This window comes from Ensifer sp. (assembly GCF_035999135.1).
GTDB lineage: Bacteria > Pseudomonadota > Alphaproteobacteria > Rhizobiales > Rhizobiaceae > Ensifer.
Map to the genome: position 1 here is coordinate 1 of NZ_DASYGZ010000185.1, position 49,954 is coordinate 49,954.

Below are 49,954 nucleotides of genomic sequence, written 5' to 3' on the forward strand. Positions count from 1 at the left end.
GCAGCTATAAGCAATGTTGCCGGTCAACCCATGGGTCTCGAACATCTCGAAAAAATAGCGCTCCGAGTATGAGAGGTTCTGGCGGGAAAAGGCGATGATCTTCTCTCCCCTCAGATCCTCGATGTCGATCTCGCTTCGAAGCGCCAGCGGGCTTGTCTTTTCGACAGCCAGCAGATAGCGCTCATGCGCGATCGAGAAGAAGCGCAAGGATCCGATGTTTTCGACCGGGCGGATGAAGCCGAGATTGATCTGGCCGTTCTCGATGGACCGGATGATATCGCTGGTCGAGCCACTCGTCACATGCAGAGCCACATCCGGAAACTTCCGGCCGATGCGCGAAAGAAACGCCGGCAGCACACCGATGGTGGCCGGATAGACGGTTCCGATCTTGATTGTCCGCGCCGCCTTGCCGGCAGCAGACCGCGCAACATCCATCGAGAGCCCGACATCGCCAATGATCCGGACTGCCCGATCGTAGAACACCTCCCCTGCCCGCGTCAGCTCGACCCGGCGCGTCGAGCGCTCAAGCAACCGAACACCGAGCTCCTTCTCCAGCGCCTGGATGTGCGCGCTCAATGCCGGCTGGGCGATGCACATCCGCGCGGCCGCGCGATTGAAGTGCAGCTCCTCGGCAACCGCAACGAAGAATGAGAGTTGGCGGAGTTCCATGTTCATGCCTCGATTTTCGGCCCACGAGAACGCGAGTGGCCCAGCTCGCACGCAACCATAAATACCCTATTTTGGGGTATCCGAAAATCGGTTTTATTGAAGGCGTCAGTTTTCTCAAACTGGCGCACTATTTTGTCTTCGTTCCATGCAATTGTTTACGGTCGAATGATCGACGGTCTCATCGCAGCCCGCAAAGCGGCGAACCTAACTCAGGTCGAGTTAGGGCAGCGTCTTGGGCAACGGCAGACTTTCATCTCCAAATTTGAGCTTGGGGAGCGGCGTTTAGACGCTGCCGAGTTCGTGAAAGTAAGCCGCGCGCTCGGCGCCGACCCGTACGAGATTATGCGTAAAGCAGAAGGCGGCTAACCAGAAGCAACGGTGCCGCGACGTCAAAATTCCGAATATGATCTCTGTGATCGGCATGTGGATCAACGTGCAACTCCTAGAGGTCGACCGCCACATCATTGGAAAAAATTCAAATATACTGCCAGTGCGAACGATGCTACGGTGCAGACGTTAGCTATTACGAGTATCACAACTAATGCGCGACCAAAAAGATTATCTTTACTACTCATGACAACACCTCCTAACACGGAGGAAATATACAGTTATCTAAAACAGAATATTAGAGGAAAGATCTCCTGTAAAAAAAGGAGGTAATTTCTTCCTGAATCGAAAAAAGCCATCTCGTGCTACGTAATCGTAACTCACTCACTTTAATTCTTCCTTTTTGGGCTAGGTTTCCGATATTATCCGTTTCAAAAGCTCCACTTCGTGGTAGAGCCTGTCGTCAGAGACTATCAATTCGTCTATCTTGCGAACCGCATGCAACACCGTGGTGTGGTCACGGCCACCAAACCGACGGCCGATCTCAGGGAGGGAACGCGGCGTGAGCATTTTCGACAAATACATCGCAATCTGGCGTGGCTTGATGATCACGTTTGCACGTCGATTCGAAAGCAGATCCTGCCGCGAAACGTTATAGTGCCTCGCGACAACTCGTTGGATATCTTCAATGCGGACGCGACTACGCTGATCGGTCGAAACGATGTGGGCCAACAATTCGTCAACGCGCTCAATCGTAAGGTCCGGGTCGAAGGAGCGACGAAAGAGCAGCTGGTTGAAGGCGCCTTCGAGCTCGCGACCACTCCCAGTTACAATGCGAGCAACATGCTTCAGAAGTTCGAGCGGGAGGTCGACAGTGCGATCTTCTTGCTGCGCCAAAGCGAGGCGGCGCTTGAGGATTTCAAAGCGCATTTCATAATCCGGCGCATCAATCTCGACAGCAACGCCTGACTGTAACCGTGAGCGCACGCCCGACTCAAGCGATTCCAGCTCCCAAGGGCCCCGGTCGGCAGAGACGACCACTTGCTTTGCTGAATCGAGGAGCATGTTCAGCAGGTGGCAAAACTCGCGCTGTATTAATTTGCCCTGGAGAAACTGCATGTCGTCGACAAGCAACAGGTCAATCCCACGCGTAGCATCAACAAGTGGCAATGAATCGCGGTCCCGAATTGCAGTCGCAAAACGCCACATGAAGTATTCGGCTGTCAGATAGACCACTCGTTGCGCGCGTGAGTGAATGGCCAAGTTTGCGATCGCCTGAAGGAGATGTGTTTTGCCCAATCCTACCGAAGCATGAATGAAAAGAGGATTGAAACGCTCAGCTCCAACACCACCCTCGGCTATAGTCCTAGCCGCATCGCATGCATCCCTATTGGAATGGCCCTTCACAAAGGTATCGAACGTGTAACGCGAATCCAACGGCGACCCGAATAGCGGGCGCGCCCGGTCGCCTAGTTCCGGCTGATCTGTTGGACGGACGGCGGCCCGGAACTGTTCGTCGCCCGAACTAGCCACGCCGGCGCCCGTGGCCCTCCGACTGGCACTGCGGACGATCAATTCCGCCTTCGCTATTGTCGGATCGATTTCCTGAACAATGGAGGTGATGAGATCAAGATAGCGATTATTGATCCACGACTTTAGGAAGGCGGTAGGAACGGAAAGCGTAATAACGTGATTAGAAAACGAATGCAGCTTTATGCGCGAAAACCAACTGGTAAAGACATCAATCCCCACCCTCTCACGCAGGCGAGCGCTGACAGTATCGAACAACGCCGCAGCTTCAGCACGATTTGAGGTATCCTCATTGTCGCCCGGCAAGACGTTTTGGCCATCACTTGAAACCAAAGTCAAAAAGGATTTATCCGAGCTCATTGCTCTACCTCTCCTTGACTTCTCAACGCGGGCCTCAGCTCTCCCAGGAATTCTTGCTCAACAGATTCGGGTGGAGCAACATGCGCGGAGTGCACTTGGCTTATAGCGGCCAACTGGGAAAAGTAACGTATTAATCTTTCCATCAGCTCGTCAGCCACAACGATATTCTTTTTTCTTTTGTCCCGCGCGTCGATTTCAAGTAACAAAGCCTTGCCTTCGATACACGTCTTCACATACTCTTTTGCTGTCTTATCTGAGATATTGAATTCGTCGAAAACATAAGCTTCTAGTTTGCTGATTGTAAGCGGCTCGTTTTTAATATTGTGTCGCGCGGCATAGATGACCATTCGCTGATTGATTTCTTTGGACAAGAACGAGAGCTCTTTGTGGGCGACGGTCAGCTCCCAGGCGGACCAGATGGCCATCACAAATTGGCATCCCATATCGACCTTCTGAAGCTCGTCCACCCGCGCTCCCTGCAAAGCTGCACAGATGCGCGATATAGTCGACGAAGTCCTGCCTGAAGAAAAGAGAAGATTTTTCCCTCTTCTCTTGGGTGCAAGGCTTCAGATTGTATATGAACCATTCAGAAAATCTGGAGAAACTTGCGCGAAGCGTAAATTGTTTTCGTCCGGTTAAGGCTCATAAACTCAGTTGTGTTCACCGAAAATCTCGCGTCTTCACCTTGATCTGATCGAGATGCAGATAGGGATCGACGATGTCGCGCGGCCGCGGCCCTTTCGGCAGCCCGCGCGGATCGGGCGCCGGTGCCCCATGATGAAACTCGTCGCCTCTTCCATGCGGAAGCGGAAAACCGGCGTCCCGATCGCCCACGCTTGCAAGTTCGCCGGATAGGTCAGTCAGGCGATGGGCGACCAGGTGCACAACCTCGCCTTCCCGCTGAATGCGGCCATAGACACCGAGCATGCCGGCGCCGAGCACCACGCGGCGAAACGTCTCGAAGGTCTTTGCCCAGACGACGAGATTGGCGATGCCTGTTTCGTCCTCGATGGTGATGAACATCACGCCCTTGGCCGAACCTGGCCGCTGGCGCACGAGCACCAGACCTGCGGCTTCGAGCCATTTTCCATCGCGCGTCTGCATCGCCTCGCGGCAGCTGACGATGCGGCGTTTCGTCAGATCCGAGCGCAGGAACGAGAGGGGGTGCTCACGCAGTGTCAGTCCGACATGGCCATAGTCCTCGACCACCTCGCCACCCGACGTCATGGGCCTCAGCGCCACCGGCGGCTCATCCAGTTCCGCGATGGTCCGGCTTTCACGCTCAGAGGCCGCGGCAAAGAGCGGCAGCGGCTCATCGCGCAGCGCCTTGATCGCCCAGAGCGCCTCGCGCCGGGCAAGCCTCAGAGAGGGCTGGAAGGCATCGGCTTCAGCAAGGACCACAAGAGAAGCCGCTGGCACGCCAGCGCGCCGCCAGAGATCGTCGACGGACGCGAAGGGCTGACCTGCCCGCGCCGCGACGATCGCCGCGGCGTGCCCGTTGGCGAGCCCCCGGACCATGCGCATTCCGAGACGCACAGCAAAACGGCGGTCGTCGTCAGTCGGCTCCAGAGTGCAATCCCAGCGGCTTGAATTCACACAGACCGGGCGAACCTGAACCCCATGATCGCGCGCGTTGCGCACGATCTGGGCCGGGGCGTAAAACCCCATCGGCTGAGCATTCAGAAGCGCCGCACAGAAGACGTCCGGATGCCAGCATTTGAGCCAGGAGGAAGCATAGGCAATCAGCGCAAATGACGCCGCATGGCTTTCAGGAAAGCCATAGCTGCCGAAACCTTCGAGCTGCTTGAAGGTCTTGATCGCAAAGTCCGGCTCGTAGCCGTTTGCGACCATTCCCCGAACAAGCTTCTCGCCGAACTTAGAAACGCCGCCAGTGTGCTTGAACGTCGCCATGGCGCGGCGAAGCTGATCGGCCTCTCCAGGCGTGAAGCCGGCGCATTCGATTGCGACCCGCATTGCCTGCTCCTGGAAGAGCGGCACGCCGAGCGTCTTGCCAAGCACCTGCTCCAACTCAGGCTTCGGATAGACCACCGCCTCCTTGCCCTCGCGGCGCCTGAGATAGGGATGCACCATGTCGCCCTGGATCGGCCCGGGGCGAACGATCGCCACCTCGATGACGAGATCATAGAAGGTGCGCGGCTTGACCCGCGGCAACATCGACATCTGGGCTCGGCTTTCGATCTGGAAGGTGCCGAGCGTGTCGGCGCGCCGGATCATCGCATAGGTGCGTGGATCCTCCGCCGGAATGCTCGCGAGATCGAGATTGATGCCCTTGTGCTCGACGAGCAGATCAAAGCCGCGCTTCATGCAGGAGAGCATGCCGAGCGCCAGGCAATCAACCTTCATGAACTTAAGGATATCGATGTCGTCCTTGTCCCATTCGATCACCTGCCGATCGGCCATGGCCGCAGGTTCGATCGGGACGAGCTCGTCGAGGCGGTCATTGGTCAGAACAAAACCGCCCGGATGCTGGGACAGGTGACGCGGCGCACCCATCAGCTGACGCGCGAGATCGAGCGTCAGGCGCAGGCGCCGATCGGACAGATTGAGATTGAGCTCTTCGGCGTGTTTTTCGCCGATGTCCTCGCCCCAGCCCCACACTTGCGACGAGAGCATCTTCGTCATGTCCTCGGGCAGCCCGAGCGCCTTGCCGACGTCGCGAATGGCGCCCTTGGAGCGGTAGCGAATGACGGTCGAACAAAGGGCGGCATGATCACGGCCGTAGGTCTCGAACACCCATTGCATGACGATCTCGCGGCGCTCGTGCTCGAAGTCGACGTCGATATCCGGCGGCTCGCGCCGCTCCTCGGAGACAAAGCGCTCGAAGAGAAGGTCGTTGATCTCGGGGTCGATCGAGGTGATGCCAAGCACATAGCAGACGGAAGAATTCGCAGCCGATCCCCTGCCCTGGCATAAAATGTCCTTCGAGCGCGCGAAGCGGACGATCGCATTCACCGTCAGGAAGTAGGGCGCATATTGCAGCTTCTCGATCAGCCGCAGCTCGTGCTCGAGGTTCTTTCTGACCTTGGTCGGCAAGCCCTCGGGATAGCGCCAGGTAGCCCCCTCCCAGGTCAGTTGCGCCAGCGTCTCCTGTGCCGTCAGCTCCGGGTTTGAGCGCTCCTCGGGATACTGGTAAGCGAGCTCGTCGAGCGAGAAACGGCACCGGGCCATGATCTCGATGGTGCGCCCAAGGGCTTCCGGGTAGCGGGCAAAGAGACGCGCCATTTCCTCAGGCGGCTTCAGGTAGCGGTCCGCGTGCCGCTCGCGGCGGAAGCCTGCCTCGTCGATCGTGATGTTGTGGCGAATGCAGGTGACAACGTCTTGGAGTATTCGCCGCTCCGGCACATGAAACAGCACGTCGTTGGTGACGACCGTCGGAATGCCGATCGAAGCTGCCAGGTTGGAGAGCTGGTGAAGCCGCAGCTGGTCGTTCGGCCGGCGGCGGAGCGTCAGCGCCAGGTAGGCGCGATCGCCGAAGGATTGCCTCAGGCGCCGAAGATTGAGAGCGCAGTCCTCATCCGCCGCTTCCGGTAAGAGGACCGCGATCAGGCCCTCGCCATACGCAACCAGATCGGACCAGTCGAGACGGCATTTCGCCTTGCCGCCGCGCTTCTTGCCGAGCGACAGCAGCCGGCAAAGGCGCGCATACGAGGGCCGGTCTGTCGGATAGACCAGAATGGAGAGATCGTGTTCAAGATCGAGGCGGCAGCCGACGACCAACCGTACCCCGACGTCCTTTGCCGCCTGGTGCGCACGCACGATGCCGGCGAGGCTGTTGCGGTCGACAATCGCCAGCGCCTCGAGCCCAAGCTCCGCGGCACGTTGAAAGAGCTCCTCGCAGGATGACGCGCCGCGCAGGAAGGAAAAATGCGAGGTCACCTGCAGTTCGGCATAGCCCGGGGTCGTCATCCGAATATCCCGTGCAGAAACCATTGGTGACTGCCGGTCTCGCTGTGTTCGCCGTCGCCCGCGCGAAAAATCCAGTAGCGCTCGCCGGCGTCATCTTCGACCTGGAAATAGTCGCGCACGGCGACGAGCTCCGCATCGCGTTTCCACCATTCGCCAAAGACGCGTTCGGGCCCGTCGGCGCGCTTCACCCGCCGGCGCACGCCGCGCCAGGTGAAACTGACCGGCGGATGATCGGGAAGCAGCGCCATCGTCTCGATGGGTTCGGGATGGGGAAGCAAGCGTACCGGCCGTGGCCAATGACCGGGCCAGGCAAGGCCCTGGTCTGGCGCCATCGGAGCGATGCGAACAATTGAGCGCTCGGGCACGTCGCTCGCAACCGGCGCTAAGCGGTAGAGCCGGCGGGCGCCGATACGGTTTCCCAGAATGTCGATTAGGCCGGAAACATCGGCTTCCGGTTCCTCGACCAGCGAGGAGATGACCTGGCTTGCGACAAGCGGCTCGGTATGGGTTGCCGTCAGGGACATGATTTCGATGCCGAAGCCGGGGTCGATCGTCTCGATGCGATCGGTGATCAGCCGCGTCAGACGCCTGGCGTCACGCACAGGTGTTGCGGTGCCTGCGCGGATCGCCTGGTAGGTGTTGTCGACCCGGTGGAAGAGAAGATCGACGCGTGGCGCGCCAAGGCCCTTTTCTTCCAATACCCGACAGAGCGCACCCACAAGCTTGGCGGCGTAGCGCGCGATCGTCTCGGCAGCAGCAATCGGCTCACCGAACGATCGGCGGACTTCGATAAGTTCAGCCGTGCGAACCGGATCGATCGGCTCGGCAACCTTTCCCAGGGCCTGGTCGAGCCGGCGGCCAAGCTCGGGCCCAAATCTAAGCGCAAGCGGCGCTCGCGGCACGCCCTCCACCTCGCCGATCGTGTTGAAACCAAGCACGCGCAGGCCATGGACGATTGCGGGATCGAGACGAAGGGCTGAAATCGGCAGCCTTCCGATCAAATCCCGTTGCTTTCCCGGCGCAACGACGTGCGTCGGCCGCGTGCAAAACCGGGCGCTGGCATGGGCCGCCCCCCAGGTATCGGCGACAGCCGCCCGGGCCTCGATACCGGATCCGAAGAACCGGTTGACCATGCCCGAGAGCATCAGCTCTTCGCCGCCATGGAGGTGATCGGCGCCTGATGTGTCGATCACCAGGCCATCGGGCGGGTCGGCCGCAACGATCGGCGCGTAACGCTGCAGCGCCCAGAGCGCCAAGCGTTCAAGCGCCTGCATGTCAGCAATTGGATCGGCGTCCATGACTACGAGGCGAGCCACTAGCGCCTGGGCCTTCGTGGCCGCCATGCCGGGCCTCAAACCGGCGGCGATCGCCGCGGCGTTCACCGAGAGCACCACGCGCCGGCGCTGTGTGCGGCCAACGAGGACAAGAGGCGTCTCAGCCGGCGGCGCTGCGGCGCCGAGTTTGCGCCTCAGACGATCCGTGGGCCAGCTCGGAAGGAAGAGCGATACGACCCTTGGCATCTGGGGCCTCCACTTCGAAATCTGCGCTTTCGCCGGCGCGGCAGCGGATGAGTTCTACCAGCCAACGCGCGCGGCCTACGCCTGGAACTGGCAAGGGGGCGGACGGAAGGACGGACACCCGCCAGCGCGTGACCGATGCCGTCGGCTGCCCAAAATCTGACGCCTCGGCCTGGCGCCGCCAGCGGCGGATCACGAGCGCGATCGTGCCCGAGCCTTCGGCCGCAAGCTGCAGGCGGCGCGAGGCATTCATCGGAAGCCGGGCAAGCTCGCCGACGACGGCTCCGAGCCCACCATGACGAAGGCCCTCCTCCATGCAGGAGAGAAGCGCTTTTTCGTCGCCGGCCTCCACATAGATGACGCGGCTGGGTGCCAGTCCCACTTGGGCAAGGGCCGGCGCGAAGAGGTCTGGTCGCGTCACGCACCAGAGCACCTTGCCCTTCGTGCGACCTGCGATTCCCGCCGAAAAGAGCGCCGCCGCAGCGCCGTCAATGGCGCCGTTGCCGCCACCCGCAACCTCGTGCAGCGAACCGAGCGCGAGCCCCCCACCTGGCAAACGCCGATCGATCTCAGAAACACCGAAGGGCAGGACCTGTTGCCCACGACCGCTTGCACCTTCGAGGCGCTGGATGCGCTCGCGAAGTTCAGAGACGACGGCATTGTCAGCGATCGGACGTGGCATTTTGGAAAGAACCACTCCTTAGGGCTTTGCATTAGTGCTTCCTGTTGATATGTTCCCTATTTGTTCCTATTTGAGTTCCGAGTCAACGGAGTTCAGAAGCGGATCTGTTGATTGTGATCCTGACGCGTGGAAGCATGTGATTGCGCGAAGACGGGATCGACCGGCGCGCTTACCAAGAACAACGACAGAGGCTAGCGGTCGCTGATACGGGGCAAGAGTGAAAACGGGAGACTGGAACCTTGTGCAATCTCTACAATATCACGACGACACGCGATGCCGTGATTGCCTTCACCAAAGCCTTCCGTGACAAAGCCGGGTGGAACCAGCCTTCCTACGACGTCTATCCGGGTTATCAGGCGCCGGTTGTTCGCGTGGGTGAAGACGGAGAGCGCGAGATCGCGCGCATCACCTGGGGCATGCCCTCGCCGCCGGCCTTCATTAAAAACTACGATCCTGGCGTCACGAACATCCGCAACGTCGCCTCGCCACACTGGCGACGTTGGCTCGGTCCGACCAGCCGCTGCGTCGTGCCCTTTACTTCCTTTGCCGAGCCGGATCCGGCGTCTAAGGTTCCTGGCGGGAAGATCCCGAATGCCTGGTTTGCCGGAACCAAGGATCGCCCGCTGATGTTCTTCGCGGGCTTCTGGACGCCCTGGAAGGGTGTGAGGCGTGTTCGCGATGGCGAACTCGAATATGAGCTCTTCGGCTTCCTCACCACATCTCCCAACGCGATCGTCGCTCCAATCCATGACAAGGCCATGCCGGTCATCCTCACGACGCCGGAAGAGGTCGACCTCTGGCTCAGCCGTCCTTGGGATGAGGTAAAGCACCTGCAGCGGCCGCTTCCCGGCAACATGCTTGTTGTCGTCGAGCCACCGGCTGCCCTGCCCGAAGAAGACCTGCTTCTATGACCAGCCTAAGGTCGAGTGAGCGGTGATGGAACGCTCTGAGCGCCCACGAAAGATCATCCATGTCGACATGGATGCCTTCTACGCATCGGTGGAGCAGCGGGACAATCCCGAGCTTCGCGGGCTTCCGATTGCGGTCGGCTTCGGCGAGGCGCGCGGTGTGGTCGCCGCCGCAAGCTATGAGGCGCGCAAGTACGGCGTCCATTCGGCCATGCCGTCCGTCACGGCCAAGCGGAAATGCCCCGAGCTGATTTTCGTGGCGCCGCGCTTCGATGCCTATCGCGCGGTGTCTGCGCAGATCCATGCGATCTTTGCCGAGTATACGCCCCTCATCGAACCGCTCTCACTTGACGAGGCCTATCTCGACGTCACGGAAAACCTCAAGGGAATGGAGCTTGCAACCGAGATTGCTCAGGAGATCCGCGCGAAAATCAAGGCGCAGACCGGACTGACGGCCTCGGCCGGCGTTTCCTACAACAAGTTCCTCGCCAAGATGGCGTCGGACCAGAGGAAGCCGGACGGCCTCTTCGTCATCACCCCGAAGAACGGTCCCGGCTTCGTGGAGGCTTTGCCCGTCAAGAAGTTTCATGGCGTGGGACCTGCGACCGCCGAGCGCATGCACAAGCTCGGCATCGAGACGGGCGCTGATCTGCGGGCACATGACGCCGCCTTCCTGCAGCAGCACTTCGGAAAATCGGGGCCTTACTTTTACTGGATCGCCCGCGGTGTCGACGAGCGCCAGGTGAAGGCCGACCGGGTACGCAAATCGATCGGTGCGGAGGACACCTTCTCGGTAGACGTCCATGATTTCGAAACCGCCCGGACTGGCCTCGAACCGCTGATCGAAAAGGTCTGGCGGTACTGCGAGGCAAACGGCATTGGCGCCAAAACCGCGACCCTCAAGGTGAAGTGGGCGGATTTCACGCAGATCACCCGGAGCAAGACAACCGCCGCCCCGATCGCAAGCGCCGCCGAGCTTGCTGCGATCGTGACGATGCTGTTGTCGCCGCTCTTTCCTGCTCAAAAAGGTATCCGGTTGCTGGGCGTGACCCTGTCGTCGCTCGAGAGCGCCAAACCCGAAATTGCGCCGCAGTTCGCCTTTGCACTTTGAGGAAAACGAAAGGCCGGTCGCGCCAACGGCAGCAGACGCTGCGGCCTCCGCGCGTAATCAGCTCCCGGACACCATGAGCGGTATCGGCAATGCCGTCTTACCTTCGTCGAGTATTTCGAAGGTGTATTTGCCTGATGCATCGACCCGGACAGAGTAGCTCAGGCGATCGCGAACATGGTTGTTCTCGTCGAAGGTCAGGATCTTCGGCTTCAACGAGGTGAGCCGGCTTTCGTCGAGATAGACCGAGTTGCAGATGATGATCTGGTCGCCGGTCTGGCAGGTCCGTGCGGCCGCACCATTGAGGATGCAGCATCTTGAACCGCGCTCACCGAGGATGACGTAGGTGGAGATGCGGGCGCCTGAGTTCTTGTTCCAGATCTCGACGAACTCCATCGGCAAGATGCCGGCTTCCTCGCAATGATCAGGGTCAAGCGTGATCGACCCATGATAGTTGAGGTTCGCCTCCGTCACGTGGATCCCGTGAAGCTTTCCTGCAACCAGCTTTCTCATGCTTTCCACCTTATGTTCGATCAGGCTTCGACTGCTCATCCTGGCGCTGCCGATGAGGTGAAAGCCTTCGCGTCCCGACAATGGCCAGCCGTAAAGATTGAAAAGAAAGCCCCGCCGGGGAAGGCGGGGCAAGGCTCGCACCCAGATGGCTCTCTGAACGCGGGGAAGAAGAATTCCGTGAGCCAAGCCCGTGCACTCAGATACGAACAATGCTCCCCGCAAGGAAGGTCGTTTTCGGCAATTCCGGTACGGCTTTGCTAATATATCAACTTACTCGATGCCCGCGTGCCGTGGCCGTTCTCGTTTCGAACGAAGGCGCCGAAAGCCTTAGGCGTGAGGCCGCAGCAATCCAGTGGGTGATGGACGCTTTCGGTCATCTCAAAGCCATCGGATATAGCGAGGAAGGGCTGCTGTTGCTGGAAAGCATCGGCGTCGATGCAGGCGTGGTCCCCTTCGACGGCAGTTTTCCGACGGCGGCTGCGAAGCGCTTTTTCGACCGCGAGCCGACGATCCGACAGCTTGCCTGAACCAGCGCGCGGCCGGACCGCCTTACTTCATAGGTGCGACATGCCACACCTTGTTGCCGACGTCGTCGGCAACAAGCAAAGCGCCGTCCCGGGCAATGGCAACGCCGACCGGCCGCCCCAAAGCCTTGCCGTCCGCGCTCAGGAAGCCCGTCAAGATATCGCTCGGCGGGCCCGATGGTTTGCCGTCGGTAAAAGGCACGAAAATGACTTTGTAGCCGCTGCGCGGAATGCGGTTCCATGAGCCGTGCTGACCGACAAAGGCGCCGTTTTTCATCTGGGCGCCGAACAGATCGCCGGTGTTGAAGGTCAAACCGAGCGAAGCGGTGTGGGGTCCGAGCGCATAATCCGGCTTGACGGCGACCGCGACAAGCTTGTCGTTTGGCTTCACGCGCTCGTCGACATGTTGGCCGTACCAGCTATAGGGCCAGCCATAAAACGCTCCATCCTGCACCGACGTCATGTAGTCAGGCACGAGGTCCGGCCCGATCTCGTCGCGCTCGTTGACGACGACCCACAGCTGGCCGCTGTCGGGCTGCCAGGAAAGCCCGTTGGGATTGCGAAGTCCGGATGCGAATTGGCGCATCTCGCGGCTGGAAAGATCGATCTCATGGACGGCGGCTCGCCCTTTCTCCTCCTCCATGCCGTTCTCGCCAATGTTCGAATTGGAGCCGACAGTGGCATAGAGCTTTGTTCCATCGCGACTCGCGATGACGTCCTTCGTCCAGTGATGGTTGCGACCCGACGGCAGGTCGACGATCTTTTCAGGCGCAGCCGTAATCTCCGTGGCGCCTTCCGCATAAGGAACCGCCACGATCGCGTCGGCATTGGCAACATAGAGTTTGCCGTTGAGCAGGGTCATGCCGAAAGGCGAGTTGAGCCTCCGCAGGAAGACTGTTTTCGTGTCCGCAATGCCGTCGCCATCCGTATCGCGCAGCAGCGATATGCGATTGGCGCTCTTTGTCTCTGCGCCGGCTCGCGCCTGGAAAAGCCCCATGAAGAAGGCCCGGATTGAAAAGCCTTCGTCGGGCTTCGGAGGCGCATTGCTTTCCGCCACAAGGACATCGCCGTTGGGCAGCACATGCAGCCAACGCGGATGTTCGAGGCCTCCGGCATACTCCTTGACGACAAGCCCCTCTGCTGCTGTCGGCGTTGTTCCCTCAGGCCACGGTGTTGCTTCGGCGACGTTCACGGACGGCATCCATTCGGTTATCGGCTCGACGAGAACCGGGTTCGGCCCATAGGTCTGTTCGATCGGTACCGTCGCCTCGGGCCGGGAGAAAACGACCAATCCACCACCAGCCACGATGGCGAGACCAGCGAGAACGAGAATGGCGACCAGCAGTTTTTTCATGACCAGATCCTCACGTGACCGAGCCCAACGATTTCGCGACGAAGGTGTTTCAATCCTTGTGGGGCAAACTCGAAAAATATGCCGAGACACGCTCGATATCGGCGTCAGACAAGCGCTCAGCTGCACTCACCATCAAATGGCTGAACGGCGTCCCCGACCGCGAGCCTTCGCGAAACAGCAGCAATTGCCGGGCGAGGTAAGCCTGGGGCTGACCATCGAGCAGCGGGTAAACTGGGTTTCGTCCCGCATTTTCGTGACAGCCCAGGCACGCCGCCACTTGGCGCGTTGGATCGCCCAGCCGCGCAATCTCACCGCCCTCTTGCACCCGTTCGTCTTTCACCGTCCGTGGCACCTTCGACCGCGGCAGGGATGAGAAATGCCTGGCAAGGGCGGGCAGGAGCGCGCGGTCTGTCGCTTGCACAGGGAGCTGCATCATGCCGCTTGGTCTTTGTTCCTCAAGATAGTCGTCGAGGCTTGCAAGCAGATAGGCTTCCTTCTGTCCTGCAAGAACTGGCGTAAGCGGGCTGTGGCCCATCCCATCGGCGCCGTGACAACGGGCACACTCGGCCAGGGCCTCATCAAATCGGGACGCATGCATCGGTGGTGCGGGCTTCTCGCGATAGGCCAAGGCGCGGTAGGCGGCGCCATCCAGGGTCGGAAGCTTGCGCAGAAACGCCACCATGTTCCAGACCTCGTCGTCCCGAGCCTGGGTCGGCCATGCCGGCATGCCGGTGAAGCGAACGCCATGCTTGACGATGCGGAACAGTTCGGCGTCCTCCCATTCCCCGACGACGCGGGAGAGATCGGGCGGCTGGGGCAGCATCGCAAGGGATGCGGACGAGCGCGGCTCACCGGGCGCGCCATGGCAGATAGCGCAGCCCCGCGCAAAATGGCCGGCCGCCGGTTGGATGCCATCTTGGGGCAATGGCTTCGGTGCATCAACGGCGAGCGCGTAGGTACGAACCGCCGAGCGCATCGCGAAATGCAGGAACCACTCGGTGATCCTCCAGTGGCCGGTGGATGCGCCGACATTGAAAAAGCCGATCCAGGTCGAAAGGAGAACGACGATCGGCAGGACCGCGAGCCCGATGGCCAGATGTTTCCATCGAAGGTGCATCATACAGTCCTCCGCCGGCCGGGATCATCAACGAGACCCGAAAGCAACACGACGCCACCGGCGAGATAGGCGCCGGCGCCCACAAGCAGCATGACGACTGCGCCAAGTTGCTGATCTTGCGCGGCTGTGAGCGTCATTCCGAAGCAGGTTATCTCGCCGAACTGATAGAGCGGCCGCGGGCTGAGCGACAGGAGGGCGCCGAGCAGCGTCATGTGGATCGTGGTCAACAGCAGGCCGAACGCGCCTGCCGCTCTTTGTGGCGCGTTGCTTGTGCTTCCTGCGGCAAGACAGGCGGACCAGAGAAACACCCCGGCGCCTAAAAAACTCGCCTGCTCGAAGACGGTGCCAAAGAGCGAGCTCTCCGCCAGTCGACGGGCAGCCGGCGCATGCCAACCCCAGACGACGACAAGCTCGGCGAGCGATGCAAGGATCGGCAACCGGACGAGGGTCGCACCCTTGTAACGTGCAAGACGGGCAGAAAAGCCAAGAGCGATCAGCGGTGCTGCGATGGCGACCACGCCCATGTGCGCCAGCATATGGGCCGTCACCGAACTGCGCCACGCGCTCAACAGCGGGCCAAGCCAGATCCCGGCCAGAAGGAGCAAAGCCAGCACAAGCCAGACCGCCCTCATCGCAAGCACCCCGAAACGAAGAGCGCCGGCAAGGCCGTCATGACAACGGCGACAAAGCTCAAGCCGGAAAGCAGCAAGGTCGCGAAGCCCTGAAACAACAGGCGGTCGTGGCGCGTAGGATCGTCATGGGGTGGGTCATGGGCGCCGAACCCCCACTGGCGCCAGGCAAGGAAGGCCGAGAGCGTGATTGAAGAAAGTGCGAGCACGGTGACGATGGCGATTGCCAGCCGCAACGAAGCAAAGTTCCCTCCAAACAGCTGAGGCTTCGCGCAAAAAATCGCTGCACCGACATAACAGGCGAGGAAATGCATCGCCCAGATCACAGGCGCTGTCAGAAGCGTCCAGAACGTTTCGATTTCCTTTGGCAGCAGGCGCATCAAAGAGCCTCCGGGAAAAGACCGATCACGCAAAAGCTGATGACGGCGGTGATCGCCAGGAAATGCCAGTAGAGTGCGACGTTACGCAGATCCATGTCGTGGGTTTTCGTAAGGCGTCCGGCGAGGCTTCGCGCTAAACAATAGGCAAGCATGACGGCGCCCACCGCAGCGTGAGCGAGTGTCCAGCAGACCAGCACCCAGACGATGGCCGGATAAACATGCGCGGTTGGGTCCATCTGATGCAACCGGGGGCCCAGAACGCCGGTGACCGATCCGATGATGGTCAGGGTGAACGCGAGCACCAGGTTCGCGCGCGCCAATGCGACCGATGCATGCGCGTTAAAATATCTCGCTGCCAGTGTCGCAAGCCAGGCACCGAGGAAAAGCGCTGCCGCGATGAGCGGCCATGTCGTCCCGGGACCGGCCGAGCCCGCGGTGAAATCGTCGTGTATCGTCCAATAGAAAAAGTAGCCGAAGATCAGGCTTGCAAAGGCTGTGCTGTCGCCGACCATCGTGATGAACATGGCCCACCAGCCGACCGACGAGGGGCCGGACGTGTAGAGCGGCAAGGAAAGCCCGATGCCGGCGTCTTTTTCCGGCTTCTCGGGAATTTCGTTCGTCCCTGTCCAGAGCCAGTAGACGATCGCAGAAAAGCAGATCAGGGCCGCAATTGCGCCGGCGATCCACCACTTGAAGGTCAAGGCGATGAACACGCCGCCGAGCGAGAAGGCCGAGACGATCGTGACCTTCGAGGTGCCGCCAACGCGCAAGACCTGTTCGGGCCGCGCATCGAGCACGGAGGTTACCAGCCCCTCCCGCCGCCCCTCCTCTGCGTCAGGAAGATACCAGCGTCCCTCGCTGATTTCGTTCGCGAGCGTGGGCTGATCCCAAAGCGGATATCGGCTCGAAACGAAGGGAACGGAGCGCACGCCCCAGTTTTCCTCGGGCTCGCTGATCCATTCAAGCGTTCCGGCATTCCACGGATTTTGCTCCCCGCGAGGCTCCCGGTGCTTGGGGCGCAGGACATCCCACACGACAGTCAGCACGCCGAGGGCAAAGACGACGGCGCCGACGGAGGAGATGAGGTTCAGGACATTCCAACCAAGATCGCCGGGATAGGTGAACACCCGCCGCGGCATGCCGAGAAGTCCAGTCAGATGCATCGGGAAGAAGGTGACGTTGAAGCCGACGAACATTAGCCAGAAGGCTGTTCGCCCAAGCCGATCGGAGAGGCGCTTCGCATCGACCAGAGGGTAATAGTAGTAGATCCCGGCGACGACCGGGAACAGCATGCCTCCGACCAGGACGTAATGCAGATGCGCAACGACGAAGTAGGTGTCGTGCGCCTGCCAGTCGAAGGGTGCAATCGCAACCATGACCCCTGTCAGGCCGCCGATGACGAAAATCGCGATGCCACCCGCCCCGAACAGCATGGGGGTCGACAGGATGACGCGACCGGCAAGCATGGTGGCGATGAAGACGAAGATCTGGACGGCCGTCGGGATCGCCACCGCTTCGGAGGCGGCCGAGAAGAATGCGAGAGAAATCTGCGGCAGTCCGGTCGCAAACATGTGGTGGACCCACAAGCCGAAGGAGAGGAACCCTGTGCCGACCGCGGCGAGCACGATCCAGGAATAACCAACGATGGGACGTCGCGAGAAGGTCGGGACAATCATCGCCATCAGGGCGATCGCCGGCAGGAAGATGATGTAGACCTCAGGATGGCCGAAGATCCAGAAAAGGTGCTGCCACAGCAAGGGATCGCCGCCGCGCGCCGGGTCGAAGAACGGCCAATCGAACATGCGCTGCATCTCGAAGAGGATGTCGCCTGCAATCAGCGGCGGAAATGCAAACAGGATCATGCCGGCGACGATCAGCAGGTACCAGGCAAAGAGCGGCATCAGGTTGATGCGCATGCCGGGCGCGCGGCACTTCATGATGCCGACGATCAGTTCGACGGCCGCTGCGATCGACGCGACTTCGATGAAGGAAAGTCCCAGCAACCAGATGTCGGCGCCTATGCCGGAGAGCTTTTCGTCTGTCGCAAGCGGCGGATACATGAACCAGCCGGAGGACGGTGCTGCATTAAAGAAAATCGAGCCGCACACAAAGATGCCACCGAGTAGAAAGCTCCAGAACCCGAAGGCGCCAAGCCGCGGAAACGGCAATTCGCGCGCGCCCAACATCGGTGGCAAAAGAAAGATCGCAACCGCCTCGAAGATCGGCACGGCAAACAGGAACATCATCACGGTCCCGTGCAGCGTGAAGACCTGGTTGTAGAAATCTGCCGAAATCAGGTCGTTTCCGGGTACGGCGAGCTGCGCGCGGATGATCAGGCCAAGGACGCCTGCAAAGAGCAGGAAGATGAAGGCGGTCGACGCATACCACAGGCCTACCTGCGTGTTGTTGACGCTTGTCCAGTAGCGCCAGCCACCAGGATTTTCCCAGACTTTGCGCAGGCGCTCGGTTTGCGCGGCGCGCTCCTCTTCACTCGTGCGGGCGCCCGGCGCAGTCATCTGAGCCCCTTCAGCCAGGCGGCGATTGCGCGGATATCTTGCGGCGGCAACATCGCGAAGGCCGGCATCGCTGCGCCGGGCTTGATCGCAGCCGGGTTTGCGATGAAGCCTGCAATGTTGTCCTCGGTGTTGGCGATGATCCCGGCCGCCAGCATTCGCCTCGATCCGAGGTGCGAAAGGTCGGGACCAACGGCGCCGACAGCATCCGTGCCTGCAACGCGGTGACAAGCGCCGCAGCCATGGCGAAGGAAGAGCTCGCTGCCGTCCCCTTCAACGTCAATTGAGGCTTCTGCCTCGGCGACAAGCCATGCATCGAAGGCATCTGGTTCCATGGCCACTGCCGTAAGAGCCATGAATGCATGGGACGTCCCGCAAAACTCGGCGCAAGCGCCGCGAAAAACCCCGGTCTTTTCGGCGATCAGCGACAGGCGATTTTCGCGACCGGGGATCATGTCCATCTTTCCCCCGAGTGAGGGTATCCAGAAGGAATGGATCACGTCGTCGCTCTTCAGCGAGAATTCAACGCGTCGGCCGACTGGCAAGCGCACCTCATTTGCCGCTGCGATCTGAACGCCGCGGTGATGATAGACCACCTGCCACCAATATTGCCGGCCGGTGACCTCGATGCGCAGATCCGCAGCATCGCCTGCCGCCGCCACAGGCCTGAGTGTGGGCATCAGCCACAGTGCATAGGTCAGAAGGGCAAAAAGCATCACTGCTGGAAAGACAGCGCCGCCCCACAGGATGAACCGCCCGGCTGTTTGCTCGCTACTTCGCCTTACGCGAAGCATCGCGGCAAACAGCGTCGCCATGACCCCGAACCATATCAAACCGCCCGCAATGGCCATGACGAGGAACAAAGTTCTGACTAGACCAGCTTCTATTCCCGCGGGATCAAGTGTCGATTGCATACCGCCGCATCCCGCCGAAATGAGCAGGACCAGCAACGGCGACGTGCGCGCCGCACTTTGGCCGGTTCGTTTGATCACGGTAAAGCGGGGCGTGGCGGACCCTTTCGGAACTGGATTCCTTGCCTTAACGAAGGCAAAACCGGAAGGTTCCTCGAACACGTCGTGCGGCAGGCAACCTCAACGATCAGGAAACCAGGATCCAGACACCTGTCGCGCATGCGCCTGCAAACAGGATCCACAAAATTGTCAGGACGACGCGAGCGGCGCCGCTCATGCGGGGGCCATCGACGGCGGTGAAATCGCGCGTGCCCTGAACATCTGCTTGAGGGGGCCGGCTGAGCTTTTTTCCGCCCTCAGGAGACCGAGACGTTGCCTTCGGGGACGCACTGGGCAGAACGCTTGAGGCTTCGGCCAAAAGATTAAGCCAGCGTAGATATTCATCGCCGCTTTTGCCCGCGCTTTTCAGTTGAGCCAGATTGTCATTCAGATCCGCTCGCTTCACCACAAGGCTGAGCGGGTTCGAGGCTGCGCGGATCACCAGCATATCTTTTGTGTCGCCCGGCCTGAGCGTAAGCAGTTCGATCGCGGTTACGACCTCAGCCGAGAATCCAACCTCCCTCAGTCGATTTTCCGACCAGCCCGCAGACTGCTCAACGACATCGTGGAGGAATGCCACGGATTTCGCCTTTTCGCCGACCACCGCATCTGCAACCCGCTGACAGTGGTTGAAATACGGCTCACCTGCCTTGTCGCGTTGGCCGGCATGGGCGTGGGCGGCAACCTCTCGCGCCCATCGACATTCCTCGACGGATGAGAGGGGAGCCGGGAAATGCCAGGCCTGAAGATTGTAATCAGTGTCGGTCACCGAACTTGTCCTTGGGCTATCCTGCTTTCTTTTGTGGCTCCTTCACCAACCCTTGTGGAAGGCGGTTTGTTCCGCAATGGACCAAGCTCTACGACCACTGGCGACGGACCTTTCAAAACTTGGGCTGTGGCGAGCAAAAGCTGTTGCCGCGTTGCCGGAACTGGCAAGAGATACAGCCTCGCCCAGAGGAGACGAACGGCGTCGTTCGGAACCATATCAATTGCCGCCCGTTTTTCGTCCTTTCCCTAAAGCGTCGATGTCTGCGCGAGGGATGTTTCCTTGGTTCAAAATCGAGTGGATCCGATGGCCGAAAAACTAGACGAACGCGGCGACCCGCAATCTGCAACGCACGATGCCAGAAGGACAACTTTCTCTGCGAGGGAAACCCGCCAGGCGGGTATGGGGACGCGTGTCTTTATGGTGTTGGCTGCAAGCCTGGCGTTGGTACTTCTTGGCTGGGGAGCGATCGAATTGACAGACCGCACCCACGAACAACCCGTTGCCATAGACCGCGTCGAGCAGGCGCCGCAGGTTCAACCCTAAGAGCGTGGCTGATCCGAAAAACTACGCCCTTGGTAGACCTAGGTCCGATCCACAAACTTGTTAAATCGGCTCAAGCCCCCGTCGGCGACCTTTTCCTGGTAGAGAAACGACAGCCTGTTGTGGTCGAATATCTGGAAAAACTCGACCCACGATATCGGCTCCAGATGCGCATCTCTCTCGCCGAAATCAATTCGCAGAATGCCACCGTCTGAAGCGCCCTTGGCCCTGGAAGGACGACCTTTGCGCGCCTCCACCCAACGTCTGATCTTGTCATGGTCGCGCGTTGTCTCGGCCTGGGTCATCAGCTTCCTCCTCCGGCATCGATTGGGATCCGGTTCGAACAATCAGAACCGTGTTTGGTTGCCCGAGGACCGCTTGAACCTGGAACCAACCGGTCGAGCGCGAGTTTGGCATTAGAACGAGAAAGGAGGCTCGCCAGATGAATTCGAGCGCGCCCAAACCAGACGACAAGGAACCTCCAACGCCGAAACCAAGCTGGGAACCGCCACCGATCGAAGAACCCGATCCAGACGAATTGCCCGACGAGAAACGAACGCCCAACCCGGACGAAGTTCGCACACCTCCTATCCACGCTGGTCGGGTGTCGATGGCTCGAGCCCGAGCACGTCTCAAGTCACGTCCCGGCGTCGTCGCGGTCCGACAGCCGAATGGGATCGATAAGGATGTAGGAGACGAAAATGAGCAACTGGATGCGAAGGAACGGTGTTGCTTCTGCTTCTCTTCTACTCTTCCTTTCTCAAGCACAGGCTCAAGCGATCAAGCCAGATGACATCAATAATGCCGTGATTGTGCCGGCGGCAGCAGACCGATCGACCATGCCGGCGGAAGCACCCGATCGAGATGCCGCGCGACACCCAGACCCCGCGATTGTCCGCCTGCAGGTGCTTCTCGATCGCGCGGGCGCATCGCCGGGTGTTATCGACGGGTTTGACGGCGAAAACGTCGGCAAAGCGATTTCGGCCTTCGAGGCAATGCAGGATTTGCCTGTAGACGGAAGGCTTGATCAAGGGGTAGCTGACCGGCTTTCCGACCAGCGGCCGGCGATAGAGCCCTATGTGATTTCCAAAGGGGACGTGGAAGATCTGGTCTCTTCAATCCCTAAAGACTTCGCAGAGCAGGCCAAGATGGGTCAGCTCGGTTACACAAGCATCACCGAAAAGCTCGCAGAGCGCTTTCATATGGATGCCGATCTTCTGTCAGAGCTCAATTCGCAGGCAAGGTTTGAGCCTGGCGAAACGATCTTCGTCGCAAACCCGGGCAGCCCCAAGCAGGGCTTGGTCAAGCGCATCGAGGCGCACAAGCGAACCCGGCAGCTGCTTGCATTTGCCGATGACGACACACTCGTTGCAGCCTATCCAGCGACCATCGGAAGCGAGGAAACACCTTCCCCTTCCGGCACGCAAAAGGTCAAAGGCGCCGCTCGCATGCCGCCATACACCTACAACCCCAAGATCAACTTTCGGCAGGGTGGCAACAAGAAAATCATGACCTTGCCCGGCGGTCCCAACAACCCGGTTGGAACTGTCTGGATCGATCTGACAAAGCCGACCTACGGTATTCACGGTACGCCGGAGCCATCCCTCATCGATAAATCCGGATCGCACGGATGCGTAAGGCTGACAAACTGGGACGCCGAGGAACTCGCCGGGATGGTCAAGCCTGGAGTCGTCGTCAAGTTTCTCGATTAGGAACCTGTCGGTCCGAACGGCGTCATCCGCATTAGCTTGCGACGACAAAGACGTGTCGTCCCGGGAACCGATGCTTGCGTTCCATCGTTTCGCCTCCTTCACTGCCACCGGCACGGGCAAACGAGCGCGAGGACTATCGATGGAAAACCTGGTTCGGCATCGCCATGTCGCAGTCGCCGGCGTCGATACATTTGTCCGCGAGGCTGGGCGATCCGATGCACCTGTGGTCCTGCTGCCGCACGGCTATCCCTGCTCGTCCTATGAGTTTCGCAATCTTATGCCCCGTCTTGCTGACCGTTGGAGGCTACTTGCGCCCGATTTCCCGGGCTCCGGCTACAGCGCGACCCCTGAGGATTTCGACTACAGCTTTGATGGCTACGCCGCGTGGCTCGAAGCTTTTGTCGACCTGATGAACGTCGACCAGTTTGTCCTTTTCCTGCACGATTTCGGTTCGCCGATCGGAGCAAGATTGGCCATTCGAAACCCTGAGCGCATCTTGGGGCTGATCATCCAGAACGGCGACATTCCCTATGAAGACGCGCTCGGACCAAAGTATGCGGATATCGAGGCGCTTTGGTCATTGCCTCCAGCCGAGATGAAGCGACAATTGGCGAGTTCTGTGAGCGAAGAGGGGTTCCGCGAAGAATTTCTGAACGATCTTCCAACGGAGCTCGCCAATGCTATCCCACCGGATTTGTGGCAGCTACACTGGTCGCTTGTCACGCCGCGACGCAAGGAGATCGCGATCAATCTGATCGCCGGGCTGAAGGAAAACAGGCTCTGGTTCCCTGAGCATCGCAAGTACCTTCGCACCTACCGGCCCCCAACTGTGATCGTATGGGGACCGAACGACCATTACATGCCGGAAACGTCAGCGCGAGCCTATCTTCGGGATCTGCCGCATGCCGAGCTTCACTTGCTTCAGGGAGGGCATTGGCTGCTCGAAACCCATCTTGACGAGGTCGTCGAACTGCTTGCTCGTTTCCTTGCGCGTGTTCACTCGGCGTGATCGAAGCGTTAATAGGAACGTGTCCTTCTCTTTCCGGGCAGAGAAGCCGCCGTTGTCATTGCATGGATCGAATGGGTCGGTGGCTACGAGGGCACATCCATCATGCGAAGAAGCCACCGTTTTCGGTCGACTCGGTGGCGCCCCGCTTCAGCCTCACTGATGGCCAAAAGCAGCACTCGCTCGACTTCGGCATCTGCCGCATCGTGATCCGGAAAATGCAGCCTTGCTGAAGCGCGCAGAACTGCAACGAGCTTGCGCTGATGGTTTCCAACTGCGTCTCTCATACACATGAAACGGTCCGGACTTCAGGTGGTTCCGCACCTATTCCATCTGCCCCCGCAGCAAGAGATTTCGGCGAGCGCTTGAAACGACAAGTCTCAGGAACAAAAGAATATTAGCTGAGTTTGATCAGTGCCTGAGATGGGCTGAGAACAAGGATATGGACGATGAAGAAGCTTTTGCTCGCCGCGGCATTCCTCGGCGGTTCGACAATTGTTGCGCTCTCACAGACGGCGACGCCCCCCGCGAGCACGGATGGCGACACACCCGCCGTCGCCACGCCCGATACGACCAACCCCACCGCGCCGGTTGCCGGCTCCAATAGCTTTACCGAAGAGCAGGCCAAGGATCGCCTTGGGAAGGCCGGCTATAGCGAGGTCACCGGCCTGAAGCTCGACGAGACGGGCGTCTGGCGCGCCACTGCAATGAAGGACGGGAAGTCGGTCGCAGTCGCACTCGACTACCAGGGCAGCATCGTTGCCAACTAACGCGCTCAAGGAGATCCCTTATGAAAACCGTTACCGGACTATTCGACAATTATTCCGACGCCCGCGCGGCAGTCAGTGCTCTTGAAGATCTAGGCGTGCCATCGGACGATATCAGCATCGTTTCCAATAACGTTGGCGACCGCTATGGGACCGCAAACGAAAGCAACGCCGCTGAGGGTGCAGGTACGGGCGCGGGTGTTGGCGCGGCGATCGGTGGCGTCGGCGGGCTGTTGACGGGCCTCGGCGTCATGGCCATTCCGGGTGTCGGACCCGTGGTGGCTGCCGGTTGGCTCGCCGCCACGGCAGCAGGTGCAGCTGCAGGGGCAGTCGCGGGTGGTGCCGCCGGCGGTATCATCGGCGCGATGACGGAATCGGGTGTCCCGGAAGAACATGCCCATGTCTATGCCGAAGGTGTGCGCCGCGGCGGCGCCGTCGTCACCGCCCGCGTCGATAACGCCCTCTACGTGGATGCGGAAGCCATTCTGCGCCGGGGCAGCTGGGTCGACCCCGACCAACGCCGCGCCTCCTATGGCGAACAGGGTTGGACACGCTTCGATGAAACGCTCAATCCCTATACGGCCGACGAGGTGGAGAAGGAGCGTATTCGCCTGCAAAGCCTGCGCTAAGCAATCGCCTGACTGAAATTCGGCCCCGCTCGGGGCCGAATTAACTTTGCACGCCGACGAACACGCCGAGTGCCGAGCGCGCTTCATCGCACCTGACATGGAACGTTTGCCAGCCGACCGTGTTGAAGAACAAGACCAGGTCAGGAGGTCGTCATGGTTTCTCCAAGAGCCAACTGGAAAGGCTACATCAAGTTCGGCGAGGTGACCTGCCCGGTCGCCCTTTATACGGCAGCCTCTTCGTCAGAACGCGTCAGTTTTCATACGCTCAATCGAAAAACGGGCAATCGGGTAAAGCGTGAGTTCGTGGACAGTGAGACCGGAGATGTCGTCGAGGCGGACGACCAGGTGAAGGGCTACGAGGTCGAGGGTGGGCGCTACGTCGTGCTTGAACCCGAGGTCGTTGCTGCAGTAGTCCCGGAGAGTGACAAAACCCTCAACATCGAAGCCTTTGTCCCCTGCGCGCAGATCGATGCGATCTATCTCGACAAGCCCTACTACCTGGCGCCGGACAAGATGGGTGGCGAGACCTTTGCGCTGCTTCGCGACGGCATGGAGAAGGCAAAGGTTGCCGCAATCGCCAGGACAGTTCTCTTTCGCCGTATGCGCACTGTGCTTATCCGCCCCCACGGAAAAGGCCTGATCGCTGCGACCTTGAATTTCGACTATGAGGTCCGGTCCTCGATCGAGGCGTTCGAAGAGCTTCCCGACCTCAAGATCGAGGGAGAAATGCTTGAACTCGCTGAGCACATCATTCGCACCAAAAAGGGCAGCTTTGACCCCAGCGCTTTCGACGATCGCTACGAGGCAGCCGTTGCCGAACTGGTGACGGCGAAAAGCGAGGGCCGCTCGCTTCCAAAGAAGAAGACGCCTGTTGCATCCAAACCGGGTGACTTGCTGAAGGCGCTGCGCGAAAGCGCTGATCTATCCTCGGCCAAGCCGAAGTCCAAGCGCAAGGCAGCCAACGCGAATACCGGCGCCTCCAAGCGCAAGCCAACAAAGGCGTCTGCAACGGGCAAGCGGGCCGACCCGTCGCGCCGCGCGAGTTGAAGAGGAGGCTGACCCATGGCCGTTCGCCCCTACTGGAAAGGCTATCTGAAACTCTCGCTCGTAACCTGCCCTGTTCAGATGATGCCTGCCACGACAGACAACGAGAAGATCCGGTTTCACACACTCAATCGGAAGACCGAGAACCGCGTCGTCAGCCAGTTCGTTGACGCAATAACCGGAAAGGACGTCAAAGAGGAAGACGAGGTCAAGGGATATCAGCGCGGTGAAGACGACTACGTCATTCTCGAGGACGAGGAACTGGAGAACGTCGCACTCGACACGACCAAAACCATCGATATCTCGACCTTCACGCCGCGTGACAGCATCGAGTGGATCTGGCTTGAGACTCCATACTACCTCTCTCCCAATGAACCGGTTGGAGAGGAGGCCTTTTCGGTGATCCGCGATGCGATGGAGGCCCAGAAGATGGTCGGAATTTCGCGGCTGGTCATTTCGCGTCGTGAGCGCGCCGTCATGCTTGAACCCCGTGGCAAGGGCATCGTGCTTTGGACGTTGCGATATGGCGACGAGGTTCGCAACGAAGATCTGTATTTGACGGCGGCGAATGACGAGAAAGCCGATCCGGACATGATGCCACTCGTGCAGCGCCTAATCAAAAAGCTGACGAAGGACTGGAGCCCTCAGATGGTCGCCGATCCGGTTCAGGAGCGTTTGGCGGATATCATCGCCGCCAAGAAGAAGGGCTTGAAGAAGCCAGCAAAGTCAAAGGCCGGAATCTCGGGCGCGCCATCGGAACCGAGCAATGTCATCAGCATCATGGACGCTCTCAAGAAATCGGTCGCGGCCGAAAAGCGTGGGCGCAAATGACTGTATGGGCTTCGGCCCGGGCACCGGAGACCAGCGGTACGAACACTCGCCCTGTCAGTTTATGCGCGTCAGCTCGAAGGCGTAGACCCTTTCGTCATCGCGTATGATCATTAATCCCATGATCCTGTTTTCATCGATCTTGCGAAAATGGTCGATGATCGGCTGATCGTCATAGACCATGGCTGCACTGGCCACACCATCCAAAGTCAGAGTCTTAAGCGATGCCACAGGGCCTTTGGCTTGAAAGGCGCGCTGGAGCCGCCAAAACAGCTGCCGGGCAATCCGCGTGCGACCAAATCGATGACACCGAAGGGCGAGCCCAAGCGGCACCCACTTTGGATCGATCGCCCTCAGCCTTCCTGGCCCCGCACAAAAGAGCAAGGCATCCGCCCTCAGATCCGAACCAAAGCGTTTGCCGAACCAGCCAAGGTTCTCGAGCACGCCGTCGAACGGGTGCCCGGTTGCAATACATTTGCCGCGCCAGAGCCCGACCAACTCGCGCGGAGTGATCGGCCGCAACTGGTGGAACCGCTCAAGTGCCACTTGCCGGCTATCCACCGGCGCTGCTCTTTTCGCTTCTGCGCTTGTTGGCGTTGAGTTTCGAGCGAGCCGCCCGACGCGCGACGCGCAATTCCTCGATCGTCGGAAACCACCAGCCCCGCTTGAGTCCGGCCGCCATGGGCGGCGCCTTCGCGGGCCACGTCGCGATCAGTTCCTCGAGCGACCCCGGGCTCCACGTTGCCCAAATGTAACCCTCAGCGTCCTTGGTTGGAAAATAGAAGGCGTTGATCGTCTTCGCATCCGCAAATTCGCCATCCGAGCCATTGAAGAAAACCACTCCCCAATGGGTCGAGATCGCGCTTTCGAACGGCGGCAGATCATCCACGGGGATGGGATACCGCTTGCGTCTTCTTTCGCTGGCGCGCGCCTTTGATGCTTTCTCCTCCCTCGTCCCTTTGAGCGCCTCCATCCGCTCTTTCCTTGCCTCCGGCTCGCTGCGTTTGGCTGCAGATTCGATCGCTCGCCAGCGTTGCCGAAGTTCAGAAAGAGCACGATAGGGGACCGTCCAAAGACGGCGATCGGGGTCCCATCGCGCAAACGGTATTTCGCGGATGTCGTTGACGACGGATTTGGAATAGGGCGTGCGGATCTCCAGGGCCAAAGGTCCGGCCTCAAGATATGGGCTTTCGATCGGCTCAAACGCAAAGGAGTCGCGCCCCTTGTCGTCGGCAAAATGGTCCTGCTCCGCCTCCATCTTTGCAAGCCAGCGGTTGATGCGGCGCTCGGCAGTCCGACCCGGCACGAACCAGGCCTTCAGGCGGTCACTCCAGCGCGCACGCGGAAATGTCTCGCGAAATCGTTCGACGGTGACCCGATCATGTGGAAGGTCGGTCGATGCACCGATCGGCGCATTCTCCAAGTTCTTGGTCTTGATATCGTCTTCGGATTTCATCACGGGAATCACGCGGCTGCCCGCGCCTTTACGAGTCTCTGGATTGCCTGTTCCAGCGACCGCTCGCTGTCGCCGTAATCTTCCCAAGCAGTGCTCTTTTCAATGAGCGCCGGCACCGTACGGACGGTAAAACGCGTCGGGTCGAGGTCTGCCTTCACCTGCGGCCAGTTCAACGGCATCGAAACCGTGGCGCCTGCTCTTGCGCGCGGCGACAATGGCGCAACGGCTGTCGCCATGCGGTCGTTGCGTAGATAGTCGAGAAAGATGCGACCTTTCCGCAGGCTTTTCGACATCTTGATCAGGTAAAGGTCCGGACTGTCCATAGCCATCTGCTCGCAGACGTCGTGCGCAAAGCCTTTTGCCTCAGCCCAAGTCAGCGACTTGCGATTACGAACCGAAAGTGGCGTCACGACGTGAAGCCCCTTGCCTCCCGTCGTCTTGCAGAACCCGACAAGCCCGAAATCATGCAGCCGGTCGCGCATTTCCCTTGCCGCCGAAACGACCGCGGAAAATGGCACATCGGGTCCGGGGTCCAGATCGAAGACCAGGCGCCCGGGAACTTCGGGATGGCCGGGTTCACAGTTCCAGGGATGAAGTTCAAGGCCGCCAATCTGTGCTACCGCGATCAATCCTTCAACGCGATCGATCTGAAGGTACGGCTTCTTGTCACCAAAAACTTCGATAAGCTCGAGAAGGTTCGAGGTTCCGGGCATCGCGTGGCGCTGGAAGAACGTCTCCCCGGCTATTCCGTCCGGGGCTCGGATGATGGAGCAGGGCCTGCCTCTAACATGAGGAATAAGCCAGGAACCAACCGCCTCGTAGTATCGAGCAAGGTCCTCCTTCGTCACGGGATGGCGATCTGCAGCGTCCGGCCAAAGCGGTTTGTCCGGGCTGGAGAGGAGGACGCCCAAGATTTCTGTCTTCTGCCCTTTCCGGGTCGACGCCACCTTCGGCTTTGGGCTGGGCCTATGCGTACTTTGAGGCGGAGCCGATCTTTCTGCCTCCACTTCGCCAGCGGGCTTGTCTTCACGAAGACCCTTGAACGCAGCCTGCCGCACAAGCCCGTCGGCCGTCCACCCGGCGAACTCAATTTCCGCAACCAGGTCCGGTTTCAGCCAGACGACATCATTGCCGCCCTTCGGTGCGCCGATGCCCGTGAAATGGGATCGCGCGACTTCCTTTTCCTTCAGCTTGGGAAGCAGGTTCGAAACCTTGCTTGCCCCAAATCCAGTTCCAACTCGACCGACATACACAAAATGATCTCCTCGGTAGACGCCGACGAGCAGAGACCGGAAGCGACCGTTGGTCCTGGCGTATCCGCCGATCACCACCTCGTGGCCCGCCCGGCATTTGGATTTGACCCAGGTCTCTCCCCGCCCCGACTGATAAGGTGCGTCCGTCTGCTTCGATACGATCCCCTCCAGGGAGAGCTTGCAGGCGGAGCGAAGCACAGCATCGCCGCCTGTCTCGAAATGCTCGACAAAGCGAAGGCGAGGATTTTCCCCCTTTTCATCGAGCAATGTCTTAAGGCGTTGCTTCCGATCGACCAGTCGATCTCCTCGCAAATCCTCATTGCCATCGAATAGTACGTCGAAGGCGAAATAGACGAGGTTGCCCGTCTTTGCCTCGGACAGTGCCGCCTGGAGGGCGGAGAAGTCCGGTGCACCGTGCTCATCGAGCGCGCAGATTTCGCCGTCGATGATGCACTCGGGCAAGGCGGCCGCAGCCTTGGCGATCTCGGGGTATTTGGCCGTCCAATCAAGGCCCTTTCGCGTTTTCAGCGTCGCCACGCCATTAGAGACGCGCAGCTGGATGCGGTAGCCATCGAACTTGATCTCGTGCAGCCACTTGTCGCCGGGCGGCGGGCGCTCGACTGTCTGGCAAAGTTGAGGTGCAATAAATTCGGGGAGAGCGCCTTTCGCCGGCGTCTTGACCCGCGCGCGCGGCTTCTTCTTGCGCTCGGCTGCCGCCAATTCTTGGTGACTGTCCCAGACGGCGTCCGCCTCGACCGCAGCATTGGCCATCATGAAGGCGCTCGGTTTGCGTCCTTTGCCGTTGGCGATCTCATCCATCTTTCGGCCGGAAGCGACCGAGGTTGCGTGCTCCTCCAGTAATTTTGCGCCGTTTCCCTTGACCGAAAAATCGTCACGGTGCTTGATCAGCAACCAGTTCGCCCGGCTACCGCCGTGGCGGTCGTTGCGCATCCGAACGAGCACGAAGCTGCCCTTCAGGCGCTTTCCTTCCAGCGAGAATTTGAAATCACCGTTCTTCAGGGCCTCTTCCGGGCTCTTATCCCCTTCGAACTCCCAATGACCTCGATCCCACAGCATGACCGTTCCGCCGCCATATTGGCCTTTGGGGATCGTTCCTTCAAAGTCGCCATAGTCTAGCGGGTGATCCTCGACCTCGATCGCGAGGCGCTTGTCGTGCGGATCGAGGGAGGGTCCCTTGGCAACCGCCCACGACTTGAAGACGCCGTCCAGTTCAAGCCTCAGATCATAGTGCAGTCGGCTCGCGTCGTGCTTCTGGATGACGAAGCGCCGCTGATTTGACGACGCGACCCCTCGTTCACCGCTCGGTTCGCGCGTTTGGCGGAAATCGCGCTTGTCCCTGTAGACCGACAATTTGTCTTTCGTCATCGGCATGACCTCACATCCTGTTAGGGACCGGTAGGCGCCTCCATAGCTGCGCCGGCCGTTTTCGCATCAGTCGACGCCTTTTCCGCCTGTGGCGCCGTAAACCTCGCCGTTGATGAAGCTTGCTTCCTGCGATGCGAGAAAGACGAAGATTGGCGCCAGCTCGACCGGTTGACCGGGCCGGCCGAAGTCGCTGTCCTTACCGAAATTTTCGACCTTCTCGTCCGGCTGACCGCCGCTCGGCTGCAGGACCGTCCAGAAGGGGCCCGGAGCGACGACGTTGGCCCGCACACCTTTTTCGATCAGTTGCTTGGCCAGCGCCTTGGTATAGGCGACGATGCCGGCTTTGGTCGTGGCGTAGTCGAGGAGGATCGGGGACGGCTGGTACGCCTGGATGGAAGCGGTGGTGATGACGGAGGCGCCGGGCGGCAGGTGCGGTCCGGCTGCCTGTGCGATCCAGTGAAGCGCGTAGAGATTGGTCTTCAACGTGGCATCGAAATCCTGCGACGTCACGAGCGATACGTCTTTTCGAAACTGTTGACGAGCAGCATTGATCACGAGGATATCGATGCCGCCAAACTCCGAAAGCGTGCGCGCGACCAACTCGCGACACCAGCTCTCCTCCTTTATGTCGCCAGGAAGCGCCAGGGTCTTTCGTCCCTCCTTCTCGATCAGTTCGAGAACCTCTTTCGCATCCGGCTCCTCGTCGGGGAGATAGGAAATGGCAACATCAGCCCCCTCACGTGCAAACGCTATCGCCGCAGCCCGTCCGATCCCTGAGTCGCCACCGGTGATCAGGGCCTTGCGTCCTTTCAGGCGACCGGCACCTTTGTAGGACTGCTCGCCGTGATCAGGCTTTGGATGCATCTTGCCAACAAGACCTGGCATCGATTGCGGCTGTGGGTCGAATGGCGGTGCGGGATATTGCGTTCGGGGATCTTGCATGGTCAGGCGATCGGTCATCGGACAATCCTCATATGGCGACTACCTCCTAAACTCGTCGATCGGACTGGGGTTCCGGCCGGGCTCGACGGGCTCGCTGTGAGACCCGCTCATCAGCGGGCGGTTACGGAATACGGAACCAAACTGCCTGCCTCGCCGTTCCCGTCTGAGGCGAATGGCGCGTTCAACTGCAACAACGGAGATTTCAGGCCATGACTTGCTGCACAGGGTTTTTGCCGACGTGCAGCTGATGCTTCGCCGTCCGCCGCGACTGCAGTACGCGGCATTGTGCTACAGGCATCTTCCCGGCCATACTCTCGAAATCCTTCTGATAACGAGCCGCGACACCGGCCGCTGGGTCATTCCGAAAGGTTGGCCCATGAAAGGAAAACGCGCTTACGAGGTTGCAGCACGTGAGGCCTTTGAGGAGGCAGGGGTAAAAGGAACGTGCCAAAGGACTGCCCTTGGCCACTACGCCTACCGAAAACGCCTGGACACGGGCGTCCGGATTTCCTGCAGAGTGCAGATTCACGCGCTTGAAGTGTCTCGCCTTGTCAGAAACTTTCCGGAGAAAGACGAGCGAAAGCTCGTCTGGTTCGACTATCGTGAAGCGGCACGGCGCGTGGCTGAACCCTCGCTTAGAGAACAAATCTTACGCTTCGCACGTTCGTCATTCCGATGACGGGATCGTTACGAATGCTTCGATCATTTCGAGTGCGAGCGGGACCGCTCCTCACCTCACAGCGTCGGTCGCAGGCCGGATGGGTAGGGAGCTCGACTGCCATTTTCGTTGGCCAAAAGGAGAAAGCGGAAAAATCCTGATGTTCTCCATCTCCATCGTGTCCGCTTGACACGGCCTGCGACCTCATAAGGGAATTCCGCTGCACTCAAAACGTTCCTCAGGCCCTGGTTTTCGGTTGTCTGGGAGTGGCCATGCACCCGCTGAATCAAAGCGGACACTGAGAGTTGACGCGCCCCGGTGCCCGCTTGAACATTCAGGCCTTGCCGCCCTTTCGGCCGGCCTCCGCGGCCTTCTGTTTATCGTCCTTGAAGCTTCCTTTTGAACCTTCCGAAGACTTGGACGACTTTCCCGCGGGTCTGGCAGACTGTCCGGCTTTTGCGCTTCCGGCTGACTTTTGACCGTTTTGGTCGCGAGCTTGATTGGGCATGTATCGGCTCCTTCGTTTCCTGAATTCTCGCTGGATGCGAGACCTGCCCAAACCGTCCACGCCGTCGAGTGTTCCGCAATCGAAGCGTTGTTTGATCTTCCGTTTCGGTCGCAACAAAGCCGACCATCCCGTCGCTTGGGAACAACGAGGCTCCATCGCGATTGATGTATCTGAACTCACTTTGTCGAGTTCAGGAGGCAAGGCCGAGTGGCCGCGGTCAAACCCGAAGGAGCTGTTCGACATGGAGGTAGTTGGCGTTCACGTCGCACGCGCAGTCGCCCAGAGCGGAGAGACTGTTATCCGCGTGGTTTTCGATGGGAAAGATGGCGCCTCAGTCATCGTCGACCTGGCAAACATCGTCCATCCGGAAGATGATCCGAAGGCGATTGAGCGGGCGAAAAATGTCCTCATAGAGACCGCGAGGTACAAGACTGCGCTCAACGACTACGACGCGCAGAGCAACGGCAATTTCGACGAGATCTCCATTGCCGCGATCAGCGACGGAAATGAGGATCAGATGTACATATACGAGTACCGCGATGGCGAGGGCAGCACACAAACTCCCCCGTCGAGGATGCCGAGTCTTAAAGCGGCGCGAGAAGAGGCGCTTCGCTCAGCGGTAGATCTCTTGGGCGACCTGACGGAGAGCGGAGAGGTCGCGTCAGGCTGGCTCGTTCGCGTGCGAGGCGAAGGGGGAGAATTTCTCTTCGCCATAGACGCGGATGAAGCGGAGGCGGCGCGCCGATCTGGCAAATGACCACTATGTCCGGCCAGCAACAGGGCCCGATTGGTCTTGGAGGCTCTGTCCCGAACCCTCTGCCGCTTTGTCGAGGGCCTTGATCAGGGATTTCAGTTCTTGTTCGTCCAGCTTCTCGATGCCGACGTACTCGTTTCGGGCTTTCGACGCCAGGATGAGCTCGTCGAGCTTTGCCTGCATCGCCTTCCCATCGCGATTTTGAGAGTTCTGGAGGACGAACACCATCAGAAAGGTAATGATCGTCGTGCCTGTGTTGATGACGAGTTCCCACGTGTCACTGAAGCCAAAAAACGGGCCGGCAATGGCCCACAGAAGAACGACGACGACGGCAGCCACGAATGTGCTCGGCTTGCCGGAAAGATCTGCAACGGACGTGGCAAATCTGGAAAAGAAGTGGCGGTTATCCGACATGTTCTCCTCGCCGATGGCAAGGGCGGCGCGTTCAACCCCACAGTTGGGCGACGGGCGCATCACCTGTTCCTTATAACCCCCAAGGACCATTCAAGTTCCGAACGTCGAACACGTGGGCCTACCCCGATCGCCCACGTTCACACGGGCGACATTTGGGAACGATCGGACCCGCCCCTCGTTATCTCAACCACAAAGGAAGGGTCGATGTTAGAAACCTGGAACGAATGCGTCATCATCCAGCTCCCTGCGCTTGACGGGGTTCAGATTGTTTGGACACCCGCTCAAGCGGCGAATTTGCTGAGCGACTGCTGGCCCGTGCATCACGGGGTTGCCTATACAGAAGCGCTCAACAAATGCACCGATGCAATGCTTGGCGTTTACCCGTGGGAAACGGCCAGGGACGCTTTCACCAAGGCTATTTCGGAAGGCCAGGTCACGAAACTGCGGTGAGATTGACTCCAGATGATGAGGTGAGGCCATGTCTCGAGCGCATCGAAATATCAGCCGTACGATCCTTTTGGATACTGTTCTGGCGGCATTGGCGATCATAACCGTTGCTGCAATGGTCGCGCTGCTTTAGCGCGAAACCAAAAAGGATTGGGAAGAATGAGGCTGCTGGCTGTTTGCGTGGGAAAGCCTCAGGTACGCCTCGGCAAGAAGACGCCGACAGGCATCAACAAACATCCTGTCATGAGCGAGGTTGCGGTAGGGCCCGAGGGGCTTGAAGGTGATACCATCTGTAATCGCAAACATCATGGCGGACCCGAACAGGCGGTGTGTGTGGAAGGCAACATCACCCGCCTTTGGTGGGAAGACGCCTTCGGCCAAGACATCAGCCACGGGGCGTTTGGGGAAAACCTCTGCATCGACGGGCTGGACAATCGGAGCGTCGCGGTGGGAGACCGTTTCTTAATCGGAAACGTCATCCTTGAGGCGACGGCGCCGAGAATGCCGTGCCGCATCTTGAGCGAGCGGCTGGGCGACCCTGCCTTCGCGAAGAGATATCTGGCAGCCGGCCGTCCCGGATTCTACTGTCGCGTCATAAAAAGCGGTGTCATCGCTGCGGGCCATCCGGTTGCACATGAGCGGTTCGATGGGGTTCGAATCCTGTTGTCCGAGATGATGCAGCATCATGGCAAGAAGGCGTCACCTGATCTCATTCAGCGCTACCTGGAGGTGCCGGTGCACGCCAGGGTACGAGCGTCCCTGGCCCAGGGATCTATCAAATTCTAGTTCAGGCCGACACTTCGATCGCAGGGCGCCTGAGTAGCCTTTTTCGCCAGTTTGTAGCCTCGACGAAGCGTCGATGCCAAAGCCTCGCGCTGCAACCTCGCCCGCCCAAACAATTCGCTATTGACGCAGATTTCTCAAAGGGTTGAAGTATGTTTGCCGCCCTTATGAGGAGATATGAAACTGGAGAGCATCGACACCACCGCTGCGTCCAATCAGATGGCCCGTTTGATCGAGGCACATGACTGGGAGGGCAGTCCTCTTGGCCCTGTCAAAGACTGGCCGCCATGCCTCCAAGCCGCCGTCAACATCATGTTGCCGGCCCAGGCCCAGATCGTCTTGTTCTGGGGTAAAGAGTTCATCGCTCTTTATAACGACGCCTATGCTCCGACGATTGGGGACAAGCATCCGCGCGCGCTAGGGCGCCCGGCACACGAGAACTGGGGCGAGCTCTGGAGCGATCTCGAACCACTTCTTCGACGCGTTCTTGACGGTGGCGAAACAGTCGTGGCGAAGGACCGGCCTTTTTACATCGAACGACATGGTTATCCAGAAACCGTCTATTTCGACATCTCCTATTCGCCCGTGCGCGATGAGAGCAAAGCCGTGCGTGGCGTTTTCTGCATCGTCAACGAAACCACCGAGCGCGTGAGGTCCGATAACGCCTTGCAGGCGAGTGAAGCGCAATTGCGTGCGATCTTTTCGCAGTCGGCTGCCGGCATCGCCCAAACCGACCTCGAAGGCCGCTTCCTCCTTGTTAACAGTCGCTTCTGCGACATCGTCGGCTATAGCGAAGCCGAGCTGCTGACGATGCGGATTCACGACATCACGTTTCCCGAAGACATGGCGGAAAGCGCCCGTCTGTTTGAGGAAATGACGCAGAACGGCAACAGCTTTGAAATGGAAAAGCGCTACGTGCGAAAGGACGGAGGGCTCGTATGGGTAACGAACTCTGTTTCCGTGCTGCGCGATAAACAGGGCGGTTTTCAGCGGGCTGCCGCCGTCATCGTCGACGTCACCGAACGCAAGCGGGCACAGGAAGTCGAACGGCGCCTCGCGGCTATCATCGCCTCGTCCAACGATGCAATTCTTGGCATCGATCTTAAGATGAAGGTCACGAGCTGGAACGGAGGCGCCGAGCGACTCTATGGATACCTGGCAGAGGAGATTGTCGGACGCTCTGTGATGACGCTTGTGCCGGAGGATCGTATTGACGAAGAGCCTGCGATCTTGCGCCAGGTGAGCGCCGGCCTGAAGGTCGAACCCTATGAGACCAAAAGACTTCACAAGGATGGTCGAACTGTCGATGTGCTCTTGTCGGTGTCGCCGATCTATGACGCTTATGGCAGCATTGTTGGAGCCTCGAAGCTCGCTCACGACATAACGGCTCGCAAGGAGACTGAACGCCTTCAAACCGTCCTCGTCGGCGAGCTCAATCATCGCGTGAAGAACCTGTTTGCAACGGTCCTTGCGATCGCTCGCCAAACGCTGGGCGCCAGCGTGACTAACCCATCTGAACTGCAAGGGTTTGAAGCGCGGATCGTTTCGATGGCGCGAGCGCACGACCTCCTTATGCGGGGAACCTGGGAAGAGGCCGAGTTGCGCGCGGTTATAGATCAGTCGCTCGCCCCGTTCCCGCCTGAGCGATTTGAAATTTCAGGGCCGAAGGTCCATCTGTCGCCACGCGTGGTCATATCTGTATCACTTGCACTCCATGAACTGGCGACAAATGCCGCCAAGTACGGTGCCCTCTCGACAGCTGAAGGAAGGGTCTCGATCGCGTGGTCACTTCATGAGGATGCGCCAGCGCGACTGACTTTGCGCTGGTCGGAATCCGGCGGTCCAGCGGTCAAGGAGCCGTCACGTACCGGCTTTGGTTCACGTCTCATCAAGACGCTCTTGGCGGCCGAGTTGAACGGAAAGGTCAAGATCACCTATCGCCCTGAAGGCGTGGTATGCGAAGTCGATGCCAACCTGCAAAGCGGATGGAACCATGCGGAAAGCGCCGATGGTGAAGGGTAACGGGACGTCCTGCGCAAGCCTTGCGTAAGTGTGAACCGCGATCACAACTGCCCAAAATCCCCAAGCGCATCGCCGGATGCCGGCCTTTATTCCGCCCGGTTCGTGCGTCTCATTTAAGGAATACATTCCTCTCGTGGAGACTTGCCCATGGCGACCGGTGCATCCCAGCGTTTGCACGACGGGGTCGCTGCCGTCGAGACGATGACGCGGTTTGCGGTGGCGGTTCTTGCGCTCGCCTCGGGCGTATACACCTATCTCGGCGTGCGCAGCATCCTGGATGGCTCGCCGACGGCGGTTTTCTTTGCAGCGATCATCTACTCGGCTTCCGTCTCCGTCGGCATCTACGCATTCTGGTCCTATATGGCCCGGTTCTACCCGCATATCACCACCCATACGGGGCGCGCATCCATGCTCGGCGTCATGGCGCTTGGTGCGGCCATGATCATGGCCATGTCGAGTTGGCTGAACGCCGCGGCCTTGGCCGGTTCTGCAGCGCTCGAACAGCATCTCGCAGAAACCGTCGAGGACTATACCGCCGACCTTGACCAGGCGCACCAGAACGCGCTGGCGGCCCAAAGCCTGCTGCCCGATATCCAGCGCGCTTCCGAACGGTTCGCGCAACTTGCCCTTTCGGAACAACAATCGGGCGCTCTGACCGGCACGACAGGGTCAGGAAGCGTCGTACAATTGTTGTCGCAGATGTCAGCGCAGATGAAAGATCTCGAAAGCGGGATCAACGCGTCGCGCGAGCAGGTGACAACCTTGTTCAATCAAGGGCAAAAGCGGCTGGAGACCATGCGCACCCTGGTCTCGGCACCTGGCGCGATCGAGCCGCGCGCCGATCAGTTCTCCTCGGAAGTTGTTGCGCTCACAGGTGTTATCGCATCCCTCGGGCAGACGTCGATTGCCCCTTCGATCCGGCGCGCGGCCGACGACCTTTCGCTTGGCTTCATAGCCCCTGTGGCCGACGGTGGCGACGCAGACCTAGTCAATCGGCAGGACAGGGTCATGGCAACCGTGCGGGCGTCCGTTGCGGCCCAGTCGAAGGTGCTTTCCGAAGCTGCCGACGAGATCCTCGCGCGCACACCGGTGACGGAACGCCGGTTCGTGCCGCTCTCATCTGCCGAAGCGGTGCTGCGCTATGCCGCCGACTTTATCCCGGCCTGGGCCGGCGCCATTTCCATCGATCTTTTGCCGGGCGTCTTGGTCTTCATTCTCGCCGTCGTGCATGGCGCCATCCGCAAACAGGAGGAGCGAATGCCCTTTGCGGAGCGCATTACGGCAGCCGAGCTGTTGCAGGCATTGGAAGTTCAGCGCGCCTTGACGAAACACGGGGTCGAGCTCGCAGAAGTCGTTGCGGAATTGGAACCGGAGAAACGACCAGAGGAGCAAAACAATATCACCAGTCTCGATCCACGAACGCGACCAAAGGATCGATCGAATGAAGATCGATGAAGCGATCGGCCGCCTGAAGCGCTTGGAGGACGGCGCCTTGATGCGCGCCGCGTTTATGTCGTTGTTGTCGTTGACGGCGATATTTCTTCTGATCGACGTTCATGAGATCGCAACGAAGAGCCAGCCGCCAATAGCCGACCCATCTCGCGCGCCGCCTTTCCTGCCGCCCGCGGGAACAACTATGGATCCAAACAGGCCGACGGCAACCCCGGCAAGCCCGATCGAAGACCTGACGAAGGCTATGACGTTCAATCTTGGCCCCGGCGGCTCCATGCTTGCCGAAGGTACGATCGACTTAGGGGCAGCTTTGCGATTTGCTCGAGAGATCGAACAACGCGGCGAATACGTCAGAACCGTTGCGCTCAATTCACCGGGCGGCTCGGTCGACGACGCTCTAGCGATCTCCAAACTCATCCGAGAAAAGCGGCTGAATACGAAGGTGGCGTCGAGAGCGCTTTGCGCGTCCTCTTGCCCTCTTATCCTTTCGGGCGGTGTCGAGCGCTTTGCGGAAACGGATGCGGTGGTTGGCGTGCACCAGCTATTCAGTGGCACCGATGACCGACCGACAGCAGAGGAAGCAATGGCATCGGCCCAATCCGCCACTGCCCGGGTCGCGCGCCATCTCGATGCGATGGGAATTGCTGCCGGACTCTGGTTGCACGCTTTGGAGACGCCATCGGATCATCTTTACTATTTGACGGTGCAAGAAATGGCCGACTTTCGGCTTACGACAAAAGCCGCGGCGAGCACTAAGAAAAAGAACTGAGCCAACCCAGCGTCCGAGAGTTCTTCGTTCGGGGGCGCCAATGATGCGCGCTTCGTTCGAACCTTCCGCGGCCGAAACACAAACCCCTTCCCGTTTCGATAAATTGAGCACGCTCGATGCGGTTCGACGCCGTGAACGTGGAACAACGGTCCATCCTTCTCGGTTGAAGTGAACCAGAGGAGGCACAAGCCATGACGGATCAGATACACGATGAAATTGTTGATGAAGCACCACAGTTCACCGACGTGACAGGTGACGACCACCAAGCGACGTCGGAAAGCGCTAAGCTCCAAAGCTACCGACTGACTCGAGATGCGCAATTAGAGGCACTGCGGGCGGATGTGATGCGGCTTCGCGCGGAACTGGCCGCCATCGCGGCCGGGAGTTCAAGGCTGGCGGCCCTGGAAACAAATGTCGCAATCGAGACCGTGGAAAACAAGATCCGACGTCACGTCATTCCGACCGTCGTTGTAGCCGGCATAGTGGGGTACCTGTGGACCGCGTTCGTGCGACCCCGTTGAGCCTATAACGCGAGGGGAATGTTGCTGATGGCCTCGAGCTCCACCGATCGTCAAGTCGCCCTCAGCTTATTTGCGATCGCCGTGATCGCACTAGTCCTGTTGCGGCAAGACGGGACTACATCGCGGGCAAAACAGGATCACACGCACGCAGACGATGACTTCGACCAAGACCGCGGCCGTAACGCCGACGTCCCCGAAGAAATACCTGCCAAGGGGCTCTATGACGTGCTTTGGCGCGTCGTACTGGAAGTTTCCAGCGACCGCGTCGCCTTCGTCGCAGCAGGGGTCACCTTCTATCTGCTTCTCGCGCTGTTCCCAGCATTGGGCGCGATCGTGGCCCTTTACGGGCTGCTCGCCGATCCCGTCGATATCACCGAGCATCTAAGAACGCTCGCTTATGCGCTCCCCCCGGGGGCGTTCGATATCCTCGACGCTCAGCTTCGCGCAATCTTGCAGATGCGTGACACGACCTTGAGCCTTGCCTTTTTCATTGGTTTCGCAATTGCCATTTGGAGTGCCCGCAATGGAACGCTCGCGCTGTTCGACGCCATGAATGTTGCCTATCAGGAAGTCGAGAAGCGAGGATTTGTCAGGCTCAATCTCATTGCCGTCGTCTTCACGCTTTGCGCCATGATCGCCATCATCCTGATGATAGGAATCACCGCAGCGCTCCCCGCAGTCCTTCGCACCGCATTGCTTGACGCGGCTGATGAAACCATCGTCCTCATCACGGGCTGGTCACTCGTGGTCGTCGGCGGGTTGGCCGGCGCAGCGGTCGTCTATCGTTTCGGCCCCAGTCGCCAGCCGGCAAAGCTTCGCTGGTTGACGTGGGGAGCGGTCTTCGCAACGTCGGCGTGGATTTTGATGTCATTGGTCTATGGCTGGTATCTCAACAATCTTGCTGACTACGCAGCCAGCTACGGTGCCTTAGGCGGCCTCGTCGGGTTCCTTATCTGGCTCTGGCTGTCGGTGACCCTCTTGATCGTGGGCGCCGAACTGAACGCTGAACTCGAACATCAAACAGCCAAGGACTCGACCACTGGAAGCCCTCTTCCCATGGGGTTTCGTGGAGCGCATATGGCCGACACCATTGGAAAAGCTGCAAGATGACGGGATGTCTGCGCCAGGCTTGTCCGCCTCAATGGAGAGACCGGAATTCGACCGGCACAGCTGTTGATGGATCAAAGTGAAGCGCAGCGGCTGCCGACGATGCCTCGACGGTCGTATGCCCTAGGTCCTCCATAATGGCCGCTGTCCCCATCCTGGAGCCGAATAAAAAGCGAGCCCACGTTAACGAGCAGTGGCTCCTTTTCTATCAGTTGGCAGAAGGGGAAACTCAACGACGCTTCAAACGTTAAGCGGTCAGAGGTTGGAGGAGCAACAATGGCAAGCCCCAAGTCACAGACGGCCAAGGGCCGACAATCGTCGCAGGAGTTCAAGAAACAAGCCGCCGCCGAGGAGCAAAAAGTCGAAAGGGCCAAAGGATCGCCTCTGAAGAAGGGGGCGGAGCGTTTCGAGGAGCGGTCGAAAAGCGCCGATGGCAAGAGCGCCGGCGAAAAGCAGGTCGACTGATCAGAGGCGTGACACGATTGCTACGGCATATGTCGCGGCACGACGTCCAAAAATAGTTCGCCGCCTGGAACGAAAACCGTAGCTAAGGCTTCTTCTACGGCGTTCAGTCTCAGAGGAGAGCTAGTATGAACTCGCTTGCAGAACTTTTCGAACACACACTTCAAGACGTCTACTACGCAGAAAATGCAATCACCAAGGCACTCCCGAAAGTCGCCAAGGCCGCCAAGAGCGCGGAGCTCAAAAAGGCGGCCGAGGAGCATCTTTCGGAAACGAAGGACCAGATCAAAAAGCTCGATCAGGTCTTCAAATCCATCGGCAAGAAACCCGCCGGAGAAAAGTGCGACGCGATCGAGGGATTGATCAAGGAGGCCGATGGACTGATATCGGAAGCGAAGGGCACCGCGCTCGACGCAGGCCTTCTGGCCGCATGCCAGGCCGTAGAACACTACGAGATTGCTCGCTACGGATCGCTTCGGGAATGGGCAAAGGACCTCGGTCACGAGGAGGCTCATACCCTCCTTTCAGAGATCCTCGACCAGGAAAAAGCGACGAACAACAAGCTGACCAACCTTGCGGTGACATCCATCAACAAGGCGACGGTCCGCAAAGCCGCCTAAATGGCATGGGCGCGCGACCATCGCTTTGACTTTCTCAGTTCGGGATGCGCCCGGCATCCGGCCGGGCGCAAACGGCCGCACTTCATCGGCGCCCATGCGATAAGCCTTGCCGGTTTGACACGCAGCATTCTCGATCCCATACAATAAGATGAATTCACGCAAAGTCGTGCGAAGCAGCGCACAGAAGGCAGCAGCACTGGTCAAACGGCCCTTCAGTGGAAAAAGGCGCCGCCCGTACAGTCCCGTGTCCTCCATGCGCAGTTTCTGGGGCCTACTCTTCGCCTACTGGCTGTCAGAACGGTGGCGCGAAGCTTGGGTTCTGACTTTCGTCATCATGCTGCTGACCGGACTGTCGGCCCAGGCAAGTGTCTGGTTCGCGCTGACCTCCGGCGAACTTGTCAATCGTATCGCGAACTTCCATCATCCGACAGTACCCACGACGCCTTCATCGCTTTTGACAACGGCGGCCACACTTGCCGCCATCGCGATCACGAGGGACGCGGGGTTTACTGCTGTACGCCACTTCTTTTCCACCAGTCTCCATCGAAAATGGCGGCAATGGCTGGACGAACGCTTCAACCAGGCCCTGCTCGATTCCAACCACACCCACTTCCATCTGCAGCAGAACGGGCGCGGTGCGGGAAGCGAGGAGGAGGCTTCTTCGCCCGACAACATCGATCAAAGGGTGCAAGAGGCCATAAAGGGCATGACAGGCGGTGCTATCGGCCTTGGCCTGGGCATCGCCGGCGTCGTGATGTCGCTTGCCTTTGTGGGGGGCAAGCTGATCGAAACCTCAAGCCCCGTTAGAGGGCTTGACCTTCTCGGCAGCTACGGCAGCGCCTGCCTGACACTTCTCGCGATCGCGATCTACGTGCCCCTCAATACGTTCGTTGCAGCCAAGCTTGGCGGCATGCTGCAGGGCCTCTCCATACGCATCCAGTCGGCCGAAGGCAGTTATCGAAACGAACTGAACCAGTTGCTGCACCGCAGTTTCCATGTTGCCGTCATCAGAGGGGAACCGGCGCAAAAGGCCGTGAACGTGCGCCGATACAGCGAAATCGACGATACCTGGGCCAGGCTCAACCGGGTTTCTGCCAGCTATATGGGCTTTGAACTGGTGCACAATTTCATTGGATCACGCATCGTCGCCTACGCGCCGGGTCTGCTTCCTTATGTCGACAAGACAATCAGCCTGCAGGACTACGTGACAGGAGCCGAACTTGCGACGTCCCTTATCAATGAATGCTCGTGGTTCATTCACGCGATGCCAGACATTGCGACATTAAGAGCCGACGCGCACCGCATAACTGAGCTTGCGCAAGCAATCGAAGCGGTGCAACAGCCGCAAGACTATTATTCACGAAGCGGGCCTTCCGCTTTTGAGTACCCATCCGATGACGCCGCACATGGCCTGACCGTCCATTCTGTCGAGCTGCTGCACACTGGCGACGAGGGCCCCTTCTTGACCGCCAGCAACCTGGATTTCACCCCGGGCGAGTGGACGTTGGTGATCGGTGAATCGGGAAGTGGCAAAACGTCCCTTCTGAAGGCAATACACGGTCTTTGGCCGCATGGGCGCGGCATGATCACACTGCCGGACGGTATGCGAACTCTGTATGCCGCGCAGGACGTCAAACTCCAGGACGTCAGCCTCAAGGATCTCGTATGCCTCCCCGATGAGGCCGGAGCACATCCAGACGCCGCAGTCTCAATGGCGTTGGGAAAGGCAGGTCTCGAAGAGATTTCGCGCGAACTCCCGGATGAGGGTCGCGAGGGGCAGCACTGGGACAAGCTTCTCTCCGGAGGGGAGAAACAGAAACTCGTTCTCGCAAAGATTCTGTTGCTGAAGCCGGGCTTGCTGTTTCTGGATGAGGCGACGAGCGCCCTTGATGGCCAGGCGGTCCAGGCGTTTTATCAATCGATCAAAGCAGATTGCCCAAAGACGACGGTCATCGCCATAATGCACGATATCTCCTCGATCCAATCAGAGGTAGGGGTAGAGTTCTTCGACAGCGTGCTTGTCATTGAACACGGCACTGCTGAGAAGATGCCAATTGCTGCATGGCGATCTGCGCAAGGAAGCCCCTCTTAACTCCGTTGTGTTCGGCATAATGCTGCGCGTTAGCCGCCGGCGCCTTAGGGCGCCGCACATTGTCAGCCGCCACGCTGGAACAAACCGTCAGGCCAGACGTTCTTCGGCGAATCGGAGGTAACGTCCATGCAAGCCTTGATCTGGGATCGTCCCGTCAGGCTCGGTGCGACAGGCGAGCGTCGCATCGACGGACCGCAGGATGCGCTACAATATCTGAGCGAAATGCCGCAGGGCGGATGGTATTACGAGCGAGCTAGAAATCGCTGCCGCGCCGCTCTTGAGCGCGGGGATGAGCTTGGCCTCTCACGGAAAGCCTTTGTCGGCGCCGCACTAGAAGCATCGTTCCCGATCCTGGAAGAAGATATCTCGTCCTGAGCCACGGTCGCGTCGTCGATGCCCCTTGCATCCAGAATGGGCTGACAGGGCTCGACATGCCGATGCAGCCAGATGGCTCCCGAACAGCGTTCATACTTCGCGCGGTCCATCACCGGGTTCCCTGGCACGTTTTCCATCAATGGGCGATATCAGACTGCGCCGGGTTATCTCTTTGAATTCAGGGAGTGGAGGCATGTTGTGGCCTACGGACTAGCCCAAACTGGGTATTATGGCCGGGGAACCAGCAACCTCTCGCCACGTTTTCTCAATCGAAGGCAAGCTGGACCGCCCAATCATTGCGGGCAGGCCGACGCTTCCCACGAACACCCTTGCCGCCCTGATGGGAGGTTGAAAATGCACGTACTTTCACGTTTCACCCATTTCGAACCAGGCGCGGAGGCTTCCAAAATGCTCCAACGCGTATTTGATCGAGCATGTCTTTTGTCGGCGCTGCCTAAACGGTCGGACCGGAGCGACCATTTGGCGCGATTTCTCATCGACGAGTTCCACCTCGGCCAGACCGATGAAGAGTGTCTTTTGGAATGCGCTCTGTGGTTTGCGAGGAGACCCTCTTCACCACCAGCGCCGCGAGCGGGCGATCAACCGTTCCAGCGATCGCTGCAGGGGCGCGGTCCCGCCGATGAATAGGTGGTTGTAGAATGGGATTCGTTCATATTGGACGCGCTCGCTTGGCGATGGCGCTACCCCATCACAGGGAACGATTGCGGTCCGTCAAGCACCGCGAATTGAACGAGCTCTTCGAAAGTTACGCATTGGCGGTGAAGACGCTCGAATCCCTTCAGCACGAGGTACCCCGTCAAGAACAGAGGATCAACGATTTTCAACGACTGTGCGTGGATTTGCAGACTGAAGCCATTGCCCATCTTGAACGACTTTGGCCGTCAAACACTTTCCTTGTTCCAGGCGACACCAAGCCCGATCTTCAGATCGACGCCGCGCACAGACCGGGGCTCGAAACCACGGTTCGGCAAGTCCTTTGTCCATTCCGGCGCAAAGCCGATGCCGGCCGGCGGAGACCAGCGACACCAATCGATCTCAACGGCCAGGCGCGCCGTCGTCGCCGTGCTGCACGACCTCAACCATGCCTGCCGCTACGCCTCGTCGCAGAAGGCAGCCCGTCAGCCATAGCCACCGAACGGCTGGTCGAAGACGTGTTTGGCCTGCCGTCCGTCATCATCCGCGATCCTGTCTCCAATACGCCGCTGATTGTCCCGAAGGGACGGCAGACTCTCGATGCAACGGGAGCCTTGCAAGTCGTTCGTCGGGACACATCCGCCCGCAGGAATGGAACGGCCATTTTGACTGATCTCTTGAAGCGCTTAGCTGCCTATTACCGCCCCCATCGCGGTTCGGTAGCTTTGTGGGCAAGCCGAACCAGCGCGCTGAGCACCTATGGCGAAGGTTCGGTAACAAGACCATCAAGAACATGCAAAGCGGTGCCCACCTGTTGGCGCTCCTGTGGGAGAGTGCATGGGCTGTTACGCACGTTACCTCGACAGCGGGCCTTACCAAAGATCAGGCAATGGCTATCTGCGCCGACTTCGATTTTATTCCCTCGGTTAGTATCTCCCGGGTGCTACTGAGGCCTCCGATGATCTAGCAGCAGTCCCTCGGGATGTCGGGCGCGGCGGCATGTTTGCGCCAAGAGCGGACGACCGACCCTGCCGCGGTGGCGATGCCGCAGAGAAGCGCCATGCGCCGCTGGTTGACATATGAGGGGTAGCCCATAAGCTGCGTCAACGCCTTCAAGATCGACACCGTTTTCCGGAGATAGGGATCATGCAGGTGCCCCTCACACAAGTATGGCCAAGTGCATGAGACGGTTTCTGCTCGTGAGCCTCGCCCTCTGTTTTTCGGCTTTGGGGACCGCTGCCGCAACGCTCGACACTTTGGCGGAGCGTGGAACCGTGCGTATCGGTTACATCTCCGATCAGGCGCCGTTTTCTTCCGTCCGGCCAGGGGCCGAACCGGTGGGATATGCCATCGACCTGTGCCGAAAGATTGCCGACGAGATCGAAGATAAAGTTCCGCAACTGAAGCGCGAATTTGTCAAGGTGACGCTCGCCGATGGCTTGGACGCAGTAGCGAATGAAGATATCGACTTGCTTTGCGGTTCCATCACTGTGAACCTGAAAAGGCGGGAAATCGTCGATTTCTCACAACCGATCTTCCTTACCGGGGCGAGCGCGCTGCTGCGCAAGGATTCGCCCAACTACCTGCAGGCGCTCTTTCTCACCGGACCGGCCGTTCACGTCGTCAGCGACCGCGTTGCCACAAACATCATCGGTATGCGCGCAAACACGACCACGGCCGCGACGCTTCGCGAGGCACTCGCAGTCCAGGAATCGAAGACAAGGCTCGCCGATTTCAACACCCATGAGGACGGGCTCAAGGCGCTAGAGAACCGCACAATCGATGCCTACATCGCCGATCAGGCGCTGCTGATCAGCCTGGTCAAACGGGCGCGCGATCCATCCTCGCTCGAGGTCGGCGATCGCCTGATCACACATGAACCTTATGCGATCGCGTTGCGTCGCGACGACGCCGACTTCCGCCTTCTGGCAGACCGCGCGCTGACGGATTTTTACCTGTCGGATAATTTTCTGCCGCTGCTGGAAACCTATTTCGGAGGCGAAGCGCCGATGCTGCACACGCAAATCATCATGCAACACGTGCCATAGGTCGTGTACGGCGGCCGGTCACCACAGCGTACGAACCGTGTTGGGCATGAGCTGATCCCGGGCTCCGCACCGACGTCTCGGATCTCAGTTTTCCGCGATGATCGCCTTAGCAGCGGACAGTCAGCTTCCGGCCACTCGGGACACACTGGCCAAGTATCCGCTTCTGACGTGTCTCTGGCGTTCAGATGATAGGCAGCAACGCGAACGCTCCACGCGCCGACCGGAGGCCGGCAGCACGGTTGTCTCCCATCCCTCTCCTTGAACGGTTTCGAACCTGACACCCGTAATCCGCCCGCGGAATGCGATAAGGCAAAAACGCAAATGGCATTGTTTACCCAACGCTGCGCCGCACCGGCGACGTACCAAAATTTTCGCGATAACGTCGCGCAAAATGGGAGCGGGAACTGTAGCCGGCAGCCTCCGCCGCAGCCTGGCTTGACGCGCCGGACGCGAGCACGGTTCGACCAGCCTGCAGCCGCTCATGTCGCAGGATCTCCCGGAAAGATTTGTGCTCAGCTGTGAGCCGGCGGCGCAGTGTCGAAGCACCCAGGCCAAGCCGAGCCGCAACACGCTCTACCGTCCACGCTTGCGACGGTGCGGCGCGGATCAGCCACGCAACCTCCTCTGACAAGCTCGTCTCAAACAGCGGTCTTGCGGCGGCGAGCGGCTGCATCAACGTGAGCACTTCCGCCAGCCGCAATGTCTTCAACGCATCACCGACCGCATCGCTGGCGATCGAAGTGGCGGCGTGGACCAATGCGTCAACGAGATCGCTGTTGAGGGGAACGCCGAACTGCCAGTTACCGCCATCGGCGCGCCGACCACCTATCAGCGGTGAAATGCCCGGCGGCAGCGCGGGCACTTCCAACAGCAGGGATTCATAGGAATGGCGCTCCGCCGGTATGTTGACCACGTCCATGCGGACCCCGCGCGGCATGACAAAGACGGTCCCCGGCTCAAGTACATGAACCGTATCGGCCAGCCATACTTCCTTGAGCCCGCGCAGGATAATGCCGATGATCGGATGTGGGAGCTCGACCGCTTTCAGTCGCTCTCGATCGAGTGAACAGTATGAAAACAACCGGTTTCCGTGTTGATAGCGCCCATCGGTTCCGCTCGGCGCCGTCAAAGGTCGCAGTTGCTCCAACAGGATCGCGCTGAAGTCAACGCCTTGGCTTTTGGAATGAATGTTCATACGCACACCATAGGCGACGACGCCGCGATAAAGAATACCGATGCGAGCGTTTCTGGCTCAAGACCGATCGTAGCGGGACCACCCCCTTCGCTGAAATCGGGCACAAGCTGGTCTTCAACCGAAGGAGACCTGAATGAGACCCCTGACAACAATCCTATTTGCTGTAGCCGCGCTAATCTCGGGCGCTCCGGCGAGCGCGGCAGACACAGAGCTCTGGCGGCTTGATTGCGGCAGGATCGAGGTCCGTAATCTCGGCGTCTTTTCCGATACATTCAAATATGCCGGAGAAAAGAGGACACTGACCGATAGCTGCTATCTGGTTCGTCACGACACGGACTATATGCTTTGGGATGCCGGACTTCCGGCAGCATTGATCGGAGCGAAGCCGGATGCGGCCTCGGTTTTTGCGCCAACGCTCTTCGAAGATCTCCCGACGCAACTTGCCAGAATCGGCGTCAAGCCAGAACAGATCAGCCGGCTCGGTATCAGCCATAACCATTTTGACCATGTCGGTCAGGCGGCCAGCTTCCCCGGCGCCACGTTGATGATCGGCGCCGCGGATTTCGCCCAGTTCAAGGATGATCCCCTGCCCTTTGCCGTCGATCCCAGTTCCATCCAGCCTTGGCTCGATGGCCACTCGAAGGTCGACCCGATCTCGGGTGATCGCGATGTCTTCGGAGACGGATCGGTGGTGATCCTGTCGACTCCCGGCCACACGCCGGGCGAGACCAGCCTGCTCGTGCGGCTCGAGAAGACGGGGCCGGTGCTTTTGTCCGGTGACGTCGTCCATTTTGAAGAACAGTTCGCTATTCGCGGCGTTCCGACCTTCAACTTCGACCGCGCGGACACACTCGCATCGATGGAGAGGCTGACCGACACCGCAAATTCGCTCGATGCGACGCTGATCGTGCAGCACGACGCATCGGACATTGACAAGCTGCCCGCGTTCCCCAAGAGCGCGAGATAGCGTCAGCGCGATCGTCGCAGGATGGTCGTGTTTGGTCGACACGCGAGTTTGTGTCAGACACGACCTCACATCTTCGGCGGAATTTCGGTGCCTGGAACGGGCGTTATTGGGGGCACCTCGCCGGGCCCCACATCGGGCTCTGGTTCCTCGATCGGGGGATCCGGCAGATCTGGTTCGTCCGGCGGCATATCCGGCGGAAATGCTGGATCCGGGGGCTGGGGAATTGGGGTCGTAGGCATCCGCGTCTCCTATTTTGGAGTGTAACCGCGGCCCGACGTTGTTGTTCCGGCAGAGGGGATACGGGGTGTTTTGACGTCCGAATTCATCGAGCGGAAAACCGTGATGGACAAAGCTGTGGAAGCTCGACCGCTGCTCCCAGGCAAACTTCGCCATTCACCTGCCCGGCCGCGCCAGCGACCGGGCAATATCGATGATGTCGTCGCGCGACGCTGTCGGGTCCTCCTTGTTCCAGGCCACGCCGAGCCCGATCTTCAGATCCACTCCCCTCACCGGCCGAAGCTCAAAACCACGGTTCGGCAGATCCTTCGTCCATTCCGGGGCAAAACCGATGCCGAGGCCGGCGGATACGAGCGAAACCAGTGAGAATGTATCGTCGCAGCTATAAGCAATGTTGCCGGTCAACCCATGGGTCTCGAACATCTCGAAAAAATAGCGCTCCGAGTATGAGAGGTTCTGGCGGGAAAAG

49 protein-coding genes and 1 pseudogene are annotated in these 49,954 nt (G+C 59.5%); 26 read left to right on the forward strand and 24 right to left on the reverse strand.

The annotated features are described in order from the left end of the window. The coding region (locus tag VGO12_RS24300) for a LysR family transcriptional regulator (RefSeq protein WP_327515342.1) at positions 1-669 on the reverse strand (669 nt) is incomplete at its 3' end. Between VGO12_RS24300 and VGO12_RS24305 the strand changes: the two genes are divergently transcribed. Continuing rightward, positions 655-1,035 carry a helix-turn-helix transcriptional regulator gene (locus VGO12_RS24305; RefSeq protein WP_327515297.1) on the forward strand — a complete coding sequence of 127 codons (381 nt, stop codon included), beginning with the start codon at positions 655-657 and terminating at the stop codon, positions 1,033-1,035. The two genes, VGO12_RS24300 and VGO12_RS24305, sit on opposite strands and share 15 nt — an antisense overlap. A 369-nt stretch (positions 1,036-1,404) precedes the next feature. Here the strand turns inward: VGO12_RS24305 and dnaA are convergent, their stop codons facing one another. The 5 genes from dnaA to VGO12_RS24330 all read right to left on the reverse strand — a co-directional run bounded on the left by dnaA (position 1,405) and on the right by VGO12_RS24330 (position 9,012). After that, the gene (dnaA, locus tag VGO12_RS24310) at positions 1,405-2,886 is read right to left on the reverse strand and encodes a chromosomal replication initiator protein DnaA (protein ID WP_327515298.1); all 1,482 of its coding nucleotides are present in this window, start codon (positions 2,884-2,886) and stop codon (positions 1,405-1,407) included. Then, the gene (locus VGO12_RS24315) at positions 2,883-3,353 is read right to left on the reverse strand and encodes a hypothetical protein (RefSeq protein ID WP_327515299.1); all 471 of its coding nucleotides are present in this window, start codon (positions 3,351-3,353) and stop codon (positions 2,883-2,885) included. Before VGO12_RS24315 ends, dnaA begins: the two co-directional genes overlap by 4 nt. Before the next feature lie 193 nt (positions 3,354-3,546). Then, complete coding sequence (locus VGO12_RS24320) at positions 3,547-6,813, reverse strand: error-prone DNA polymerase (protein WP_327515300.1); 3,267 nt, start codon at positions 6,811-6,813, stop codon at positions 3,547-3,549. Next, a complete protein-coding gene (locus VGO12_RS24325; RefSeq protein ID WP_327515301.1) occupies positions 6,810-8,333 on the reverse strand; it encodes a DNA polymerase Y family protein in 1,524 nt (507 codons plus the stop codon). The genes VGO12_RS24320 and VGO12_RS24325 overlap by 4 nt, the downstream gene beginning before the upstream one ends. Continuing rightward, complete coding sequence (locus VGO12_RS24330; protein ID WP_327515302.1) at positions 8,248-9,012, reverse strand: ImuA family protein; 765 nt, start codon at positions 9,010-9,012, stop codon at positions 8,248-8,250. Before VGO12_RS24330 ends, VGO12_RS24325 begins: the two co-directional genes overlap by 86 nt. A 239-nt stretch (positions 9,013-9,251) precedes the next feature. Here VGO12_RS24330 and VGO12_RS24335 point away from each other — a divergent pair, with 239 nt between their 5' ends. Next, positions 9,252-9,923, forward strand: a complete 672-nt coding sequence (locus VGO12_RS24335) for an SOS response-associated peptidase (protein ID WP_327515303.1) — start codon at positions 9,252-9,254, stop codon at positions 9,921-9,923. 25 nt (positions 9,924-9,948) lie between these two features. Then, on the forward strand, positions 9,949-11,031 hold the full coding sequence (gene dinB / locus VGO12_RS24340; RefSeq protein WP_327515304.1) for a DNA polymerase IV: 1,083 nt from the start codon (positions 9,949-9,951) through the stop codon (positions 11,029-11,031). A gap of 57 nt (positions 11,032-11,088) precedes the next feature. Here dinB and panD read toward each other — a convergent pair whose 3' ends face one another. Next, positions 11,089-11,541, reverse strand: coding sequence for an aspartate 1-decarboxylase (gene panD / locus VGO12_RS24345; RefSeq protein ID WP_327515305.1), 453 nt, complete (start codon positions 11,539-11,541; stop codon positions 11,089-11,091). A 290-nt stretch (positions 11,542-11,831) separates the two neighbouring features. Here panD and VGO12_RS24350 point away from each other — a divergent pair, with 290 nt between their 5' ends. Continuing rightward, positions 11,832-12,068 (forward strand): hypothetical protein, encoded by a 237-nt coding sequence (locus VGO12_RS24350; protein WP_327515306.1) that lies wholly within the window; start codon positions 11,832-11,834, stop codon positions 12,066-12,068. Between the two features lie 22 nt (positions 12,069-12,090). Here VGO12_RS24350 and VGO12_RS24355 read toward each other — a convergent pair whose 3' ends face one another. The 7 genes from VGO12_RS24355 to VGO12_RS24385 are packed head-to-tail and all read right to left on the reverse strand — an operon-like array spanning position 12,091 to position 19,837. After that, on the reverse strand, positions 12,091-13,419 hold the full coding sequence (locus VGO12_RS24355) for a sorbosone dehydrogenase family protein (protein WP_327515307.1): 1,329 nt from the start codon (positions 13,417-13,419) through the stop codon (positions 12,091-12,093). Between the two features lie 49 nt (positions 13,420-13,468). Further along, positions 13,469-14,539, reverse strand: a complete 1,071-nt coding sequence (locus VGO12_RS24360; protein ID WP_327515308.1) for a c-type cytochrome — start codon at positions 14,537-14,539, stop codon at positions 13,469-13,471. After that, positions 14,536-15,168 (reverse strand): cytochrome c oxidase assembly protein, encoded by a 633-nt coding sequence (locus VGO12_RS24365; protein ID WP_327515309.1) that lies wholly within the window; start codon positions 15,166-15,168, stop codon positions 14,536-14,538. The genes VGO12_RS24360 and VGO12_RS24365 overlap by 4 nt, the downstream gene beginning before the upstream one ends. Next, on the reverse strand, positions 15,165-15,545 hold the full coding sequence (locus VGO12_RS24370) for a hypothetical protein (RefSeq protein WP_327515310.1): 381 nt from the start codon (positions 15,543-15,545) through the stop codon (positions 15,165-15,167). Before VGO12_RS24370 ends, VGO12_RS24365 begins: the two co-directional genes overlap by 4 nt. Then, positions 15,545-18,061: a cytochrome c oxidase subunit I gene (gene ctaD / locus VGO12_RS24375; protein WP_327515311.1), complete on the reverse strand. Its 2,517-nt coding sequence runs from the start codon at positions 18,059-18,061 to the stop codon at positions 15,545-15,547. The genes VGO12_RS24370 and ctaD overlap by 1 nt, the downstream gene beginning before the upstream one ends. Further along, positions 18,058-19,131: a cytochrome c oxidase subunit II gene (coxB, locus tag VGO12_RS24380; RefSeq protein WP_327515312.1), complete on the reverse strand. Its 1,074-nt coding sequence runs from the start codon at positions 19,129-19,131 to the stop codon at positions 18,058-18,060. The genes ctaD and coxB overlap by 4 nt, the downstream gene beginning before the upstream one ends. A gap of 25 nt (positions 19,132-19,156) precedes the next feature. Further along, complete coding sequence (locus VGO12_RS24385; protein WP_327515313.1) at positions 19,157-19,837, reverse strand: hypothetical protein; 681 nt, start codon at positions 19,835-19,837, stop codon at positions 19,157-19,159. 303 nt (positions 19,838-20,140) lie between these two features. Between VGO12_RS24385 and VGO12_RS24390 the strand changes: the two genes are divergently transcribed. Continuing rightward, positions 20,141-20,380, forward strand: a complete 240-nt coding sequence (locus VGO12_RS24390; protein ID WP_327515314.1) for a hypothetical protein — start codon at positions 20,141-20,143, stop codon at positions 20,378-20,380. A gap of 38 nt (positions 20,381-20,418) precedes the next feature. Here the strand turns inward: VGO12_RS24390 and VGO12_RS24395 are convergent, their stop codons facing one another. After that, positions 20,419-20,682 carry a hypothetical protein gene (locus VGO12_RS24395; protein ID WP_327515315.1) on the reverse strand — a complete coding sequence of 88 codons (264 nt, stop codon included), beginning with the start codon at positions 20,680-20,682 and terminating at the stop codon, positions 20,419-20,421. A 396-nt stretch (positions 20,683-21,078) separates the two neighbouring features. Here VGO12_RS24395 and VGO12_RS24400 point away from each other — a divergent pair, with 396 nt between their 5' ends. The 6 genes from VGO12_RS24400 to VGO12_RS24425 all read left to right on the forward strand — a co-directional run bounded on the left by VGO12_RS24400 (position 21,079) and on the right by VGO12_RS24425 (position 26,366). Further along, on the forward strand, positions 21,079-22,089 hold the full coding sequence (locus VGO12_RS24400) for a L,D-transpeptidase (RefSeq protein ID WP_327515316.1): 1,011 nt from the start codon (positions 21,079-21,081) through the stop codon (positions 22,087-22,089). 139 nt (positions 22,090-22,228) lie between these two features. After that, positions 22,229-23,098: an alpha/beta hydrolase gene (locus VGO12_RS24405; RefSeq protein ID WP_327515317.1), complete on the forward strand. Its 870-nt coding sequence runs from the start codon at positions 22,229-22,231 to the stop codon at positions 23,096-23,098. Positions 23,099-23,544: 446 nt separating this feature from the next. Next, positions 23,545-23,865, forward strand: a complete 321-nt coding sequence (locus VGO12_RS24410; protein WP_327515318.1) for a PepSY domain-containing protein — start codon at positions 23,545-23,547, stop codon at positions 23,863-23,865. Between the two features lie 20 nt (positions 23,866-23,885). Beyond that, entirely contained in the window at positions 23,886-24,491 is a 606-nt protein-coding gene (locus VGO12_RS24415; protein WP_327515319.1) for a general stress protein, read from the forward strand. Between the two features lie 153 nt (positions 24,492-24,644). Continuing rightward, complete coding sequence (locus tag VGO12_RS24420) at positions 24,645-25,538, forward strand: Ku protein (protein WP_327515320.1); 894 nt, start codon at positions 24,645-24,647, stop codon at positions 25,536-25,538. A 15-nt stretch (positions 25,539-25,553) separates the two neighbouring features. Beyond that, positions 25,554-26,366 carry a Ku protein gene (locus VGO12_RS24425; RefSeq protein WP_327515321.1) on the forward strand — a complete coding sequence of 271 codons (813 nt, stop codon included), beginning with the start codon at positions 25,554-25,556 and terminating at the stop codon, positions 26,364-26,366. A gap of 54 nt (positions 26,367-26,420) precedes the next feature. On the opposite strand, the gene VGO12_RS24430 is transcribed toward VGO12_RS24425, so the two are convergent. The 4 genes from VGO12_RS24430 to VGO12_RS24445 form a co-directional block, all read right to left on the reverse strand. Then, positions 26,421-26,909 (reverse strand): DUF4334 domain-containing protein, encoded by a 489-nt coding sequence (locus tag VGO12_RS24430; RefSeq protein ID WP_327515322.1) that lies wholly within the window; start codon positions 26,907-26,909, stop codon positions 26,421-26,423. Positions 26,910-26,916: 7 nt separating this feature from the next. Then, positions 26,917-27,819: a hypothetical protein gene (locus tag VGO12_RS24435; RefSeq protein WP_327515323.1), complete on the reverse strand. Its 903-nt coding sequence runs from the start codon at positions 27,817-27,819 to the stop codon at positions 26,917-26,919. Between the two features lie 8 nt (positions 27,820-27,827). Further along, positions 27,828-30,458 carry a DNA ligase D gene (ligD, locus tag VGO12_RS24440; protein WP_327515343.1) on the reverse strand — a complete coding sequence of 877 codons (2,631 nt, stop codon included), beginning with the start codon at positions 30,456-30,458 and terminating at the stop codon, positions 27,828-27,830. A gap of 66 nt (positions 30,459-30,524) precedes the next feature. Then, the gene (locus VGO12_RS24445; RefSeq protein WP_327515324.1) at positions 30,525-31,418 is read right to left on the reverse strand and encodes an SDR family oxidoreductase; all 894 of its coding nucleotides are present in this window, start codon (positions 31,416-31,418) and stop codon (positions 30,525-30,527) included. 154 nt (positions 31,419-31,572) lie between these two features. Here VGO12_RS24445 and VGO12_RS24450 point away from each other — a divergent pair, with 154 nt between their 5' ends. Further along, positions 31,573-32,079, forward strand: coding sequence for an NUDIX hydrolase (locus tag VGO12_RS24450; RefSeq protein WP_327515325.1), 507 nt, complete (start codon positions 31,573-31,575; stop codon positions 32,077-32,079). A 313-nt stretch (positions 32,080-32,392) separates the two neighbouring features. Here the strand turns inward: VGO12_RS24450 and VGO12_RS32255 are convergent, their stop codons facing one another. Then, complete coding sequence (locus VGO12_RS32255; protein ID WP_327515326.1) at positions 32,393-32,566, reverse strand: KGG domain-containing protein; 174 nt, start codon at positions 32,564-32,566, stop codon at positions 32,393-32,395. Between VGO12_RS32255 and VGO12_RS24460 the strand changes: the two genes are divergently transcribed. Continuing rightward, positions 32,565-33,323: a DUF6894 family protein gene (locus VGO12_RS24460; protein WP_327515345.1), complete on the forward strand. Its 759-nt coding sequence runs from the start codon at positions 32,565-32,567 to the stop codon at positions 33,321-33,323. The two genes, VGO12_RS32255 and VGO12_RS24460, sit on opposite strands and share 2 nt — an antisense overlap. Before the next feature lie 3 nt (positions 33,324-33,326). On the opposite strand, the gene VGO12_RS24465 is transcribed toward VGO12_RS24460, so the two are convergent. Further along, a complete protein-coding gene (locus VGO12_RS24465) occupies positions 33,327-33,734 on the reverse strand; it encodes a low affinity iron permease family protein (protein WP_327515344.1) in 408 nt (135 codons plus the stop codon). A 204-nt stretch (positions 33,735-33,938) separates the two neighbouring features. Between VGO12_RS24465 and VGO12_RS24470 the strand changes: the two genes are divergently transcribed. From VGO12_RS24470 to VGO12_RS24520, 11 genes are all read left to right on the forward strand, one after another. Then, positions 33,939-34,184: a DUF982 domain-containing protein gene (locus tag VGO12_RS24470; protein WP_327515327.1), complete on the forward strand. Its 246-nt coding sequence runs from the start codon at positions 33,939-33,941 to the stop codon at positions 34,182-34,184. Between the two features lie 156 nt (positions 34,185-34,340). Next, complete coding sequence (locus VGO12_RS24475; protein WP_327515328.1) at positions 34,341-34,967, forward strand: MOSC domain-containing protein; 627 nt, start codon at positions 34,341-34,343, stop codon at positions 34,965-34,967. 174 nt (positions 34,968-35,141) lie between these two features. Further along, positions 35,142-36,986, forward strand: coding sequence for a PAS domain S-box protein (locus VGO12_RS24480; protein ID WP_327515329.1), 1,845 nt, complete (start codon positions 35,142-35,144; stop codon positions 36,984-36,986). 147 nt (positions 36,987-37,133) lie between these two features. Then, positions 37,134-38,441, forward strand: a complete 1,308-nt coding sequence (locus VGO12_RS24485) for a hypothetical protein (protein ID WP_327515330.1) — start codon at positions 37,134-37,136, stop codon at positions 38,439-38,441. Beyond that, positions 38,428-39,207: an ATP-dependent Clp protease proteolytic subunit gene (locus VGO12_RS24490; RefSeq protein ID WP_327515331.1), complete on the forward strand. Its 780-nt coding sequence runs from the start codon at positions 38,428-38,430 to the stop codon at positions 39,205-39,207. The genes VGO12_RS24485 and VGO12_RS24490 overlap by 14 nt, the downstream gene beginning before the upstream one ends. Positions 39,208-39,398: 191 nt before the next feature. Further along, positions 39,399-39,728, forward strand: coding sequence for a hypothetical protein (locus VGO12_RS24495; protein WP_327515332.1), 330 nt, complete (start codon positions 39,399-39,401; stop codon positions 39,726-39,728). Positions 39,729-39,755: 27 nt separating this feature from the next. Further along, the gene (locus tag VGO12_RS24500) at positions 39,756-40,838 is read left to right on the forward strand and encodes a YihY/virulence factor BrkB family protein (protein WP_327515333.1); all 1,083 of its coding nucleotides are present in this window, start codon (positions 39,756-39,758) and stop codon (positions 40,836-40,838) included. A gap of 273 nt (positions 40,839-41,111) precedes the next feature. After that, the gene (locus tag VGO12_RS24505) at positions 41,112-41,300 is read left to right on the forward strand and encodes a hypothetical protein (RefSeq protein ID WP_327515334.1); all 189 of its coding nucleotides are present in this window, start codon (positions 41,112-41,114) and stop codon (positions 41,298-41,300) included. A 125-nt stretch (positions 41,301-41,425) separates the two neighbouring features. After that, a complete protein-coding gene (locus tag VGO12_RS24510; RefSeq protein ID WP_327515335.1) occupies positions 41,426-41,917 on the forward strand; it encodes a ferritin-like domain-containing protein in 492 nt (163 codons plus the stop codon). A gap of 253 nt (positions 41,918-42,170) precedes the next feature. Then, positions 42,171-44,009 (forward strand): ABC transporter ATP-binding protein/permease, encoded by a 1,839-nt coding sequence (locus tag VGO12_RS24515; protein ID WP_327515336.1) that lies wholly within the window; start codon positions 42,171-42,173, stop codon positions 44,007-44,009. 126 nt (positions 44,010-44,135) lie between these two features. Beyond that, positions 44,136-44,384, forward strand: coding sequence for a DUF982 domain-containing protein (locus tag VGO12_RS24520; protein ID WP_327515337.1), 249 nt, complete (start codon positions 44,136-44,138; stop codon positions 44,382-44,384). A 911-nt stretch (positions 44,385-45,295) separates the two neighbouring features. On the opposite strand, the pseudogene VGO12_RS24525 reads toward VGO12_RS24520, so the two are convergent. After that, positions 45,296-45,434: pseudogene (locus tag VGO12_RS24525) on the reverse strand (LysR family transcriptional regulator); the annotation flags it as partial. A gap of 785 nt (positions 45,435-46,219) precedes the next feature. Here VGO12_RS24525 and VGO12_RS24530 point away from each other — a divergent pair. Beyond that, positions 46,220-47,086, forward strand: coding sequence for an amino acid ABC transporter substrate-binding protein (locus tag VGO12_RS24530; RefSeq protein WP_327515338.1), 867 nt, complete (start codon positions 46,220-46,222; stop codon positions 47,084-47,086). A gap of 331 nt (positions 47,087-47,417) precedes the next feature. Here VGO12_RS24530 and VGO12_RS24535 read toward each other — a convergent pair whose 3' ends face one another. Further along, positions 47,418-48,281, reverse strand: a complete 864-nt coding sequence (locus tag VGO12_RS24535; RefSeq protein WP_327515339.1) for a helix-turn-helix transcriptional regulator — start codon at positions 48,279-48,281, stop codon at positions 47,418-47,420. Positions 48,282-48,414: 133 nt separating this feature from the next. Between VGO12_RS24535 and VGO12_RS24540 the strand changes: the two genes are divergently transcribed. Continuing rightward, positions 48,415-49,248, forward strand: a complete 834-nt coding sequence (locus VGO12_RS24540) for an N-acyl homoserine lactonase family protein (RefSeq protein WP_327515340.1) — start codon at positions 48,415-48,417, stop codon at positions 49,246-49,248. Positions 49,249-49,641: 393 nt separating this feature from the next. Here VGO12_RS24540 and VGO12_RS24545 read toward each other — a convergent pair. Beyond that, positions 49,642-49,954 (reverse strand): LysR substrate-binding domain-containing protein (locus tag VGO12_RS24545; RefSeq protein WP_327515341.1); only part of this gene is annotated, 313 nt, incomplete at its 5' end.

Bases quoted from the DNA above. Each gene is read 5' to 3' on its own strand.
- VGO12_RS24500 (WP_327515333.1), top strand. From the start codon at position 39,756: ATGGCCTCGAGCTCCACCGATCGTCAAGTCGCCCTCAGCTTATTTGCG.
- panD (WP_327515305.1), bottom strand. From the start codon at position 11,541: ATGAGAAAGCTGGTTGCAGGAAAGCTTCACGGGATCCACGTGACGGAG.
- VGO12_RS24475 (WP_327515328.1), top strand. From the start codon at position 34,341: ATGAGGCTGCTGGCTGTTTGCGTGGGAAAGCCTCAGGTACGCCTCGGC.
- VGO12_RS24355 (WP_327515307.1), bottom strand. From the start codon at position 13,419: ATGAAAAAACTGCTGGTCGCCATTCTCGTTCTCGCTGGTCTCGCCATC.
- dinB (WP_327515304.1), top strand. From the start codon at position 9,949: ATGGAACGCTCTGAGCGCCCACGAAAGATCATCCATGTCGACATGGAT.
- VGO12_RS24360 (WP_327515308.1), bottom strand. From the start codon at position 14,539: ATGATGCACCTTCGATGGAAACATCTGGCCATCGGGCTCGCGGTCCTG.
- VGO12_RS24325 (WP_327515301.1), bottom strand. From the start codon at position 8,333: ATGCCAAGGGTCGTATCGCTCTTCCTTCCGAGCTGGCCCACGGATCGT.
- VGO12_RS24370 (WP_327515310.1), bottom strand. From the start codon at position 15,545: ATGCGCCTGCTGCCAAAGGAAATCGAAACGTTCTGGACGCTTCTGACA.
- VGO12_RS24490 (WP_327515331.1), top strand. From the start codon at position 38,428: ATGAAGATCGATGAAGCGATCGGCCGCCTGAAGCGCTTGGAGGACGGC.
- VGO12_RS24445 (WP_327515324.1), bottom strand. From the start codon at position 31,418: ATGACCGATCGCCTGACCATGCAAGATCCCCGAACGCAATATCCCGCA.
- VGO12_RS24485 (WP_327515330.1), top strand. From the start codon at position 37,134: ATGGCGACCGGTGCATCCCAGCGTTTGCACGACGGGGTCGCTGCCGTC.
- VGO12_RS24420 (WP_327515320.1), top strand. From the start codon at position 24,645: ATGGTTTCTCCAAGAGCCAACTGGAAAGGCTACATCAAGTTCGGCGAG.
- VGO12_RS24425 (WP_327515321.1), top strand. From the start codon at position 25,554: ATGGCCGTTCGCCCCTACTGGAAAGGCTATCTGAAACTCTCGCTCGTA.
- VGO12_RS24395 (WP_327515315.1), bottom strand. From the start codon at position 20,682: ATGACCCAGGCCGAGACAACGCGCGACCATGACAAGATCAGACGTTGG.
- VGO12_RS24510 (WP_327515335.1), top strand. From the start codon at position 41,426: ATGAACTCGCTTGCAGAACTTTTCGAACACACACTTCAAGACGTCTAC.
- VGO12_RS24400 (WP_327515316.1), top strand. From the start codon at position 21,079: ATGAGCAACTGGATGCGAAGGAACGGTGTTGCTTCTGCTTCTCTTCTA.
- VGO12_RS24410 (WP_327515318.1), top strand. From the start codon at position 23,545: ATGAAGAAGCTTTTGCTCGCCGCGGCATTCCTCGGCGGTTCGACAATT.
- VGO12_RS32255 (WP_327515326.1), bottom strand. From the start codon at position 32,566: ATGCCCAATCAAGCTCGCGACCAAAACGGTCAAAAGTCAGCCGGAAGC.
- VGO12_RS24365 (WP_327515309.1), bottom strand. From the start codon at position 15,168: ATGAGGGCGGTCTGGCTTGTGCTGGCTTTGCTCCTTCTGGCCGGGATC.
- VGO12_RS24540 (WP_327515340.1), top strand. From the start codon at position 48,415: ATGAGACCCCTGACAACAATCCTATTTGCTGTAGCCGCGCTAATCTCG.
- VGO12_RS24480 (WP_327515329.1), top strand. From the start codon at position 35,142: ATGAAACTGGAGAGCATCGACACCACCGCTGCGTCCAATCAGATGGCC.
- ligD (WP_327515343.1), bottom strand. From the start codon at position 30,458: ATGACGAAAGACAAATTGTCGGTCTACAGGGACAAGCGCGATTTCCGC.
- VGO12_RS24435 (WP_327515323.1), bottom strand. From the start codon at position 27,819: ATGAAATCCGAAGACGATATCAAGACCAAGAACTTGGAGAATGCGCCG.
- VGO12_RS24460 (WP_327515345.1), top strand. From the start codon at position 32,565: ATGTATCGGCTCCTTCGTTTCCTGAATTCTCGCTGGATGCGAGACCTG.
- VGO12_RS24470 (WP_327515327.1), top strand. From the start codon at position 33,939: ATGTTAGAAACCTGGAACGAATGCGTCATCATCCAGCTCCCTGCGCTT.
- ctaD (WP_327515311.1), bottom strand. From the start codon at position 18,061: ATGACTGCGCCGGGCGCCCGCACGAGTGAAGAGGAGCGCGCCGCGCAA.
- VGO12_RS24415 (WP_327515319.1), top strand. From the start codon at position 23,886: ATGAAAACCGTTACCGGACTATTCGACAATTATTCCGACGCCCGCGCG.
- VGO12_RS24465 (WP_327515344.1), bottom strand. From the start codon at position 33,734: ATGTCGGATAACCGCCACTTCTTTTCCAGATTTGCCACGTCCGTTGCA.
- VGO12_RS24330 (WP_327515302.1), bottom strand. From the start codon at position 9,012: ATGCCACGTCCGATCGCTGACAATGCCGTCGTCTCTGAACTTCGCGAG.
- VGO12_RS24405 (WP_327515317.1), top strand. From the start codon at position 22,229: ATGGAAAACCTGGTTCGGCATCGCCATGTCGCAGTCGCCGGCGTCGAT.
- VGO12_RS24450 (WP_327515325.1), top strand. From the start codon at position 31,573: ATGGCGCGTTCAACTGCAACAACGGAGATTTCAGGCCATGACTTGCTG.
- VGO12_RS24320 (WP_327515300.1), bottom strand. From the start codon at position 6,813: ATGACGACCCCGGGCTATGCCGAACTGCAGGTGACCTCGCATTTTTCC.
- VGO12_RS24495 (WP_327515332.1), top strand. From the start codon at position 39,399: ATGACGGATCAGATACACGATGAAATTGTTGATGAAGCACCACAGTTC.
- VGO12_RS24535 (WP_327515339.1), bottom strand. From the start codon at position 48,281: ATGAACATTCATTCCAAAAGCCAAGGCGTTGACTTCAGCGCGATCCTG.
- dnaA (WP_327515298.1), bottom strand. From the start codon at position 2,886: ATGAGCTCGGATAAATCCTTTTTGACTTTGGTTTCAAGTGATGGCCAA.
- VGO12_RS24515 (WP_327515336.1), top strand. From the start codon at position 42,171: ATGCGCAGTTTCTGGGGCCTACTCTTCGCCTACTGGCTGTCAGAACGG.
- VGO12_RS24530 (WP_327515338.1), top strand. From the start codon at position 46,220: ATGAGACGGTTTCTGCTCGTGAGCCTCGCCCTCTGTTTTTCGGCTTTG.
- VGO12_RS24505 (WP_327515334.1), top strand. From the start codon at position 41,112: ATGGCAAGCCCCAAGTCACAGACGGCCAAGGGCCGACAATCGTCGCAG.
- VGO12_RS24520 (WP_327515337.1), top strand. From the start codon at position 44,136: ATGCAAGCCTTGATCTGGGATCGTCCCGTCAGGCTCGGTGCGACAGGC.
- VGO12_RS24390 (WP_327515314.1), top strand. From the start codon at position 20,141: ATGGCCGAAAAACTAGACGAACGCGGCGACCCGCAATCTGCAACGCAC.